Annotated in this window: 56 protein-coding genes (3 of these 56 cut by a window edge); 29 read left to right on the top strand and 27 right to left on the bottom strand. The window is 71.6% G+C overall.

Annotation, left to right across the window (positions count from 1 at the left end; genetic code table 11):
• Window positions 1-1501: the 5' portion of an SDR family oxidoreductase gene (locus tag ACFUO4_RS27010; RefSeq protein WP_383489439.1), read on the bottom strand. Its footprint begins 29 nt before the window's first position; only the first 1501 of its 1530 coding nucleotides appear in the window; it begins with the start codon at window positions 1499-1501; its stop codon lies beyond the left edge, outside the window.
• A gap of 87 nt (window positions 1502-1588) precedes the next feature.
• Between ACFUO4_RS27010 and ACFUO4_RS27015 the strand changes: the two genes are divergently transcribed.
• The 3 genes from ACFUO4_RS27015 to ACFUO4_RS27025 all read left to right on the top strand — a co-directional run bounded on the left by ACFUO4_RS27015 (window position 1589) and on the right by ACFUO4_RS27025 (window position 4583).
• Window positions 1589-2095 carry a MarR family winged helix-turn-helix transcriptional regulator gene (locus ACFUO4_RS27015; RefSeq protein ID WP_383489442.1) on the top strand — a complete coding sequence of 169 codons (507 nt, stop codon included), beginning with the start codon at window positions 1589-1591 and terminating at the stop codon, window positions 2093-2095.
• A 120-nt stretch (window positions 2096-2215) separates the two neighbouring features.
• Window positions 2216-4309 (top strand): MMPL family transporter, encoded by a 2094-nt coding sequence (locus ACFUO4_RS27020; RefSeq protein WP_079310303.1) that lies wholly within the window; start codon window positions 2216-2218, stop codon window positions 4307-4309.
• Between the two features lie 88 nt (window positions 4310-4397).
• Window positions 4398-4583, top strand: coding sequence for a hypothetical protein (locus ACFUO4_RS27025; protein WP_079310302.1), 186 nt, complete (start codon window positions 4398-4400; stop codon window positions 4581-4583).
• Between the two features lie 32 nt (window positions 4584-4615).
• Here ACFUO4_RS27025 and ACFUO4_RS27030 read toward each other — a convergent pair whose 3' ends face one another.
• On the bottom strand, window positions 4616-5542 hold the full coding sequence (locus ACFUO4_RS27030) for a LysR family transcriptional regulator (RefSeq protein ID WP_383489447.1): 927 nt from the start codon (window positions 5540-5542) through the stop codon (window positions 4616-4618).
• Window positions 5543-5686: 144 nt separating this feature from the next.
• On the opposite strand from ACFUO4_RS27030, the gene ACFUO4_RS27035 reads away from it, so the two are divergent.
• From ACFUO4_RS27035 to ACFUO4_RS27065, 7 genes are all read left to right on the top strand, one after another.
• A complete protein-coding gene (locus ACFUO4_RS27035) occupies window positions 5687-5764 on the top strand; it encodes a putative leader peptide (RefSeq protein WP_359016820.1) in 78 nt (25 codons plus the stop codon).
• 119 nt (window positions 5765-5883) lie between these two features.
• Window positions 5884-6993 (top strand): dimethylsulfone monooxygenase SfnG, encoded by a 1110-nt coding sequence (gene sfnG, locus ACFUO4_RS27040; protein WP_079310300.1) that lies wholly within the window; start codon window positions 5884-5886, stop codon window positions 6991-6993.
• Window positions 6994-7006: 13 nt separating this feature from the next.
• Window positions 7007-8224 (top strand): acyl-CoA dehydrogenase family protein, encoded by a 1218-nt coding sequence (locus ACFUO4_RS27045; RefSeq protein ID WP_383489450.1) that lies wholly within the window; start codon window positions 7007-7009, stop codon window positions 8222-8224.
• A gap of 66 nt (window positions 8225-8290) precedes the next feature.
• Window positions 8291-8845 carry an NADPH-dependent FMN reductase gene (gene ssuE / locus ACFUO4_RS27050; protein WP_079310298.1) on the top strand — a complete coding sequence of 185 codons (555 nt, stop codon included), beginning with the start codon at window positions 8291-8293 and terminating at the stop codon, window positions 8843-8845.
• Between the two features lie 7 nt (window positions 8846-8852).
• Complete coding sequence (locus ACFUO4_RS27055; protein ID WP_383489454.1) at window positions 8853-10037, top strand: SfnB family sulfur acquisition oxidoreductase; 1185 nt, start codon at window positions 8853-8855, stop codon at window positions 10035-10037.
• A gap of 21 nt (window positions 10038-10058) precedes the next feature.
• Entirely contained in the window at window positions 10059-11204 is a 1146-nt protein-coding gene (locus ACFUO4_RS27060; protein WP_383489458.1) for an LLM class flavin-dependent oxidoreductase, read from the top strand.
• A 29-nt stretch (window positions 11205-11233) separates the two neighbouring features.
• A complete protein-coding gene (locus tag ACFUO4_RS27065; protein WP_383489461.1) occupies window positions 11234-12058 on the top strand; it encodes an alpha/beta fold hydrolase in 825 nt (274 codons plus the stop codon).
• Here ACFUO4_RS27065 and ACFUO4_RS27070 read toward each other — a convergent pair.
• Entirely contained in the window at window positions 12055-13092 is a 1038-nt protein-coding gene (locus tag ACFUO4_RS27070; protein ID WP_383489464.1) for an acyl-CoA dehydrogenase family protein, read from the bottom strand. The genes ACFUO4_RS27065 and ACFUO4_RS27070 overlap by 4 nt on opposite strands.
• A gap of 98 nt (window positions 13093-13190) precedes the next feature.
• Between ACFUO4_RS27070 and ACFUO4_RS27075 the strand changes: the two genes are divergently transcribed.
• Both ACFUO4_RS27075 and ACFUO4_RS27080 read left to right on the top strand, forming a co-directional pair.
• Window positions 13191-13547, top strand: coding sequence for a YciI family protein (locus ACFUO4_RS27075; protein ID WP_383489816.1), 357 nt, complete (start codon window positions 13191-13193; stop codon window positions 13545-13547).
• Complete coding sequence (locus tag ACFUO4_RS27080; RefSeq protein WP_383489467.1) at window positions 13544-14710, top strand: RNA polymerase sigma factor; 1167 nt, start codon at window positions 13544-13546, stop codon at window positions 14708-14710. Before ACFUO4_RS27075 ends, ACFUO4_RS27080 begins: the two co-directional genes overlap by 4 nt.
• A 50-nt stretch (window positions 14711-14760) precedes the next feature.
• Here ACFUO4_RS27080 and urtE read toward each other — a convergent pair whose 3' ends face one another.
• The 6 genes from urtE to ACFUO4_RS27110 form a co-directional block, all read right to left on the bottom strand.
• The gene (urtE, locus tag ACFUO4_RS27085; protein WP_079310292.1) at window positions 14761-15453 is read right to left on the bottom strand and encodes an urea ABC transporter ATP-binding subunit UrtE; all 693 of its coding nucleotides are present in this window, start codon (window positions 15451-15453) and stop codon (window positions 14761-14763) included.
• The gene (urtD, locus tag ACFUO4_RS27090) at window positions 15453-16205 is read right to left on the bottom strand and encodes an urea ABC transporter ATP-binding protein UrtD (protein ID WP_383489471.1); all 753 of its coding nucleotides are present in this window, start codon (window positions 16203-16205) and stop codon (window positions 15453-15455) included. The genes urtE and urtD overlap by 1 nt, the downstream gene beginning before the upstream one ends.
• The gene (gene urtC / locus ACFUO4_RS27095; protein ID WP_383489474.1) at window positions 16202-17290 is read right to left on the bottom strand and encodes an urea ABC transporter permease subunit UrtC; all 1089 of its coding nucleotides are present in this window, start codon (window positions 17288-17290) and stop codon (window positions 16202-16204) included. Before urtC ends, urtD begins: the two co-directional genes overlap by 4 nt.
• Window positions 17287-18183: an urea ABC transporter permease subunit UrtB gene (gene urtB, locus ACFUO4_RS27100; RefSeq protein ID WP_097260091.1), complete on the bottom strand. Its 897-nt coding sequence runs from the start codon at window positions 18181-18183 to the stop codon at window positions 17287-17289. The genes urtC and urtB overlap by 4 nt, the downstream gene beginning before the upstream one ends.
• A 63-nt stretch (window positions 18184-18246) precedes the next feature.
• Complete coding sequence (urtA, locus tag ACFUO4_RS27105; protein ID WP_383489477.1) at window positions 18247-19515, bottom strand: urea ABC transporter substrate-binding protein; 1269 nt, start codon at window positions 19513-19515, stop codon at window positions 18247-18249.
• A gap of 207 nt (window positions 19516-19722) precedes the next feature.
• Window positions 19723-20835 carry a substrate-binding domain-containing protein gene (locus ACFUO4_RS27110; RefSeq protein ID WP_079310288.1) on the bottom strand — a complete coding sequence of 371 codons (1113 nt, stop codon included), beginning with the start codon at window positions 20833-20835 and terminating at the stop codon, window positions 19723-19725.
• A 78-nt stretch (window positions 20836-20913) separates the two neighbouring features.
• Between ACFUO4_RS27110 and ACFUO4_RS27115 the strand changes: the two genes are divergently transcribed.
• From ACFUO4_RS27115 to ACFUO4_RS27130, 4 genes are all read left to right on the top strand, one after another.
• Window positions 20914-21351, top strand: a complete 438-nt coding sequence (locus ACFUO4_RS27115) for a MarR family winged helix-turn-helix transcriptional regulator (RefSeq protein ID WP_383489480.1) — start codon at window positions 20914-20916, stop codon at window positions 21349-21351.
• A 122-nt stretch (window positions 21352-21473) separates the two neighbouring features.
• Complete coding sequence (locus ACFUO4_RS27120) at window positions 21474-22799, top strand: aldehyde dehydrogenase family protein (RefSeq protein WP_383489483.1); 1326 nt, start codon at window positions 21474-21476, stop codon at window positions 22797-22799.
• 824 nt (window positions 22800-23623) lie between these two features.
• The gene (locus ACFUO4_RS27125) at window positions 23624-26008 is read left to right on the top strand and encodes a phosphoketolase (protein WP_383489486.1); all 2385 of its coding nucleotides are present in this window, start codon (window positions 23624-23626) and stop codon (window positions 26006-26008) included.
• Between the two features lie 68 nt (window positions 26009-26076).
• Complete coding sequence (locus ACFUO4_RS27130; protein ID WP_383489489.1) at window positions 26077-26970, top strand: aldo/keto reductase; 894 nt, start codon at window positions 26077-26079, stop codon at window positions 26968-26970.
• Here the strand turns inward: ACFUO4_RS27130 and sph are convergent, their stop codons facing one another.
• Together sph and ACFUO4_RS27140 are read right to left on the bottom strand one after the other, a co-directional pair.
• The gene (gene sph / locus ACFUO4_RS27135) at window positions 26971-27945 is read right to left on the bottom strand and encodes a sphingomyelin phosphodiesterase (protein ID WP_383489492.1); all 975 of its coding nucleotides are present in this window, start codon (window positions 27943-27945) and stop codon (window positions 26971-26973) included.
• Between the two features lie 109 nt (window positions 27946-28054).
• Window positions 28055-28513, bottom strand: a complete 459-nt coding sequence (locus ACFUO4_RS27140; protein WP_383489495.1) for a pyridoxamine 5'-phosphate oxidase family protein — start codon at window positions 28511-28513, stop codon at window positions 28055-28057.
• Between the two features lie 337 nt (window positions 28514-28850).
• On the opposite strand from ACFUO4_RS27140, the gene ACFUO4_RS27145 reads away from it, so the two are divergent.
• Entirely contained in the window at window positions 28851-29246 is a 396-nt protein-coding gene (locus ACFUO4_RS27145; protein ID WP_383489498.1) for a VOC family protein, read from the top strand.
• An 83-nt stretch (window positions 29247-29329) separates the two neighbouring features.
• A complete protein-coding gene (locus tag ACFUO4_RS27150; protein ID WP_383489501.1) occupies window positions 29330-30394 on the top strand; it encodes an adenosine deaminase in 1065 nt (354 codons plus the stop codon).
• On the opposite strand, the gene ACFUO4_RS27155 is transcribed toward ACFUO4_RS27150, so the two are convergent.
• From ACFUO4_RS27155 to ACFUO4_RS27165, 3 genes are all read right to left on the bottom strand, one after another.
• A complete protein-coding gene (locus ACFUO4_RS27155) occupies window positions 30382-30891 on the bottom strand; it encodes a DinB family protein (protein WP_383489504.1) in 510 nt (169 codons plus the stop codon). The genes ACFUO4_RS27150 and ACFUO4_RS27155 overlap by 13 nt on opposite strands.
• 28 nt (window positions 30892-30919) lie before the next feature.
• Complete coding sequence (locus tag ACFUO4_RS27160) at window positions 30920-32407, bottom strand: carotenoid oxygenase family protein (protein ID WP_383489507.1); 1488 nt, start codon at window positions 32405-32407, stop codon at window positions 30920-30922.
• Window positions 32408-32475: 68 nt separating this feature from the next.
• Window positions 32476-33393 (bottom strand): LysR family transcriptional regulator, encoded by a 918-nt coding sequence (locus tag ACFUO4_RS27165; RefSeq protein ID WP_383489510.1) that lies wholly within the window; start codon window positions 33391-33393, stop codon window positions 32476-32478.
• Between the two features lie 159 nt (window positions 33394-33552).
• Between ACFUO4_RS27165 and mgrA the strand changes: the two genes are divergently transcribed.
• Window positions 33553-34548, top strand: coding sequence for an L-glyceraldehyde 3-phosphate reductase (gene mgrA / locus ACFUO4_RS27170; RefSeq protein ID WP_383489512.1), 996 nt, complete (start codon window positions 33553-33555; stop codon window positions 34546-34548).
• Here the strand turns inward: mgrA and ACFUO4_RS27175 are convergent.
• Window positions 34538-35521, bottom strand: coding sequence for an oxidoreductase (locus tag ACFUO4_RS27175; protein WP_383489515.1), 984 nt, complete (start codon window positions 35519-35521; stop codon window positions 34538-34540). The genes mgrA and ACFUO4_RS27175 overlap by 11 nt on opposite strands.
• Window positions 35522-35622: 101 nt before the next feature.
• Between ACFUO4_RS27175 and ACFUO4_RS27180 the strand changes: the two genes are divergently transcribed.
• A complete protein-coding gene (locus ACFUO4_RS27180; protein WP_383489518.1) occupies window positions 35623-36570 on the top strand; it encodes a cupin domain-containing protein in 948 nt (315 codons plus the stop codon).
• Here ACFUO4_RS27180 and ACFUO4_RS27185 read toward each other — a convergent pair.
• Window positions 36536-36817, bottom strand: a complete 282-nt coding sequence (locus tag ACFUO4_RS27185) for a DUF1905 domain-containing protein (RefSeq protein ID WP_383489521.1) — start codon at window positions 36815-36817, stop codon at window positions 36536-36538. The two genes, ACFUO4_RS27180 and ACFUO4_RS27185, sit on opposite strands and share 35 nt — an antisense overlap.
• A gap of 63 nt (window positions 36818-36880) precedes the next feature.
• On the bottom strand, window positions 36881-37264 hold the full coding sequence (locus ACFUO4_RS27190; RefSeq protein WP_383489524.1) for a nuclear transport factor 2 family protein: 384 nt from the start codon (window positions 37262-37264) through the stop codon (window positions 36881-36883).
• A gap of 344 nt (window positions 37265-37608) precedes the next feature.
• On the opposite strand from ACFUO4_RS27190, the gene ACFUO4_RS27195 reads away from it, so the two are divergent.
• The 4 genes from ACFUO4_RS27195 to ACFUO4_RS27210 are packed head-to-tail and all read left to right on the top strand — an operon-like array spanning window position 37609 to window position 41927.
• On the top strand, window positions 37609-38019 hold the full coding sequence (locus ACFUO4_RS27195) for a hypothetical protein (RefSeq protein WP_383489527.1): 411 nt from the start codon (window positions 37609-37611) through the stop codon (window positions 38017-38019).
• 50 nt (window positions 38020-38069) lie between these two features.
• Window positions 38070-40403 (top strand): FHA domain-containing protein, encoded by a 2334-nt coding sequence (locus ACFUO4_RS27200; protein ID WP_383489530.1) that lies wholly within the window; start codon window positions 38070-38072, stop codon window positions 40401-40403.
• Window positions 40403-40948, top strand: coding sequence for a hypothetical protein (locus ACFUO4_RS27205; protein WP_383489533.1), 546 nt, complete (start codon window positions 40403-40405; stop codon window positions 40946-40948). The genes ACFUO4_RS27200 and ACFUO4_RS27205 overlap by 1 nt, the downstream gene beginning before the upstream one ends.
• The gene (locus ACFUO4_RS27210) at window positions 40938-41927 is read left to right on the top strand and encodes a serine/threonine-protein kinase (protein ID WP_383489536.1); all 990 of its coding nucleotides are present in this window, start codon (window positions 40938-40940) and stop codon (window positions 41925-41927) included. Before ACFUO4_RS27205 ends, ACFUO4_RS27210 begins: the two co-directional genes overlap by 11 nt.
• On the opposite strand, the gene ACFUO4_RS27215 is transcribed toward ACFUO4_RS27210, so the two are convergent.
• Window positions 41914-43191: a streptophobe family protein gene (locus tag ACFUO4_RS27215; protein ID WP_383489539.1), complete on the bottom strand. Its 1278-nt coding sequence runs from the start codon at window positions 43189-43191 to the stop codon at window positions 41914-41916. The two genes, ACFUO4_RS27210 and ACFUO4_RS27215, sit on opposite strands and share 14 nt — an antisense overlap.
• 161 nt (window positions 43192-43352) lie before the next feature.
• Between ACFUO4_RS27215 and ACFUO4_RS27220 the strand changes: the two genes are divergently transcribed.
• Window positions 43353-44591 carry a DUF6777 domain-containing protein gene (locus ACFUO4_RS27220; RefSeq protein WP_383489542.1) on the top strand — a complete coding sequence of 413 codons (1239 nt, stop codon included), beginning with the start codon at window positions 43353-43355 and terminating at the stop codon, window positions 44589-44591.
• Window positions 44592-44687: 96 nt separating this feature from the next.
• Window positions 44688-45143, top strand: coding sequence for an ATP-binding protein (locus tag ACFUO4_RS27225; protein WP_383489545.1), 456 nt, complete (start codon window positions 44688-44690; stop codon window positions 45141-45143).
• Window positions 45144-45194: 51 nt separating this feature from the next.
• Here the strand turns inward: ACFUO4_RS27225 and ACFUO4_RS27230 are convergent, their stop codons facing one another.
• Both ACFUO4_RS27230 and ACFUO4_RS27235 read right to left on the bottom strand, forming a co-directional pair.
• Window positions 45195-46082, bottom strand: a complete 888-nt coding sequence (locus ACFUO4_RS27230) for an RNA polymerase sigma factor SigF (protein WP_383489548.1) — start codon at window positions 46080-46082, stop codon at window positions 45195-45197.
• A gap of 169 nt (window positions 46083-46251) precedes the next feature.
• A complete protein-coding gene (locus tag ACFUO4_RS27235) occupies window positions 46252-47049 on the bottom strand; it encodes a class I SAM-dependent methyltransferase (RefSeq protein ID WP_383489551.1) in 798 nt (265 codons plus the stop codon).
• 333 nt (window positions 47050-47382) lie between these two features.
• Between ACFUO4_RS27235 and ACFUO4_RS27240 the strand changes: the two genes are divergently transcribed.
• Entirely contained in the window at window positions 47383-47793 is a 411-nt protein-coding gene (locus tag ACFUO4_RS27240; RefSeq protein WP_383489819.1) for a helix-turn-helix domain-containing protein, read from the top strand.
• 15 nt (window positions 47794-47808) lie between these two features.
• Here the strand turns inward: ACFUO4_RS27240 and ACFUO4_RS27245 are convergent, their stop codons facing one another.
• From ACFUO4_RS27245 to ACFUO4_RS27255, 3 genes are all read right to left on the bottom strand, one after another.
• Window positions 47809-48411: a ClpP family protease gene (locus ACFUO4_RS27245; protein WP_383489554.1), complete on the bottom strand. Its 603-nt coding sequence runs from the start codon at window positions 48409-48411 to the stop codon at window positions 47809-47811.
• Between the two features lies 1 nt (window position 48412).
• Window positions 48413-49051 carry a ClpP family protease gene (locus tag ACFUO4_RS27250; protein ID WP_383489557.1) on the bottom strand — a complete coding sequence of 213 codons (639 nt, stop codon included), beginning with the start codon at window positions 49049-49051 and terminating at the stop codon, window positions 48413-48415.
• A 149-nt stretch (window positions 49052-49200) separates the two neighbouring features.
• Window positions 49201-50415, bottom strand: coding sequence for an epoxide hydrolase family protein (locus ACFUO4_RS27255; protein WP_383489559.1), 1215 nt, complete (start codon window positions 50413-50415; stop codon window positions 49201-49203).
• 101 nt (window positions 50416-50516) lie between these two features.
• On the opposite strand from ACFUO4_RS27255, the gene ACFUO4_RS27260 reads away from it, so the two are divergent.
• The gene (locus ACFUO4_RS27260; RefSeq protein ID WP_079311845.1) at window positions 50517-50999 is read left to right on the top strand and encodes a VOC family protein; all 483 of its coding nucleotides are present in this window, start codon (window positions 50517-50519) and stop codon (window positions 50997-50999) included.
• 3 nt (window positions 51000-51002) lie between these two features.
• On the opposite strand, the gene ACFUO4_RS27265 is transcribed toward ACFUO4_RS27260, so the two are convergent.
• The 3 genes from ACFUO4_RS27265 to ACFUO4_RS27275 form a co-directional block, all read right to left on the bottom strand.
• Window positions 51003-51896 carry an SGNH/GDSL hydrolase family protein gene (locus ACFUO4_RS27265; RefSeq protein ID WP_383489563.1) on the bottom strand — a complete coding sequence of 298 codons (894 nt, stop codon included), beginning with the start codon at window positions 51894-51896 and terminating at the stop codon, window positions 51003-51005.
• A 79-nt stretch (window positions 51897-51975) separates the two neighbouring features.
• Window positions 51976-53637: an ATP-binding protein gene (locus ACFUO4_RS27270; protein ID WP_383489566.1), complete on the bottom strand. Its 1662-nt coding sequence runs from the start codon at window positions 53635-53637 to the stop codon at window positions 51976-51978.
• 21 nt (window positions 53638-53658) lie between these two features.
• The gene (locus ACFUO4_RS27275) at window positions 53659-54333 is read right to left on the bottom strand and encodes a response regulator transcription factor (protein ID WP_079311847.1); all 675 of its coding nucleotides are present in this window, start codon (window positions 54331-54333) and stop codon (window positions 53659-53661) included.
• Between the two features lie 235 nt (window positions 54334-54568).
• On the opposite strand from ACFUO4_RS27275, the gene ACFUO4_RS27280 reads away from it, so the two are divergent.
• A protein-coding gene (locus ACFUO4_RS27280; protein WP_383489570.1) for an STAS domain-containing protein crosses the window boundary here: on the top strand, window positions 54569-54991 show its 5' portion. The gene runs 18 nt beyond the window's last position; 423 of the gene's 441 nt are visible here — the first part of the coding sequence; the start codon lies at window positions 54569-54571; the stop codon falls past the right edge of the window.
• Window positions 54969-54991, bottom strand: the final stretch of a protein-coding gene (locus ACFUO4_RS27285; RefSeq protein WP_383489573.1) for a LacI family DNA-binding transcriptional regulator. 991 nt of this gene lie beyond the right edge of the window; the window shows 23 of its 1014 coding nt (coding positions 992-1014); its start codon lies beyond the right edge, outside the window; the stop codon is at window positions 54969-54971. The two genes, ACFUO4_RS27280 and ACFUO4_RS27285, sit on opposite strands and share 41 nt — an antisense overlap.

The raw sequence follows: 54991 nt of genomic DNA on the forward strand, positions 1-54991 counted from the left end.
GTTCGGCCTCCGCCCGGGCCGCGGCGCGGGCGATGTTGCGGGCCATGCCGCCGAACACGAGGGCGTGGAACGGGGAGACGCTCCACCAGTAGAGGTGTCCGAGCAGGCCGCGGGGGTGGAACAGGGCCCGCTGGTGGTAGCGGGTGCGGCCGGTGTCGTCGGTCTCGGCGTACATCTCCAGCCAGGCCGGACCCGGCAGCCGCATCTCGGCGCGCAGCCGCAGCAGCCGCCCCGGTTCGATCTCCTCGACCCGCCAGAAGTCCAGCGAGTCGCCGACCCGCAGCCGGGCCGCGTCCCGGCGCCCCCGGCGCAGTCCGACCCCGCCGACGAGCCGGTCCAGCCGGCCGCGCAACGCCCAGGCCAGCGGGAAGGAGTACCAGCCGTTCTCCCCGCCGATCCCCTCGATGACCCGCCACAGGGCAGCGGGCGGGGCGTCGACGTCGATCTCCCGTACGTCGGTGTAGAGGCTGCCGCCCGCCCAGTCGGGGTCGGTGGGCAGCGGGTCGCTGGGGGCGCCCGGCACGGACGCCGAGGACCAGCGGGTCGCCACCTGCGCGTCGCGGACCCGGCGCAGGGCCAGCCGGACCGCCTCATCGAAGCCGATCGGGTGGCCCGGCGGATCCGGCACATACCGGGCGATGTCGTGCTCCTGGCAGACCACCTCGTGCCGCAGGGACTCCGTCAGCGGACGGGCGATGGACGCCGGTACGGGCGTCACCAGCCCGACCCAGTGGCTGGACAGGCCGGGGCTGAGCATGGGCAGGGAGACGATGAGCCGGCGCGGCAGCTCCGCGACCGCCGCGTACCTGATCATCATCTCCCGGTACGTCAGCACGTCCGGGCCGCCGATGTCGAAGGCGCGGCTCACGTCGGACGGCATCCGGGCGCTGCCCACCAGGGCCCGCAGCACATCGCGCACCGCCACCGGCTGGATGCGGGTGCGCACCCAGCTCGGGGTCACCATCGCCGGCAGGCGTTCGGTGAGGTAGCGCAGCATCTCGAAGGAGGCCGAGCCCGAACCGATGACGACCGCGGCCCGCAGCACGGTGGTGGGCACCCCGCAGGCCAGCAGGATGCGGCCCACCTCGGCCCGGGACCGCAGATGCGGCGACAGTTCGCGCTCGGGCACGTCCGCGGGGGTGAGCCCGCCCAGGTAGACGACGCGGCGCACGCCCGCGGCACGGGCCTGCTCGCCGAAGATCCGGGCGGCCCGCCGGTCGGTCTCCTCGAAGGTGTCGCCGGTGCCCAGTGCGTGCACGAGGTAGTAGGCGACGTCGACGCCGCGCAGGGCCTCGGCGACGGCGTCGGCGTCCAGCACGTCCCCGCGTACGGCCTCCACGTCACCCGACCACGGCTGGTCGCGGAGTTTTCCGGGCGACCTGGCCAGGCAGCGCACCCGGAACCCGGCGGTGAGCAGCTCGGGCACGAGCCGGCCGCCGATGTAGCCGGTCGCGCCGGTCACCAGACAGCGCGGCGCCGCTGCGGTGTGTTCGTCGTTCATGTGCCGCAGACCCTTCGTGTGCGTGCCCCTGTGATCACTTCCCTGCGCGGGGCCGTGTCGGATGCGGTCCTTCTATAGGCTTCCGATGTGGTCACCGCAGACGAACCGAAGCCGCAGGCGACAGCGCCGGGAGGGTCCCCTGCCCCGCCGGGGACGGACCTCCAGTCCCTGGCCGTCCAGTTGCGCCGAATGAACGGTGAGATCAACCGGCTGGTCCACGGTTTCGCGGGTGACCAAGGGCTGCACGCCACCGACGTCCAGGCGCTGGCGGCGATCCTGGACGCCGACGAGCCGATGACGCCGGGCCGGCTGCGCGAGCATCTCGGGCTGACCTCGGGGGCCGTCACGGCCTGTGTGGACCGGCTGGCGAGCGCGGGGCACATCCGGCGGGTCCGGGAGAGCAGTGATCGCCGGGTGGTTCACCTGTACTACGCCTCCGACGCCCGGGTCGCCGCCCGCACCTATTTCCGCCCGCTGGCCCGGGCCGCCGAGGAGGCGCGGCAGCGCTTCACGCAGGACGAGCTGGCGGTCGTCGCCCGCTTCCTCGCGGCGATGAACGAGGAGCTGTCCCTGCTCCGGTCCGGCGGCGCCTGACCTGCGCGCGTGCGCAGCGAAAACACCGCAACCGCTGCATCCGGGGACCCGCTGTGAACAGAAACTTCAATGATTGAGATTCTTTCCCATTGAGGTATCTGCCCACCAGCTTGGAGAACCATGTCCCTCACCCCGCGCCGAGGCCGCTTCCTCGTGCCGCTCCTGCTGCTCGCCGTCTGGCTGGGAGTGGGCGGGATCCTCGGCCCCTTCGCCGGCCGGCTCGGCGAGGTCGCCACCAACGACCAGGCGGCCTTCCTGCCCCGTAGCGCCGAGTCCACCGAGGTCGTCACCGCCCAGCGGGCCTTCAAGCAGGACGAGACCCTGCCGGTGATCGTGCTCTGGACCGACGCGGCCGACGGCCGGGTCGACGACCGGAAGGCCGCGGCCGGACGCGCGCTCGCCTCCCTCACCGGTGCCTCGGGCGTGGTCGGGGACGTGTCGCCCGCGCTGCTCTCGAAGGACGGCGAGGCCCTCGAAGGAGTCGTCCAGCTCCGGCCCGACCTCGGGGAGCGGCTCCCCGAGACCCTCGACCGCGTCCGGACGGCCGCCGAACGGGTGCCCGGCACCACGGTCCAGCTGGCCGGTCCCGCCGCGACCCAGGCCGACCTCTCCGACGCCTTCGCCGGCATCGACGGGCTGCTGCTGGCCGTCGCGCTGATCACCGTCCTGGTGATCCTGCTGCTGGTCTACCGCAGCGTGCTCCTGCCCTTCGTCATCATCGTCGGCGCCGTCCTCGCCCTCGGCCTGGCCTGCGCGATCGTCTACGCGCTCGCCGACCGCGGGGTGGTCCGCGTCGACGGCCAGGTCCAGGGCATCCTGTCGATCCTCGTCATCGGCGCCGCCACCGACTACGCCCTGCTGCTGACCGCCCGCTTCCGGGAGGAACTCGCCGTCCACCGGGACCGGTTCACGGCCGCCCGGGCCGCGCTGCGGCAGTCCTGGGGCGCGATCGTGGCCAGTGCCGCGACGGTCGCCCTGGGGCTGCTCGCCCTCCTGATCAGCGACCTGACCAACAACCGGGCGCTCGGACCGGTCGGCGCGATCGGGGTCGGCTGCGCCGTGCTCAGCACGCTCACCTTCCTGCCCGCCGTACTGGTCCTGCTGGGCCGTGCCGCCTACTGGCCCGCGGCCCCCCGTCCCGACGCCGGCCGCGGCGTCTGGCGGCGCGTCGCCTCCCTGGTGGACCGGGCGCCCCGCAAGGTCTGGGCCGGCTCCCTCGTCGCGCTGCTGGCCTGCGCCGCCTTCGCGCCGACCCTCGCGTCCCGGGGCGTCGCGCTCGACGAGACCTTCGTCGACGACGCCCCGTCGGTGACCGCCCAGCAAACCCTCGTACGCCACTTCCCGGGCGGCTCCGGCAACCCCACCGTCGTCATCGCCGACGCCGAACGCCTCGACCGCGTCGTCGACACCGCCCGCGCCACCAAGGGCGTCGCCGCCGCGGCCGGAGTGACCGGGAACGGGCAGCCGGGCGGCACCCCGCTGGTCGTCGACGGACGGGTCCGCATCGACGTCACCCTGGCGTCCGCCGCCGACAGCGACGCCGCCAAGGACACCGTGGCGCGGCTGCGGGCGGCCCTGCACGCCGTGCCCGGCGCGAACGCCCTCGTCGGCGGCTACACGGCCCAGCAGTACGACACCCTGCGCACCGCCGAACGGGACCGCACCCTGATCGTCCCGGTGGTCCTCGCGATCATCTTCGTCATCCTCACCCTGCTGCTGCGCTCCCTGCTGCTGCCGGCGCTGCTGGTGGCGACCGTCGCGCTCAACTTCCTCGCCACGCTGGGGGTTTCGGCCCTGGTCTTCGAACACCTCCTCGGCTTCGGCGGCACCGACCCGTCCGTGCCGCTGTACGGCTTCGTGTTCCTCGTGGCGCTCGGCGTGGACTACAACATCTTCCTGATGTCCCGGGTGCGGGAGGAGGCCCTGCGGCACGGGGTGCGCCAAGGTGTGCTGCGCGGACTGGTGGGCACCGGGGGAGTCATCACCTCGGCGGGCGTGGTGCTCGCCGCGACGTTCGCGGCCCTCGGGGTGATCCCGCTGGCCTTCCTGGTGCAGATCGCCTTCATCGTCGCCTTCGGCGTGCTCCTCGACACGCTGGTGGTGCGCTCACTGCTCGTGCCGGCCCTGACCCGCGATCTCGGGGCCGTCGCCTGGTGGCCCGGGGCGGGGGCGTTCCCGACGGGCCATGGACGGAGCGCCGTTGACGCCGACTGACATGCGGTGGACTGTTCGCGGCGTTCCCGGGCAACCGGACCGTACGACGGTGGACCGTCACGACGCCGTCGTAGGGAACGGAAGATCGATGTCGGAGGTGATCGCCACTATGGGTGCGAAGGTGTTGGAGCGGTTCCCGGCAGGCTCTCCCCGCGGATCGTGGCCGGCGGAGGAGTACGCGGCGCAGCGCCGCGCCCAGGGTGAACCCGCGACGGTCGTCATGGACCTGAAGTCCGACGCGTTCCTCGTGGTGCTCCAGGGCGACGACGACTGACCGGATCTGTCCCGGCTCCCCTCACCCGCAGGTCACCGGTCGGCGTCGGCCTGGCCGGACCCCGCCGATCGCCGGGCCCGGCGCACGAACATCTCGTGCAGGTCCTGAGCCGCTCGCGGCACGGACTCGGCCCGGCGGCGCTGGAGCATCAGCAGCACCCGCGTCGTGTCCCCGGCGATCGGCCGCCAGGTGATCGTGCCCTGCCGCTCCAGCGGGTCGCCCACCACACTGAAGTCCGGCAGCACCGTCGCCCCGAGCCCCTCGGCCACCATCAGCTTGCCCATCTCGGCGCCGTCGGTGGAGTAGGAGAAGGACGGGCCGCGGCCGCGCAGCAGGCGGTGCACATAGCGGTGCATGACATATCCGGTCCGCATCCCGATCAGCGGCTCGGCCAGCAGATCGTCCACGGTCACCACCGAGCGCGCGGCCAGCGGATGGTCGGGCCGCACACACACCACCGGCCGGCCACGCAGCAGCTCCGTGGACTCGATGCCCGCCGGCACGTCGTCGCCGTCCAGGTGGTTCACCAGGCCGAGATCCAGACCGCCCTCGGCCAGCGCCCGGTGGATCTCGGACTGCTGGGCGCCGACCACCTCGACCTGGGTGTGCGGATGGGAGGCCCGGAAGTCGCGCACGGCCGGGATGAGCAGCGGCACGGTCGCCGCGTTCACCGTGCCCACCCGCACCATCCGGCTGATGCGGTGCTGCTCGCCCGCCGCCGCCCGCAACCGGTCCACCGCGTCCAGCACGTCGACGATGTGCGGCAGCAGCTCCCGCCCCTCCGCGCTCATCGTCGCGCCCGAGCGTTTGCGTTCCAGGAGGTCCACGCCCAGCTCGCGTTCCAGATTCCGCACGGTCTCGCTCAACGCGGGCTGGGAAAGGCGCAGTTCCTCCGCGGCCCGGCGCAGGGAACCGAGCCGGGTCACCGCGGCGATGTATTCGAGCTGTTCGGTGCGCATGCCAGGCAGAATGCGGCCCATTTCCCGGCGTGTTCAAGGGTTTCCCTGTCACACCTTCGTGAAATTCAATGGTCCGCGATACGAGACCGGTCGGGTTTACCTTGACGGCCCCGACCGGCGACTGTCACGATCGATGGCATGAAGATGCGACTGGACCTCACGCGGCGACGCCATGTCGACCTCGCACGCGTCTCCAGCGCCTCCTGTTGCTTTGCGGCCTGAGCACTGCTCAAGGTTCCCCGCGTCACCTCTGTTTTCCCGCCTGAATTCACCGCGCCCGCGCATTTCCTGAATTCCGTGTGCCCGAAAACATTCCGCGACATCCGCAACAGGAGTTCCGCATGCCCGCAGAGCCCGTCACATTCGCCTACTGGGTCCCCAATGTCAGCGGAGGACTCGTCACCAGCAAGATCGAGCAGCGCACCGACTGGGGTTACGACTACAACCGCGAACTCGCCGTCCTCGCCGAGAACAACGGCTTCGACTACGCGCTCAGCCAGGTCCGCTACATGGCCAGCTACGGCGCCGAGTTCCAGCACGAGTCGACCAGCTTCAGCCTCGCGCTCCTCCTCGCCACCGAGCGTCTGAAGGTCATCGCCGCCGTCCACCCAGGCCTGTGGCACCCCGGTGTCCTCGCCAAACTCGGCGCCACCGCCGATCACCTGTCGAAGGGCCGGTTCGCGGTCAACGTCGTCTCCGGCTGGTTCAAGGGCGAGTTCACCGCCCTCGGTGAGCCCTGGCTGGAGCACGACGAGCGCTACCGCCGCTCCGAGGAGTTCATCCGCGCCCTGCGCCAGATCTGGACCGAGGACCACACCGAACTCGCCGGTGACTTCTACCGGTTGCGTGACTTCTCCCTCAAGCCCAAGCCCCTCAACACCCCCGAACGACCGCACCCGGAGATCTTCCAGGGCGGCAACTCCACCGCCGCACGCCAGATGGCGGGGCGGGTCTCCGACTGGTACTTCTCCAACGGCAAGGACTTCGACGGGGTCGTCGAGCAGATCACCGACGTCCGCAAGGCGGCCGCCGAAGTGGGGCGTACGGCACCGAAGTTCGGCCTCAACGGCTTCCTCATCGCCCGTGACACCGAGGCCGAGGCCCGCGACACCCTGCGCGAGATCGTCGCCAAGGCCGACACCGAGGCCGTCGAGGGCTTCGGCGCGGCCGTGAAGCAGGCGGGCCAGTCCACCGGCGACAAGAAGGGCATGTGGCAGGACTCCTCCTTCGAGGACCTCGTCCAGTACAACGACGGCTTCCGCACCGGGCTCATCGGGACCCCGGAGCAGATCGCCGAGCGGATCGTCGCCTACAAGAAGCTCGGCGTCGACCTCTTCCTCCTCGGCTTCCTCCACTACCACGAGGAGGTCCAGTACTTCGGCGAGCGCGTCCTGCCGCTCGTGCGCGAACTGGAGGCCCAGCTCCCCGAGTCCGTCCCCGCCCAGGTCTGAGGAGGCAACCGACATGAGCACCGTCACGCACACCGACTGGCAGCACCGTCCCGCCCCCGAGACCGCCCAGGACTGGATCGCCCGCGCCGCCGAGGTCGCCGCCGTCCTCGCCACCGACGCTGCCGCCCGCGACCGGGCCGGCGCCACCCCGTACGCCGAGGTCCAGCTCCTCAAGGACGCCGGCCTCGTCACCCTGCTCGGCCCCACGGAGCACGGCGGCGCGGGCCAGGACTGGACCACGGCGTACCGGGTCGTCCGCGAGGTCGCCAAAGCAGACGGCTCCATCGGCCAGCTCCTCGGCTACCACTACCTCTGGAACTGGGCCGCCCGGCTGGTCGGCACCCGTGAGCAGTGGGAGCACGTCGAGGCCGAGGCCGCTCGCCACCGCTGGTTCTTCGGCGGGGCCGTCAACCCCCGCGACAAGGACGTGATCGTCACCGAGGACGGCGACGACCTCGTCTTCACCGGCCGCAAGTCCTTCTCCACCGGCAGCAAGGTCTCCGACGTCACGGTCCTGGAAGGCGTCCTCGAAGGCACCGACCAGCACGTCTTCGCGATCGTGCCCTCCGACAGCGAGGGCCTGACCTTCCACGACGACTGGGACAACATCGGCCAGCGCCTCACCGAGAGCGGCGGCGTCACCCTCGACGGGGTGCGGACGCCGTGGTCGTCGGCGGCCGGTTACGTCGACAAGCAGTTCCGGCCGCGCACGTACAACACCCTCAACGTCCCCACCATCCAGCTGGTCTTCGTCAACTTCTACCTCGGGATCGCGGGCGGCGCCCTGGAGACGGCCGCAACCTACACCCGCACCAAGTCCCGCTCCTGGCTGCACGGCGGACACGAACGGGCCGTCGACGAGCCGTACGTCATCGACATCTACGGCGACCTCACCGCCAAGCTCTGGGCCGTCGAGGCGCTCGCCGACGCGGTCGCCGTCGAGGGACAACAGCTGCACGACGACCCCGACGCGGTCACCGAAAAGACGCGCGGCGACTTCGAGGTGCGGGTGGCGGCCGTGAAGGCCCGCGCCACCGATGTCGCCCTGGAGATCGCGAACCGCGTCTTCGAGGTGACCGGCGCCCGGTCCACGACCACCGCCGAGGGCCTCGACCGGTTCTGGCGCAACATCCGCACCCACACCCTCCACGACCCCGTCGCCTACAAGCGGCGCGAGGTCGGCCGCTGGGTCCTCGAGGGCGAACTGCCCGAACCCACCTGGTACTCCTGACCGCTTCCCCAGGGGCGCCCCCGGCTCGCGCGCCGGGGGCGGCCCCGCCTCCCCGAAAGAGGACCCATGGCCACCGTCCTGTCCGTCTCCGGCAGCCCGTCCGCCTCCTCCCGCACCAACCGCCTGCTGCGCCACCTCGACCAGCGCTTGGTCGCCCAGGGCCACACGGTCGTCCCGCTCGACGTGCGCACGATCCCCGCCGAGGCCCTCCTCGGCGCCGACTTCCAGCACCCGGCCATCGTCGAGGCCACCGAGCTGTTCGCCCGCGCCGACGGCGTCGTCGTCGGCACCCCGGTCTACAAGGCGTCGTACTCCGGAGTCCTGAAGGCGCTGCTCGACCTGTTGCCGCAGTACGCGCTCACCGGCAAGACGGTGCTGCCGCTCGCCACCGGCGGCTCCACCGCCCACGTCCTGGCCATCGACTACGCCCTGCGCCCGGTTCTGAACTCGATGGGCGCCGCGCACATCGTGCAGGGCTGGTTCACCCTCGACAAGGACATCACCCCGCACGAGGACGGGACCCTCTCCGTCGCCCCCACCACCCGCGACGCCCTCGACCAGATCGTCGACCAGTTCTCGGCCGCCCTCGGCCGCACCCCGGTCCTGGCCGCGGCGAGCTGAGCCGACGATGACCGCCCATGTGATCGCCGACGAGGCGGAGGCCCTCGCCGTCGCGGCGGCCCTGGCCGACGAGTTCCGTGCCGGAGCCTCCGTGCGGGACGCCGAACGCAGGCTGCCCCGCGCGGAGCTGGACCGGCTCTCCGCGTCCGGCCTGCTCGCCGTCACCGTCCCCGCCGACCACGGAGGCGCGGACGTCGGCGCGCCCACCCTCGCCGAGATCTTCCGGCTGCTCGCCACCGCCGACGGAAGCCTCGCGCAGATCCCGCAGAGCCACTTCGCCTACGTCAACGTGATCCGCCGTCAGGGCACCGAGGAACAGCGGAAGTTCTTCTTCGCCGAGCTCCTCGCCGGCCGCCGCTTCGGCAACGCGCAGTCGGAGGCGGGCACCAGGCACGTGCAGGACATCCGCACCCGACTGACACCGCAGCCGGACGGCTCCTACGTCCTCGACGGCCTCAAGCACTACTCCACCGGCGCCCTGTTCGCCGACTGGATCCCGGTGCTGGCCCGCGCCGAGGAGGACAAGCTCCATGTGGCGTACGTGCCCGCCGACGCGCCGGGCGTCACGGTGATCGACGACTGGGACGGCCTCGGCCAGCGTACGACCGCCAGCGGCACCGTCCGCCTGGCGGGCGTGCCGGTCCCGGCCGACCGGATCCTGCCACACCACCTCACCTTCGAGGGCCCGCAACTCCACGGCGCCGTCGCGCAGTTGCTGCATGCGGCCATCGACGCCGGGATCGCCGGGGGAGCGCTGGCGGAGGCGGCGGAGTTCGTGCGCACGAAGAGCAGGCCGTGGTTCGAGAGCGGCGTCGAGACGGCCGCCGAGGACCCGCTGCTGATCCAGCGGTTCGGCGAACTCGCCCTCCAGGTCCGGTCGGCGGAAGCGCTGTTGCGGGAGGCGGGGCGCGTCGTGCAGGCGGCGCAGGCCGACCTCACCGACGACTCGGCGGCGGAGGCGTCCATCGCCGTGGCCGCCGCCAAGGTGCAGGCCGCGCAGGCCGCCGTGGAGGTGGGGAGCGCCCTGTTCGAGGTGGCCGGCACCCGCGCCGCCCTCAACTCCCTCAACCTCCACCGGCACTGGCGCGACGCCCGCACCCACACCCTGCACGACCCGACCCGCTGGAAGATCCAGCACATCGGCCGGTACGTGCTCAACGGCACCCGGCCACCCCGGCACGGACTGCTCTAGCCCCCGAACGGAGACCCCCACGTGTCCCTCACCTTCCACTGGTTCCTGCCCACCAACGGCGACAGCCGGCACGTCGTCGGCGGCGGCCACGGCACCCCGGCCACCGTCTCCGGACGGGACCGGCCGCCGACGGTGGCCTACCTGAGCCAGATCGCCCGGGCCGCCGAGGACCTCGGCTTCGTCGGCGCGCTCACGCCGACCGGCGCCTGGTGCGAGGACGCGTGGCTGACGACCGCGATGGTCAGCCAGAACACCGAGCGCCTGAAGTTCCTCGTCGCCTTCCGCCCCGGCTTCGTCTCGCCCACGCTGGCCGCGCAGATGGCGTCCACCTTCCAGCGGCAGTCCGGCGGACGGCTCCTGCTCAACGTGGTCACCGGCGGCGAAAGCCACGAGCAGCGCGCCTACGGCGACTTCCTCGACAAGGACGACCGCTACCGCCGTACCGACGAATTCCTCGAAGTCGTACGGGGGTTGTGGGACGGCAAGACGGTCGACCTGAAGGGCGAGCACCTCCGGGTCGAGGACGCGAGGCTCGCCCGGTTGCCCGACCCGGTCCCCGAGGTGTACTTCGGCGGCTCCTCGCCCATCGCCGGCGAGGTCGCGGCGAAGCACGTGGACGTGTACCTCACCTGGGGCGAGCCGCCCGCCCAGGTCGCGGAGAAGATCGCGTGGGTGCGCGGACTCGCGGCGAAGCGGGGCAGGACCCTGCGCTTCGGCATCCGGCTGCACGTCATCACCCGCGACACCTCGGAACAGGCGTGGGCCGAGGCGAACCGGCTCCTCGACGGCTTCGACCCGGAGACCGTGAAGTCCGTCCAGGCCGGGCTCGCCCGCAGCGAGTCCGAGGGGCAGCGGCGCATGCTCGCCCTGCACGGCGGCGGCAACCGGGACGGCCTGGAGATCCACCCCAACCTCTGGGCCGGCATCGGCCTGGTGCGCGGCGGCGCGGGCACCGCCCTGGTCGGCAGCCACGACGAGGTCGCCGAGCGGATCAAGGAGTACCACGCCCTCGGCATCGACGAGTTCGTCCTCTCCGGCTATCCGCACCTGGAGGAGGCGTACTGGTTCGGCGAGGGGGTGCTCCCGCGGCTGGCCGCCCAGGGTTTGTGGCAGCACCCTGCCGGGAAGGCGATCACCGCCACGGCACAGGTGCCGTTCGCGAGCTGAAGCCGGCGGGCATCGGAAGGAGCGAGTCGGTGGCGGAGTGGCAGCTGACCAGGACGTACCGCGGCACGTCCGGGGAGGTCCGCTGGGACAGCCTCGGTGACCCCGGTGGCCCGCCGGTCGTCCTCAACCACGGCACGCCCTTCTCCTCGTACGTGTGGCGTGCCGTGGCCCGCGCGCTTGCCCGCCGCCACCAGGTGTTCGTGTGGGACATGCCCGGCTACGGGACTTCGCAGATGGCAGAGGGCCAGGACGTGTCCCTGGCGGCCCAGGGGAGGGTCTTCACCGAACTCCTGGCGCACTGGGGACTGGACCAACCCCGGGTGGTGGCCCACGACTTCGGCGGTGCGGTGGCGCTGCGCGCCCATCTGCTGCACGGCGCCCGCTATCACGCGTTCGCCCTGGTCGACCCGGTCGCCCTCGCCCCCTGGGGCTCGCCGTTCTTCCGTCTCGTCGGCAAGTCCTCGGACGTCTTCGAGCAGCTCCCGCCCGCACTGCACCGAGCCCTGGTCCGCGAGTACGTCACCTCGGCCAGCAGCCCCGGCCTGCACCCCACCGTCCTCGACCGGCTCGTGCAGCCCTGGCTCGGCGACGAGGGACAGGCCGCCTTCTACCGGCAGATCGCCCAGGCGGACCAGGCGTACACCGACGAGATCGAGGACCGGTACGGCGAGATCGCGATCCCGACGCTGATCTGCTGGGGCGAGGACGACACCTGGATCCCGGTCGCCAAGGGTCACGAACTCGCCGCCCGCATCCCCGGAGCACGGCTCGAACTCATCGCCGGCGCCGGTCACCTCGTCCAGGAGGACGCACCGGCGCAGTTGACCGCCGCGCTGCTCGATTTCCTGAACTAGCCCCTCAGCGCGTCCAGTTGAGCCCGTCGCACGACCGACGTCTGGCCCTGGATCAGCAGGAACATCCCCTCGCGGGCCAGCCGTTGGGCGGGGCTGCGCAGGTCCATGGTGCGGCCGCCGCCGGCCACGACCGCCGCTGTCGTGGCCGCCCGCATCAGGTCGTACGCCCGTGTCCGCAGGACCAGCCGCTCCTCCATGTGCTCGTGTGCGACGGGGTGGTCGGCCAATGCGTACGCCTTGCGGCGGACCTCGTCGACGCGGCCGCGCAGTGCCTCGGCCGTCTCCGGTTCGCCGCCCTCCGCCACGAGCCGGAGCGCGGCGTACGCCAGACCGAAGACGGCCGGGGAGGCGTTGGTGCTGCGGGGGATGTCGAGGAGGGCGAACTTCTCCTGCGGGGTGCGCAGCAGCACGGACGACTCCGGCAGCCACAGCCCGTCCAGCTCCAGGGAGACCGTACGGGCGGCCGTCAGCGCGGCCAGCCGCATCGGGGCCGAGGGCCGCAGCCCCGGCTGCTCGCGGGCGTCGGCGAACGCGAACACGATCTCGTCCGCGTCGGTGATCCCCGCGAGCAGCATCACGTCGTTCAGCCCCCACCCCGTGTACCAGGGCACGGTCCCGTCGAACCGCCAGCCGTCGCGCTCCGCCGTGGCCCGTACGACGACACGCGGGAAGGCGCGGACATGCGCGTACGCGATCCCGGCGAGGAGTTCGCCGGTCGCGAGCGACCGCAACAGGCTTTCACGCACCGGGAGTTCGGACTTCGCCAGCATCCGCACCGGCGTGTGGTGCTGGGTCTGGACGAACCAGGTCGAGCAGCAGGCCCCGGCCAGGATCTCCTGGACCTCCCGCGCCACCGCGTCGGGGGCGTCCGCCCCGCCGTACGCCTCCGGCGCGCTCACCCCGAGCAGGCCCGAGCGCCGGATCGCGTCGAGATGACTCGCGGGCACCTCCGCCTGGTCGACCCGCTCCGCGTTCGGGACGAGGAGGGTGTCGGCGAGTTTCCGGGCGCGGGCGATCAGCGGCGAGGTGGTCATGGGAAGGATTCTCCCGATCTCGTCGTGCGCGGTGTCGATCCGGGGGTGCGCCGTTCGTGTAGGAGGTGAGAGAACGACACGACGCCAAGGAGGACGTCATGCAGTACTACCTGCTCAGCGTGATCACCCCGACCGACGGGACGCCGCCCGGACCCGAGGCCATGGCGGAGATCGTCCGCAACCTCGACACCTTCCACGACGAGCTGCGCGCGGCGGACGCCTGGGTCTTCGCGGGCGGGCTGCACGGTCCCGAGACGGCCACCGTGCTGCGCCCCAGCGACGGCGACGTCCTGATCACCGACGGGCCGTACGCCGAGGGCAAGGAGTACCTCGGCGGCATCTGCCTGATCAAGGCCCCGGACCTGGACGCGGCCCTGGAGTGGGGGAAGAAGGCGACCTGGGCCACCACGCTGCCCATCGAGGTGCGCCCGTTCATGCACCAGGCGGAGGAGTGACATCGCGGCCCGTCGACGTCGAGGCCGTCTTCCGCGCGGAGTACGGCCGCGCCGTCGCCGTCCTCGTCCGCTTCCTCGGCGACATCGACCTCGCCGAGGAAGCGGTCCAGGACGCCTTCACCACGGCCGTGCAGCGCTGGCCGGAGAGCGGCGTACCGCCGAGCCCGGCCGGCTGGATCATCACCACCGCCCGCAACCGGGCGATCGACCGGCTGCGCCGCGAATCCTCCCGCGAGGCCCGGCACGCCGAGGCCGCTCTGCTGCACACCCCCGACGCACCGGCCGAGGAGGGCCCCGTGCGCGACGACCGGCTCCGACTGATCTTCACCTGCTGCCACCCCGCGCTCGCCCCGCAGGCCCAGGTCGCCCTGACCCTGCGCCTCCTCGGCGGACTCACCACCCCGCAGATCGCCCGCGCCTTCCTGGTGCCCGAGCCGACCATGGCCCAGCGCCTGGTCCGCGCCAAGGCGAAGATCCGCGACGCCCGCATCCCGTACCGGGTGCCGCGGGACGCCGACCTCCCGGACCGGCTCAAGGGGGTTCTCGCCGTCGTCTACCTGATCTTCAACGAGGGCTCGCCCGACCTGTGCGCGGAGGCGATCCGCCTGGGCCGGCTGCTGACCGAGCTGATGCCGGACGAGCCCGAGGCCACCGGCCTGCTCGCGTTGATGCTGCTGGTCGAGTCCCGCAGGGCGGCCCGGGAGGACGCCGACGGGGTCCTCGTTCCCCTGCCCGAGCAGGACCGCGACCACTGGGACCGCGCCCTCGTGACCGAGGGGCACGCTCTCGTACGGCGGTGTCTGCGCCGCAACCAGCCGGGGCCGTACCAGATCCAGGCCGCCATCCAGGCCGTCCACAGCGACGCACCGCCCACGGACTGGGGGCAGATCCTCCAGCTGTACGACCAGTTGACGGCGCTGGCCCCCGGTCCGGTCGTGGCGTTGAACCGGGCGGTCGCCGTGGCCGAGGTCGAGGGCCCGGAACCGGCCCTCGACCTCGTCGACGCCCTCACCCTCGACCGCTACCACGTCCTGCACGCGGTCCGCGCCGACCTGCTGCGCCGGCTGGGCCGGGACGCGGAGGCCCGACAGGAGTACGAGACCGCCATCGCCCTGAGCCGCAGTCCGGCCGAGCGCGCCTACCTGGAACGCTTCACACGCTGACCGCGCCTACGTGGAGCGCTTCCACGCTGAGCGCACCTTCTTGGAACGCTTCACACGCTGAGCGCCTCGCGCACCGCGCCCTCCGATTCCTTGCCGCCCTCGCCGGAGGAGGTCACCCGGCCCGCCTCCAGCACGTAGTAGCGCCCGGCGGCCCGCATCGCGAAGCCGACGTGCTGCTCGACCAGCAGCACCGACAGCCCGCCCCGAGCCGCGAGGGCGAGGATCGTCTCCTCGATCTCGGCGACCACCGACGGCTGGATACCCTCGGTCGGTTCGTCGAGAAGGAGGATCCGAGGTTCCGTCACCAGGGCGCGGGCGATGGCGAGTTGCTGCCGCTGGCCGCCCGAGAGCAGCCCGGCGCGACGGTTCGACAGCGCCCTGAGGGCGGGGAAGAGGTCCAGCGCCTCCGCCACCGCCGCCCTGCCGCGCTTACGGCCGTCGGCGACGAGCTGGAGGTTCTCGGCGGTGGTGAGATGCGGGAACGACTGCTGGCCCTGGGGGACGTACGCCATCCCGCGTGCGACCCGCTCGTGCGGCTTGCGGCGGGTGATGTCCTCCCCGTCCAGCCGGATCGTCCCGCTGACCGGCGCGAGCAGGCCCACGGCCGCACGCAGCAGCGTGCTCTTTCCCGCGCCGTTGTGGCCCAGCACGGCCGCCACGCCGTCCTTCGGGACGGTCACCGACACCCCGTGCAGGACCGTGCTGCGGTGGTAGCCGACCCGGACGTCGTCGATCTCGAGCATCACGCCTCCTGAACCACGGCGGTGTCCTCCACGCGCCCGAGGTACACCTCCTGCACCTTCGGGTCCGCCTGCACCTGTGCCACCGTCCCCTCGCTGAGCACCTTGCCGGCGTGCAGCACGCTGACACTGCGCGCGAAGGACCGCATGAAGTCCATGTCGTGCTCGATGACGACGACCGTGCGCTCCTCGCTGATGCGCTGCAACAGCTCGCCGGTCGCCTGCCGTTCGTCGTGGCTCATACCGGCCACCGGCTCGTCGAGCAGCAGCAGCTTCACGTCCTGCACCAGCAGCATGCCGATCTCCAGCCACTGCTTCTGCCCGTGGGCGAGGGTGCCGGCGGGGGAGTCGGCGAGGTCGGTGAGACCGACCGTCTCCATGGCCTGTGCGACCGCTTCCGGGACGTCCCTGCGGCGCCGCAGCATGGTCCACATGCTCCGGCCCGCGCCCGCCGCGATGTCCAGGTTCTGAAGGACCGTCAACTCCTCGAAGACGGTGGCGGTCTGGAAGGTCCGCCCGATGCCGGACCGGGCGATCCGGTGCACCGGCCGCCCGAGCAGCTCCGCGCCGCCGAACCTCGCCGAGCCTTCGGCCTTCACCAGCCCCGTGACCGCGTCGACGAGGGTCGTCTTGCCCGCGCCGTTCGGCCCGATCAGGAACCGCAGGTCGCCCGGGGCGACGTCGAGGTCCACCCCGTCGACGGCGGTGAACCCGTCGAAGGTGACCCGCAGCCCGCGTATCTCCAGCTCGCTCATGCCGCTTCTCCCAACGGGACGGGGGCCGTCTTCTGCGCGGGGGATGCCTTGCGCCGCCGTACGAGCACCGCGAGCGAGGCCAGCCCGCCCGGCAGGAAGGCCAGCGCCACGATGAACAGCAGCCCCTGGAAGTACGTCCAGGCCGCCGGGAACTCCTCCGACAGCGCGGTCTTGGCCCAGGCGACCGCGATCGCGCCCAGCACCGCGCCGACCAGGCTGGCCCGGCCGCCCACCGCCGCGCCGATGACGAACTCGATGGACGGGACGATGCCGATCAGCGCGGGCGAGATGATGCCGACCGCCGGCACGAACAGCGCGCCCGCCAGCCCCGCCATGCCGGCGGCGACCACGTACGCGACGAGCTTGACGTTCGCCGGGTCGTAGCCGAGGAAGCGCACCCGCTCCTCCGAGTCCCGTACGGCGACCAGGAGTTCGCCGTAGCGGCTGTTGATGAGCTGCCGGGCGATCGCCATGAGCAGCAGCAGGGCCGCGGCGATGACGAAGTACACGAGCCGCTGGTTGACGGGGTCGTCGAGGGAGTAGCCGAAGAAGCCCTGGATGTCGGTGAGTCCGTTGGTGCCGCCGGTCGTGGCCTGCTGGCCGACCAGCCAGATGGCCAGTGCGGCGGCGAGGGCCTGGCTGAGGATCGCGAAGTAGGCGCCCTTGACCCGGCGCCGGAAGATGAACAGGCCGAGCAGCGCGGCGACGGCCATCGGCAGCAGCACGGTGGCGGCGAGCGAGAACAGCGGGTTCTCGAACGGCTTCCACCACCAGGGGAGTTCGGTGGCCGTGCCGTACAGCTGCATGAAGTCGGGCAGGTTGCCGGGCCCGGCGTCGGCGATCTTCAGGTGCATGGCCATGGCGTAGCCGCCGAGCCCGAAGAACACGCCCTGCCCCAGCGTCAGAAGTCCGCCGCGGCCCCAGGCCAGACAGATGCCGACCGCGACCATGGCCGTGCACAGGTACTTGGCGAGCAGCCCGAGCCGGAAGTCCGACAGCGCGAGCGGGGCGATCGCGAAGAGGACGACCGCGGCACCGGCGAACCCCGCCCACGCCCGTGCCGAGCGGCCTTTGAGGACGTTCATACGAGACTCCTCGTGCGCAGCGTGTACAGCCCCTGGGGCCGCCACTGGAGGAACGCGACGATCGCGACGAGCACCAGCACCTTGGCGACGCTGACGGTCGTGGAGTACTCCAGGACCGACTGGAGCACACCCAGTACGAAGGCCACGATGACCGTGCCCTTGAGCTGTCCGATGCCGCCGACCACGATCACCAGGAAGGCGTCGATGATGACGTTGGTGCCCATCGTCGGCCCGATCGGCCCGACCAGCGTCAGCGCGACCCCGGCGACGCCCGCGAGCCCGGAGCCGAGGAAGAACGCCGTACGGTCCACGGTCGAGGTCGAGATGCCGGACACCTCGGCGAGGTCCCGGTTCTGCACCACGGCCCGGATGCGCCGCCCCAGCGGCGTCAGGCGCAGCGTCAGCGACAGCGCGACGACCGCCGCGACCGCCAACCCCAGGATGAACAGGCGGCTGTTGGCGAAGGTGAGCGGGTCGTCGCCGCCGATGACGGTGATGTTGCCGGTCAGCCAGTCCGGCGCGCGGGTCTGCACATTCGGGGCGCCGAAAATGTCCCGGGCGAGTTGCTGGAGCATCAACGAGACACCCCAGGTGACGAGAAGAGTGTCGAGTGGCCGCAGATACAGGCGGCGAATCAGCAGCCATTCCAGCAACGCGCCGAGCGCGCCCGAGACGAGAAATGCGACGGGAAGCGCGACCAGCAGCGAAATTCCCGCACTCGAAATGGACTTCTGCAGGACGTACGTCGTGTAGGCGCCCGCCATGATGAACTCGCCGTGGGCCATGTTGATGACGTTCATCTGGCCGAAGGTGAGCGAGAGACCGAGCGCGATGAGCAGCAGGACGGCACCGATGCTGATGCCGGTGAAGGTCTGACCGAGGATCACGGTCATGAGGCGGCTCCGGAGGACGGCCGCCGCGGGGCCCCTGAGGACCCCGCGGGGGATGACGGTCGGTCAGGACAGGCCGGAGGCCCAGGAGTAGCCCTTGAGGAACGGGTCCGGCTTGACCGGCTTGCCGGAGTTCCAGACCTCCTTGATCTGGCCGTCGCTGCCGATCTCGCCGATGCGGGCGGTCTTGTAGACGTGCTGCGTGGCGCCGTCGACGGTGACCGTTCCCTCGGGGGCGTCGAAGGTGATGCCGTCGGAGGCGGCCTTCACCTTCTCCGGGTCGAAGGACTTTGCCTTCTCGACCATGGCCTTCCACAGGTAGACGGAGGTGTAGGCGGCCTCCATCGGGTCACTGGTCGGCTTGTCCTGGCCGTACTTGGCCTTGTACGCCTTCACGAACTTCGTGTTCGCGGCGCCCGCGGTGGTCTGGTAGTAGTTCCATGCCGTCAACTGGCCCGCCAGGTACTGCGTCCCGATCGACTTGACCTCCTCCTCGGCGATCGACACCGAGACGACCGGCATCGACTTGGCGGTCAGGCCGGCCGACTTGTACTCCTTGAAGAAGGCCACGTTGGAGTCGCCGTTGAGGGTGTTGAAGACGGCGTCCGCCTTCGACGCCTTCACCTTGTTGGCGATCGTGGAGAACTCCGTGGAGCCCAGCGGCGCGTAGTCCTCACCGAGGATCGTCATGCCGTTGGCCTTGGCGTACGCCTTGATCTCCTTGTTGGCGGTGCGCGGGAAGACGTAGTCGCTGCCGACCAGGTACAGCTTCTTCAGGCCCTTGCCCTTGAGGTAGTCGAGGGCCGGGACGATCTGCTGGTTGGTGGTGGCGCCGGTGTAGAAGATGTACGGCGACTGCTCCAGTCCCTCGTACTGCACCGGGTAGAACAGCAGCGACTTGTTCTTCTCGAAGACCGGCTTGACGGCCTTGCGGCTGGCGGAGGTCCAGCAGCCGAAGGTGGCCGCGACCCCGTCCTCCTTGATGAGCTTCTGCGCCTTCTCGGCGAACGTCGGCCAGTCGGAGGCGCCGTCCTCGCTGATCGGCTTGATCTTCTTGCCGAGGACGCCACCGGAGGCGTTGATCTCGTCGATGGCGAGCTTCAGCGAGTCGCGGACGGTCACCTCGCTGATCGCCATCGTGCCGGACAGCGAGTTGAGCAGACCGACCTTGACGGTGTCTCCGCTGACGTCGATCTTCGCCGCCTTGTCGGACGACGAGCCGGCCGCGTCGGTTTTGGCGCCGCACGCGGAGAGCGTCACGACCGCCGTGAGGGCGGCGCCGACGGCGAGGAAGCCACGGCGGGGAACACGGGAACTGCCGGAACCGCTGGACAAACCAACCCCCTAGGGTGAACGGCCTGCTGAAGTGCGGTCCACAGACTCAAGTCCCCCTGTTTCCGGGGTGTTTCGCTCGACTTTCCCGGAGGCAACAAAAAACGCCCCGGACAGTGTGTGATCTGCATTTGGAAACAGAAATCACAATTCGCCCGAGGCATTCTAATTACTTTCTGTGGGAAGTATCTTGGCGCCGCCGGGTACGTGTCAAGGGCGGGTGCCGTGCGGATCGAGCTCCGTGAGGACGTCGAAGTCCAGCCCGTCCGCGCGCGCCAGATAGATCCGCTGCCGCACATGCCGGTCCCGCAGATGCATCAGGCCGCGCGGGCCTTCGTACGACACCGTCCCGGCCGCCGCCCCGATCGCCGTCACGTCGAGCGTCCCGGCCCGCTTGAGCAGCGCGGCGAGCAACAGCACGCCCTCGTAACAGGATTCGCCGAGACTGCCGAGCGCGGGCGCCTCGATCCCGTACCGGTCGGCGTACTGGCCGTGGAGGTCGAGAGTGTCCTGATTGGCGAGCGAGGCGAAGAAGCCCGCGGTGCTGTAGAGGTCCTCCGTGGCCGAAGGGCCGCTCGCCATCAGCATGTTCTCGTCCATGAGTGTGCTCAGCCGCAGACAGCGCGCGGGCAACCCGTAGGCGGCGAACGCCCGGTTGAAGCGCACGGCGTCACTGCCGACGAGCAGCATCAGCACCCCGTCCGCGTCCGAGCGCTCGATGCGCCGCAGGACAGGTTCGAAGTCATGGGTGCCGAGCGGGAGATAGACCTCGCCGCCGATCACGCCGCCGGACTCGCGGGCGTACCCGTGCGCCGCCCGTGCCGTACGCCGCGGCCACACATAGTCGTTGCCGACGACGAACCAGCGGCGCACCCCGCGCTCGTGCGCCAACAGGCCCATGGCGGGACGCAGTTGGTCGCGCGGTGTCTCGCTCGTCAGGAACACGCCGGCGGTGTGCTCGCCGCCCTCGTACAGGGCGGTGTAGACGTACGGCACCCGATGGGCGATCCTCGGCGCCAGCGCCTGCCGCACCGAGGAGATGTGCCAGCCCGTGACCCCCTGCACCACCCCCAGGTCGACCAGCGCCTCGACATGGTCGGCGATCTCCCGCGGCGAGGCACCCCCGTCGACCGGCAGCAGCCTCAGCTCCCGCCCGAGGACCCCGCCCGCCCGGTTGACCTCCTCGGCCGCCAGCTGCGCGCACAACTCGCAGGTCGGCCCGAAGATCCCGGCCGGACCCTGCAACGGGAAGACCAGGGCTACGCCGAGCACGGAGGCGTCGGCGGTGAACCAGTCGGGGGCGGGCGGACGGGGCCGGAACATGACGTCATGATTTCGGGTCCGCCCGGTGAACTCCAGCCTGTCTCATACGATGTACGCACCCCGTGACCTAGGAGCGCGATGCCCCCCTCATCACCGCGTCAGCCCCGAGACCTGGTGCAGCTTCTGACCCGGGCCGAGCGGCTGGCGGCGCGACGCCTCCAGGCGGTGCTGGACGAGGAGGGTTGCTCGCTCGACGCCTGGCGGGTGCTCGGGCTGCTCTCCGACGGGCAGGGGCACCACATGACGGCGCTGGCCGAGGCCGCCTTCCTGCCGGCGCCGACGCTGACCAAGCTCGTGGACCACCTCGTCGACCAGAACCTCGTCCACCGCCGGGTGGACCCGTTGGACCGGCGGCGCATCCTGGCCCACCTCACCCCGCGCGGCCAGGAGTACTGGCGGCGCGTCGACCGCGCGGTCCGCGCCGACTGGCCCGCGCTGAGCGACGGGGACGAGGAGCTGTTGCGGGGTCTGCTGGAGCGGCTGGCGGGGACGCTCGACGCGACCAGCCGCGTGTGATCGGGTCGTAGCCCAAAGTTATGTACGTGGTACGGGAATGCATTCCGGTGTAAAAAAGGTTGGCATTTGCATCTAACCGTCGAGGCCGTGCCCAGCGGCCCGCGCAGCACCAGTGAGGCACCGTGAACCAGCAGCCGACCCCCGAGCAGCCCGCCGACGTCGTGGCCCGACTGCGCGCGGCCTTCCGCACCGGCCGCACCAAGCCCCTCGCCTGGCGCACCACACAGCTGCGCCGCCTGCGGGAGCTGCTCACGGAACGCGGCGCGGAACTGGCCGCCGCCCTCCACGCCGACCTGGGCAAGAGCTCCACCGAGGCCTACCGCACCGAGATCGACTTCACGATCCGCGAGATCGACCACACCCTCGACCACCTGGAGGAGTGGCTGCGCCCCGAGTCCGCGCCGGTTCCGGCGCACCTCGGCGCCGACGCGACCGCCTGGACGCAGTACGACCCGCTCGGCGTCGTCCTCGTCATCGCGCCCTGGAACTACCCGGCCCAGCTGCTGCTCGCGCCGGTCGTGGGAGCCCTGGCCGCGGGCAACGCAGTGGTCGTCAAGCCGAGCGAGCTGGCTCCCGCCACCTCGGCCGCGCTCGCCCGGCTGCTGCCCGAGTTCCTCGACACCGAGACCTTCGCGGTCGTCGAGGGTGGCGTCCCGGAGACGACGGCCCTGCTCGCCGAGCGGTTCGACCACATCTTCTACACGGGCAACGGCACCGTCGGCCGCATCGTCATGCGCGCCGCCGCCGAACACCTCACCCCGGTCACCCTCGAACTCGGCGGCAAGTCCCCGGCGTTCGTCGACCCCGACGCGGACCTCGCCGTCGTCGCCGACCGCCTCGCCCGCGGCAAGTTCCTCAACGCGGGCCAGACCTGTGTGGCCCCCGACTACGTCCTGACCGACCCGGAGACGGCGGCGGCCCTGGAGCCCCTGCTGACGAAGGCGGTCCAGGCGGTGTACGGCACCGACGCGTCCGCCTCCGGCGAGTACGGCCGGATCATCAACGAACGCCACTTCGACCGGCTCACCGGGCTGCTCGACTCGGGCCGCGTGGTCGTGGGCGGCGACACCGACCGCGCCCAGAAGTACATCGCCCCGACCGTCCTCGCGGACGTCGACCCCGCGTCGCCCGTCATGCAGGAGGAGATCTTCGGCCCGATCCTCCCGATCGTCACCGTGCCGGACCTCGACGGCGCGATCGACTTCATCAACGACCGCGACAAACCGCTCGCCCTGTACGTCTTCGCCGAGTCCGAGGACACCCGCGCCCGCATCGCCGCCGAAACCTCCTCCGGCGGCCTCGGCTACGGCCTCCCCCTCGCCCACCTCACCGTCTCCGACCTCCCCTTCGGCGGCGTCGGCGCGAGCGGCATGGGCAACTACCACGGCCGCTACTCGATCGAGACGTTCAGCCACCGCAAGGCAATCCTGAACAAGCCGCTGGGCTGAGACGGAGGGGGAGTGCGGGCTGTCGGGGTGGGGCGCGGGTGTGGGCCGCTGGGCTGGGGCGGGAGTGCGGGTGCGGGCCGTCGGGGCGGGGCGGGGCGCGGGCGCGGGTGCGGGCCGTCGGGCTGAGACGGTGAGGGGGTGCGGGCCGTCGGGCTGAGACGGTGAGGGGGTGAGGGCCGTCGGGCTGAGACGGTGAGGCGGTGTGGGCCGTCGGGCTGAGACGGTGGGGCGGTGTGGGCCGTCGGGGCGTGGCGGGAGCGCGGGTGTTGGCCGCTGGGCTGCGGCGGGGCGCGGGTGCGGGTGCGGGTTGTCGGGCTGAGACGGTGAGGCGGGTGCGGGCGTCGTGCCGGTCTGGTTTCGCCGCGGTCTGGTCCGAACTCGGTCTGGTTTCGCCCCGGTTTGGTCCGACCTCGGTCTGGTTTCGCCCCGGTCTGTTCCGGCCCCGGTCTGGTTTCGCCCCAGTCTGTTCCGGCCCCAGTCCGGTCCCACCCCGGTCCGATCCCACCCCGGTCCGCTCCGACCCCTTCTGGCCTCACCTGTCCCGTCCCGACTGCCGCTGGAGTCACCCCGTCCCGGCCTGACTGCCGCCTGGCCTCGCCCCGTCCCGGCCTCACCGTGGCCTGTCGTCACCCGGTCAGGCCACGTCATCACCGGCCGCGCGCAGCGCCCACGGCGTCCGCTTGCCTCCCGGGTGGACCCGTCGGCCCGTCTTCATGTAGCCCGGTCGGCCCTGTCGGGTACCCGGCGCGGCGGGACAGGGTGGATCCGGACATCGCCACCCGCACGCGCCCGCCGTACCCCGACACCGACCGGAAGGGGAATCCATGTCCGCCGCCACCCGGCAGCAGCCCGGCGTACTCACGGATGAGGAGCTGACCTCCCTGGACGCCCACTGGCGCGCGGCGAACTACCTCGCCGTCGGCCAGATCTACCTCATGGCCAACCCCCTGCTGACCGAGCCGCTGCGCCCGGAGCACGTCAAGCCGCGACTCCTCGGTCACTGGGGCACGTCACCCGGCCTCAACCTCGTCCACACCCACCTCAACCGGGTGATCAAGGCCCGCGATCTGGACGCCCTGTGCATCTGGGGTCCCGGACACGGCGGCCCCGCCGTCCTCGCCAACGCCTGGCTGGAGGGCTCCTACAGCGAGACGTACCCCGACGTCACCCGGGACGCGCAGGGCATGGCCCGGCTGTTCAAGCAGTTCTCGTTCCCCGGCGGCGTCCCCAGCCACGTCGCCCCCGAGACGCCCGGCTCGATCCACGAGGGCGGCGAACTCGGCTACTCCCTCTCGCACGCCTACGGCGCCGCACTCGACAACCCCGACCTGCTCGTCGCCTGCGTCATCGGCGACGGCGAGGCCGAGACGGGCCCGCTGGCCGCGTCCTGGCACTCCAACAAGTTCCTCGACCCCGTCCACGACGGCGCCGTCCTGCCGATCCTCCACCTCAACGGCTACAAGATCGCCAACCCGACCGTCCTCGCCCGCATCCCCGAGGACGAACTCGACGCCCTGCTCAGGGGATACGGCCACGACCCGCTCCACGTCACCGGCGACGACCCGGCCACCGTCCATCGCGCCATGGCCGAGGCCCTCGACACCGCACTCGACCGCATCGCCGCGATCCAGCACGCCGCCCGCGAGCAGGACGCCGCCGAACGCCCCCGCTGGCCGGTGATCGTGCTGCGCACCCCGAAGGGCTGGACCGGCCCCGCCGAGGTCGACGGCCTGCCCGTCGCCGGCACCTGGCGTTCCCACCAGGTCCCGCTGTCCGCCGTGCGCGACAACCCAGAACACCTCAGGGAGTTGGAGACCTGGCTGCGTTCCTACCGCCCGGAGGAACTCTTCGACGACCAGGGCCGCCCGCACCCCCATCTCCTCACCCACGTCCCCGACGGACCGCACCGGCTCGGCGCCACCCCGCACGCCAACGGAGGCCTCCTCCTGCGGTCGTTGCCCCTGCCGCCCCTGGACCGGTTCGCCGTGTCCGTCGACAAACCCGGCGCCACTCTCCACGAACCCACCCGCGTCCTGGGTGAGTTGCTCGAGCACGTCATGCAAGCCACTTCCGACCGCCGAGACTTCCGACTGGTCGGCCCCGACGAGACCGCCTCCAACCGCCTCCAGGCCGTCTACGCCGCCAGCGGCAAGGCCTGGCAGGCCGGCACCCTCGACGTCGACGAACACCTCGACCGGCACGGCCGGGTGATGGAGATCCTCTCCGAACACACCTGCCAGGGTTGGCTGGAGGGCTACCTTCTCACCGGCCGGCACGGACTGTTCTCCTGCTACGAGGCCTTCGTCCACATCGTCGACTCGATGGTCAACCAGCACATCAAATGGCTGCGCGTGACCCGCCGACTGCCCTGGCGCGCCCCCATCGCCTCCCTCAACTACCTGCTCACCTCGCACGTCTGGCGCCAGGACCACAACGGCTTCTCCCACCAGGACCCCGGCTTCGTCGACCACATCCTCAACAAGAGCCCCGAGGCGGTCCGCGTCTACCTGCCGCCGGACGCCAACACCCTGCTCTCCGTCGCCGACCACGTGCTGCGCAGCCGCGACTACGTCAACGTCGTCGTCGCCGGCAAACAGCCCTGCTACGACTGGCTGTCCATGGACCAGGCCCGTCTCCACTGCGCCCGCGGACTCGGCGCCTGGGACTGGGCGGGCACCGAGGACGGCACCCGCGAACCCGACGTGGTGCTGGCCTGCGCGGGCGACGTCCCCACCCAAGAGGTGCTGGCCGCCGCCCAGTTGCTCCGCCGTCACCTTCCCGACCTCGCCGTGCGTGTCGTGAACGTCGTCGACATCGCCCGGCTGCTGCCGGGCGAGGAACACCCGCACGGGATGAGCGACTTCGAGTACGACGGCCTCTTCACCCGGGACAAGCCGGTGATCTTCGCCTACCACGGCTACCCCTGGCTGATCCACCGCCTCGCCTACCGCCGCACCGGCCACGCCCAGTTGCACGTCCGCGGCTACAAGGAGATCGGCACCACGACGACCCCCTTCGACATGGTCGTCCGCAACGACCTCGACCGCTACCGCCTCGTCATGGACGTCATCGACCGTGTCCCCGGCCTCGCCGTCCGCGCCACCGCCGTACGCCAGGAGATGGAGGACACCCGGCTGCGCCACCACGACTGGATCCGCGAGCACGGCACGGATCTGCCGGAGGTGGCGGACTGGTCCTGGGACGGCTGACCCGAGCGGCTGACCCATGAGTCGGCAAAGGGTTCGTCCACCCGCGAACCCTGTGTGACACTCCGCTGATGACCTCCGAAACGATCACCGCGGACGCCGCGGGCACCTGGAAACTCGGCGACCTGCCCGTCAACCGCCTCGGCTACGGCGCGATGCGGGTGACGGGCAGCGCCGCCTTCCACCACGGCACACCGAGCGACCGGCGCCAGGCGATCACCGTGCTGCGCAGGGCGATCGAGCTCGGCGTCAACCACATCGACACCGCCGCCTTCTACTTCTCCGCCCTGCGCTCCGCCAACGAACTCATCAACACCGCGCTCGCGCCGTACGCCGACGACCTCGCCATCGCCACCAAGGTCGGCCCCTTCCGTGACTGGACGGGGGAGTGGGGCACCTCCGCCCGCCCCGAGGACCTGCGCGGCCATGTCGAGGAGAACCTGCGGCAGTTGGGCCGCGACCACCTCGACCTGGTCTACCTGCGCCGCATGGGCCAGGACTCCGTCGCCGAGCATTTCGGCGCCCTGGCCGCACTGCGCGAGGCCGGCCTGATCCGCCACCTCGGCCTCTCCGCCGTCAAACCCCACCATCTCGCCGAGGCCCAGGCCATCGCTCCCGTGGTCAGCGTGCAGAACCGCTATGCCCTGGACCACCCCGACGAACTGCTGCGCATCTGCGGTGAACAGGGCATCGCCTACGTCCCGTTCTACGCGGTGGCCGGTGACGCCGGCGAGCACGGTGCCACCGCGGACCACGACGCCGAAGTGCTCGCCGTCGCGCGGGCGCACGGTGCGAGCCCCGCCCAGATCCGTATCGCCTGGACCTTGCACCAGGGCCCGCACCTCCTCGCCATCCCCGGCACCGGCAACCCCGACCACCTGACCGAGAACGTGGCGGCGGCCGCCATCCGCCTCACCGAGGACGAGCTGTCCCGCCTCAACTCCTTGCACACACAGGGAGACTGATCAGCCCCCGTACCCGACCACGGGATAGTGGTCGGACAGGTTCGTGTAGGTGTAGTCGGTGCCCCAGCTTGACACCGTCCAAGGCGCCGACGCCTCCTTGACGACCTCGTTCTTCCAGACCGGCGGCCGGACATGACCCGTGCGGTACAGGACGTAGTCCAGATCCTCGCGCGGGTCGTCCGGATAGCGGTCGTGGGCGATGGAGTTGTCCTGGGTGTCGAAGGAGTACGGGTGCCCGGTGCGGGCGTCGGCGCCCACCAGGCCGCCGTCCGCCAGCATCGAGGCGTACTCGGGCGAGCGCGAGTCGACGTTCATGTCACCGGTGACCAGGACCTGTTCGCCCGCGGGGATGTTCTTGGCGTCGAGGAAGGCGTCGATCGCCTTGAACTGCCGGCTCCGCATGGCAGCAGCCTCGCCCGCGTCGCAGCCGGGGTCGGTCGACTGGGCGTGCGTGCCGACGACGTGCACCTTGCTGCCGTTGACGTTCAACACCACGTACGCGAAGCCCTTGTTCGACCACCAGTCCGCACCGCACGCGTCCTTGTAGACGTACTGCTCCTTGCGCAGGACCGGCCACTTGCTGAGCACAGTGACCCCGCCGTCCTCCGGCGTCGTCGCCGAGTAGGCACCGCCGGTGGCGTCCCAGCCGTCCTTCGTCCGCCCGACGACCGGCGTCTGGTACGGGTACTCGCCCGCGGCGGCTCTCTTCAGCGCGTCCGACGAGGAGTTGTCGAACGCCTCCTGGAGCACCACGACGTCGTTCCCGTGGAAGAAGCCCGCCTTGGCGATCTCGGCGGCACGGTGGTCCTGGCCCCAGTTCGGGTAGAGGGCCTTGCTGAAAAGAAACGTGTTGTACGTCAACACCCGTACGGGCGGGGTCGGTTCGGCGGCCGTCGCGGGGGGTGCGGCGGTGGCCGCGAGGGCGGCTGCGAGTGCGGTCGCGCCCAGGGTGCGGCGCGGTGCGAAGGTCGTCACTGGATCTCCCTGAGGGTGAAGGGGGTTGAGTGGCGCCGCACATCCAACCACCGGGGATTACTCTCAGGTAACTCCCGTGCGCACACGAAATGTCGAACGGCGGTATGCCTCACACGACCCAGTCGCCGTCCCGCATGAGATATCGGCCCCGCATCTCGTGCACACCGTTGCGCGCCTGCACCGTGCGCGGACGCACCCGGAACCAGACGTACGGCAGGCTGTCCGTCCGTGGATCCCAGCCGGTCTTCGCCAGGAACCCCTCCGCGGCGGCCGAGGGCACGGTGTCCGACGCGAACATCTCCACCTCACCGTCGACGAGCACGACGTCCTGCGTGTCCCCGAGCGCCAGCCGGGCCCGCCCGGCATTCCGCAGATTGCGGCCGGTCGGTGTCTTCAGCCGCGTCGCCAGCCACAGCGCCTCGCCGTCCCACAGGAACCAGAGGGGGACCAGGCAGGGCACCCCGTCGGCGTCCGCCGTGGCCACCCAGACGTCCATCTCCCGCTCCAGCCGGGCGAGAGCGTCCTGCTTGCGCTGTGCGGGGTCGCGGGGCTGCTTGTCGATCTTCATGTCGGGGACGCTAACGGGTTCCACGGCACCCCGCATCGGTCGGCGGTCGTAGGGCCACGGTCCGACCGGGCCCCGCCCCGCCGGCTATACCGCTCAGCCCCCACCGGCCGACCCGGGCGCCGCCCGCCGCCCACGCCCTTCAGTTCCGCCTCGCCCGTGACACCTTCGGCCCGCTCCGCCGGTGACGCCCTCCAGCCCCGCTCCGCCGACCCCCACCGGCGACGCCCTTCGACCCCCGCCGGGAACCCGGACTCGCACCCGCCTAGGGAACCGGACTGGCGTCCGCGAAGTTTTACGTATAACCTCTCCGGCTAATCCCGCGCCCCGAAAGGCCACGATGAGACGCATCGCCCTGGTCACCCTCGTCGTCGACGATTACGACGAGGCGATCCGCTTCTACACCGAGGCCCTCGGCTTCCGGCTCGTCGAGGACACCCCGCGTCCCGACGGCTCCCGGTGGGTCGTCGTGGAGCCCGGCACGGAAACGGGCGGCGGCACCGGTCTGCTGCTCGCCCGAGCCAAGGACGACGCCCAGCGTGCCCGCCTCGGCGACCAGACCGGCGGGCGCGTCGGCTTCTTCCTGCACACCGACGACTTCGCCCGCGATCACGCCCGGATGCTGGCCGCCGGCGTGACCTTCCTGGAGGAGCCCCGCCACGAGTCCTACGGCTCGGTCGCCGTCTTCCAGGACCTGTACGGCAACCGCTGGGACCTCCTCCAGCCCGCCGCCTGACACCGCCTGACACCCTCCCGCCCCACCCGGCCGCCTGCCCCTCCGCCCGTCGTTCCACCCACGCTCCCCAGGAAAGACCCGCCATGACTGCTACGCGCGTAGACGCCGATGTGATCCGCCGCCTCCCCAAGGCCGTCCTCCACGACCACCTCGACGGCGGCCTGCGCCCCGCCACCGTGATCGAGCTCGCGGCGGAGGCCGGCCACACCCTGCCCACCACCGACCCCGACGAGCTCGCCGCCTGGTACTACGAGGCCGCGAACTCCGGTGACCTGGTCCGCTACATCGCCACCTTCGAGCACACCCTCGCCGTGATGCAGACCCGCGAGGGCCTGCTGCGCACCGCCGAGGAGTACGTCCTCGACCTGGCCGCGGACGGCGTGGTGTACGGCGAGGTCCGCTACGCCCCCGAACTGAACACCCGGGGCGGGCTCGCCATGAGCGAGGTCGTGGAGACCGTCCAGGAGGGCCTCGCCGCCGGTATGACCAAGGCGGCCGCCGCTGGGACACCGGTCCGCGTCGGCACCCTGCTCTGCGGCATGCGGATGTTCGACCGCGTCGCCGAGGCGGCCGACCTCGCCGTCGCCTTCCGCGACGCCGGCGTCGTCGGCTTCGACATCGCCGGCGCCGAGGACGGCTTCCCGCCCGCCGACCACCTCGCCGCCTTCGAGCACCTGCGCCGCGAGAGCGTGCCGTTCACCATCCACGCCGGTGAGGCCCACGGCCTGCCCAGCATCCACCAGGCCGTCCAGGTGTGCGGCGCCCAGCGCATCGGCCACGGCGTCCGCCTCACCGAGGACATCGTCGACGGCAAGCTCGGCCGCCTGGCGAGCTGGGTGCGGGACCGCCGGATCGCCCTGGAGATGTGCCCGACCTCCAACCTCCAGACCGGTGCCGCCACGTCGATCGCCGAGCACCCGATCACGGCCCTGAAGGACCTGGGCTTCCGCGTCACGCTCAACACCGACAACCGGCTGGTGTCGGGCACGACCATGACCCGCGAGATGACCCTGCTGGTCGAGCAGGCGGGCTGGACGGTCGAGGACCTGCGCACGGTCACGGTCAACGCCCTCAAGAGCGCCTTCATCCCGTTCGACGAGCGCAGGGCCCTCATCGAGGACGTCGTCCTGCCGGGCTACGCGCTCTGACGCAGTCCGCGGAGGTAGGCGGCCTGTCCGACGTGCTGGAGATCGTCGGACAGGACGCTGACCAGCCGTACGCCGAGCGTGACCGGCGGATCCCAGCGCGTGTCCACGATCCGCTCCAGGTCCGCCGCGGTCACCCCGCGCAGGGCCTCCAGGCTCTGCGCGTGGACGGCGTCGTAGTAGCCGGTGAGCAGCTCGGCGGAGTCGACCCGCACCTTCGCGACCTGCGCGGAGGTGTGGCCGTACCCGTGGTCGCGGGGCGGCAGGTCGAGGCCGAACCGCTTCTCCCAGTCCTGGGTCAGCCACACCTGGTCGAGCCCGAAGGCGTCGGCCACGTGGTCGTCCTGGACGCGGGTGAGGTGCCAGACGAGCCAGGTGACGGAGTTGGCGTCGGGGGTCGGGCGATGGTTGAGGTCGTCGGGGGTCAGGCCCTCGACGGCGGCGTGGACTTCTTCCTGGATACGGCTGAAACCGTCGATGAGGATGTCCTTTGCATGCATGCCCTCCACCATCGCGCACCCGGGCGCCTCACGCGTCCGGAATCCAGCTCCCGTGGAAACCGAGCGGCACCCGCCCGGGCAGATGGATGCGGGCCACCGGCTCACCGGTGAAGTCCTGGGCGGCGAGGATCACCAGGTCGGACGCCCCGCGATCGGGGTTGTGGACGTAGGCGATCGCGTACCCGTCGTCCTCGGCGCTGCTGTGCTCGCGCGGCACGAACACGGCCTCGCTCGCCGCCGCGCCGCGCGGCAGCCGGTGCACCTGGGTGGTGCCGCGCAGCAGGTCCTGCTTGATGAGCGCGTTGCTGAACGCCCGGTCGGGCGGGTTGCCGTCGACCGTCATATAGGCCTGCGCCATCTCGGCGGACGCCGCCGAGTAGCCGTAACGGTGCCGGCGGGACACCAACGCCTCGTTGACGCGCGGGAATTCCTGCGGCCGGTCGTCGAGGGTGCGGGTCCGTACCCGGCCGTGGCGCAGGTCGATCGTCCAGCGGTCGAGCCGGGGTGTGCTCGCCCCGTAGGGGCCGCCCGAGCCGTTGCCGGCGACGAAGAACGGCGCGTCGAAGTTCGTCATGTCGACGACGATCTCCGACCCCTCCTCGTAGGCATTGAGGGTGTGCGAGTAGTAGACCGGGTCGACCTCGAACCAGCGCACCGTGCCGCCCTTGCGCGGCAGCACTCCCACCCGCGCCGGGTGCTTGTCGTTCCAGACGTACGGGACGATGTCGCCGCGCTCTGCGCCCGCCGGGTCGAAGGTGACCGGCATGTCGAGGATGATCACGTGGTGCTCGGTGAGGGCGAAGTCGTGGATCATCGGCGCGTCCGCGACCGGGATCCTGGTCGTACGCGACACCCGGCCCGTCGGGTCGATGACCAGGTGCCGTACGTGGTCCCAGGTCGGGTAGTAGGCGATGGCGTGCAGTTCACCGGCGTGGACGTCGAACTTGGTGTGCGCGGTGAGCGGCCCCTTCAGGGTGCCCCGGAAGTCGTACGTCCCCACGGTGTTGAGCTCGTCGTCGAGTTCGTACGGCAGCGGGCCGCTCTCCTGGAGCGTGAGGATGCGTCCCCGGTACGGGATCACATGGGTGTTGCAGGGGAAGTCGTCCGGCGGCACCGGGCCCGGGTAGGGCTCGCCCAGCTTCTTCGCCACCTGGGAGGAGCGCACCCAGCGGTTGCGGTACCACTCGGCACGGCCGTCGCGCAGCCGGACGCCGTGCACCATGCCGTCGCCGAGCATCCAGTGGTGGGCGCGCGGGTCCTCGAGTCCCAGGACGTTGGGGCCGTTGCGCAGATAGCGGCCGTTCAGCTCGCGCGGAATGCGTCCGGTCACCGGCAGGTCGAAGGCCGTGAGTTCCTCCGTGACCGGCTTGAACGCGCCTTCCAGGAAGGGAAATCGGTGCGTCTTCGGCGTCTGGGGCGCGGCGACCGCCGCCCTTGCCCCCGCCCCGGCCAGTCCCCCCGCCGCCGCGACGGCCGCCGCCCCGCGCAGTACCGTCCGTCGTGTGTGGTCCGTCATCTCCCGTACTCCTGACCGCAGTTGTCGTGAGTGGATGCTCATGAGTCTGCGGTGGGGAACGGGCCCGGTCAGGAGGGGTGGGCCCCCTCCTGGGGTGTACCTACGCCCCCTGTTTCCAGCAGCGCCATCAGGGCCCGGGCGGCCGGGCTGGTGGCCTGTTCGGGCGGCAGCAGCGCGACGGTCTCGTACACGGCCTCCCCGGTGCCCTTCATGGGCAGTGCGGTCAGCGACGGGCGCTTGTGCCGGAAGTGGCGCGGTACGACGGCCACGCCGAGGTTCTCGTCCACCAGGTCCAGCAGGCTGTGCACGTCGTTCACCTCCAGCGCGACCGCCCGCCGTACGCCCGCGGCGGCGAACGCGGCGTCGGTGGTGCGGCGCGGGCCCCAGTCCGGGTGGAAGTCGACGAAGACCTCGCCGCCGAGGTCCTCCGGGGTCACGGCGGCCGCGGCGCGGGCGAGCCGGTGGTCGGGATGGCACAGGACGGTCATCGGCTCGGCGGCCAGCGGTACGACGCGCAGCTGATCGGTGTCCTCCTGTGCCGTGCGCACCGCGAAGGCCAGGTCCAGCCGGCCGGCCGCGACCTCCTCCGCGAGCGCGCCGGACCCGGCCTGCCGCAGACAGATCTCGACGTCCGGATGCCGGCGCCGGAACGAGGCGAGCAGCCCCGCCACGTACACCCCGGCGATGCACTGCTCGGAGCCGAGCGCGAGCATCCCGCGCAGCACCCCCTGCACCGCGGCCACCGCCTCGTGGGCCGACCGGACCTGCGCCAGGATGCGCTCCGCCTCACCGAGCAGCGCCCGCCCGGCCGGGGTGAGCGTCACCCGCCTGGTCGTGCGCACGAACAGCGGGGTCTGCAGCTCCCGCTCCAGCGCCCGGATCGAGGCCGACAGGCCGGACTGGGACACCAGCAGCCGCTCGGCGGCCCGGGTGAAGTGCTGGTCCTCGGCGACCGCGACGAAGTGCTGGAGATGGCGGAGTTCCATGACGCGGAAGCCTACTCAGAAACCCGCCCGCTGAATTCCATCGGATTCTTCTGTTGGACCAATGCCCCCAGGTCGCGAAAGAGTGGGTGCCGGTAGAGAGCCGCGGATCTCAGGTGACCGGGGCTCTCGGGAAACCGTGCCAACCCCTCTGGAGTCGCGTTGTACACCGCACACCCCGACCGCTACGCGGAGATGCCCTACCGGCGCACCGGACGCAGCGGCCTGAAGCTTCCCGCGATCTCGCTCGGCCTGTGGCACAACTTCGGCCCGGCGGACCGCACCGTCGAGACCCAGCGTGCCATCCTGCGCCGCGCCTTCGACCTCGGCGTCACCCACTTCGACCTGGCCAACAACTACGGCCCGCCCCCCGGTGCCGCCGAGTCCGCCTTCGGCGAGGCCCTGAAGTCCGACCTCGCGGCGTACCGCGACGAGCTGATCATCTCCACCAAGGCCGGCTATCTGATGTGGCCCGGCCCGTACGGCGAGTGGGGCTCCCGCAAGTACCTGCTGTCCTCGCTGGACCAGAGCCTCGCGCGGATGGGCCTGGACTACGTCGACATCTTCTACTCGCACCGCCCCGACCCGGAGACTCCGCTGGAGGAGACGATGGGCGCCCTGCACTCCGCGGTGCAGCAGGGCAAGGCGCTCTACGTCGGCATCTCCAACTACTCCGCCGAGCAGACCCGCGAGGCCGCCCGCATCCTGGGCGAGCTGGGCACCCCGCTCCTCATCCACCAGCCGCGCTACTCGATGCTCGACCGGCGCCCCGAGGACGAGGGCCTGCTGGACGCCCTGGACGAGCTCCAGGTGGGCTCCATCGTCTTCTCCCCGCTGGAGCAGGGCCTGCTCACCGGCCGCTACCTCGACGGCATCCCCGAGGACTCGCGGGCCGCGAGCGACAGCCCCTTCCTCAACTCCGACGCCCTCACCGAGGACCTGGTCGCCCAGCTGCGCGAGCTGAACGACATCGCCAAGTCCCGCGGCCAGACCCTGGCCCAGCTGGCACTGGCCTGGGTGCTGCGCGGCGGCCGCGTCACCTCCGCCCTCGTCGGCGCGAGCAGCCCGCAGCAGATCGAGGACAGCGTCGGCACGATCGCCAACCTGGACTTCGACGCGGAGGAACTGGCCCGCATCGACGCGATCGTCAGGCCGTGAGGCGCTCGCTGACCTCCCAGAGGCGGGCGGCCGCCGCCGGGTCGACGACGTAAGGCAGCACGCCTGGCGTCTCCGCCCCGGCGCGCCAGGCGGGCTCGTCCGCCTCGGCCACGAGCGGGCTGACGTCGCAGTTCTCGCAGTAGACGCCGCCCAGCCCGGCCAGTTGCGGGCTGGTGGCGCACCACACGCTCGTGGCCGCCCCCTGCGGAACCGACTTGAGCTGGCGGGCGGGATCCCGCACGGGCCGGCCGTGCTCGTCGTAGACGCCGGCCGCCTCGATCACCTCCGCGGAGACGTGCTTGGCGAGCCCGGTGTCGATGATCGTGCCCGGGTGCACGGAGAAGGCACGTACGCCCTGGTCCTTTCCGCGCCGGTCGAGTTCCACGGCGAAGAGCGCGTTGGCCGTCTTCGACTGGCCGTAGGCGGCGAAGGGCTCGTAGGGCCGGTGCTCGAAGTGCAGGTCGTCGAAGTCGACGCCGCCGAAGCGGAAGCCCCGTGAGGACACCGCCACCACCCGTGCGCCCTCGGCCGCGGCCAGGGCGGGCCAGAGCCGGGCCACCAGCTGGAAGTGCCCCAGGTGGTTGGTGGCGAACTGCGCCTCGTAGCCGCGCGCGTCCCGGGTCAGCGGGGTCGCCATGATCCCGGCGCTGTTGACCAGGATGTGCAGGGGACGCCCGGACGCCAGGAACGTCTTCGCGAAGGCGTCGACCGAGGCCGGGTCCAGCAGGTCCAGCCGCTCGACCTCGACCCCGGGCAGCTCCTTCAGCGCCGCCCGGGCCCGTTCCAGGTCCCGGGCCGGTACGACGACCTCGGCGCCCGCGCCGTGCAGGACCCGGGCCGTCTCCAGGCCGATGCCGGAGTAGCCGCCGGTGACGATCGCGACCCTGCCGGTCAGGTCTATCCCCTTGATCACCTCCTCCGCGGTGGTCGCGGCGCCGAAGCCGGAGGGCAGGGGGTGCTGTGCGGTGGTCATGGTGCGTATCTCCTCAACGTGAGCCGACCAGACCAACGTAGAAGCGAGGATCCGTACGATGAATGCTTGAGAATCCGCATTACTTGCGCGATAGTCCGGGCATGTCAGTGGATCCGCTTTCCGACGCCCTCGCGGTGGCCGACGCCCGCAGTGTGTTCTCCGGCGGCTTCACGGCCGGCGGCGCCTGGGCGATCCGGCTGCGCGGACGCGACAAGCTCAAGGTGAACGCCGTGGTGCGGGGCGGCTGTCTGCTGGTCCGCGAGGCGGGCGGGGAGCCGGTGAAGCTGTCCGAGGGGGACGTGGTCGTCTCCGACGGGCGGCAGTCGTACGTGCTGTGCAGTGCGCTCGGCGTCGAACCGGTGGACTCCGGTGACGTCCCCATGGAGCCAGGGACGCGCATGGCGCGGCTGGGCCGGAGTGAGGACGAGGACGTCGCCTGCGTCTCCGGGCACATCGACCTGAGCCGGGACAGCGGGGAGCTGCTGCGCCGGGCGCTGCCCGAGCTGATCCACGTACGGGCCGACGCGGCCGAGGCGCCGGTGCTGCGCTGGCTCACCGGTCGGCTGGTGACGGAGATGAAGATGCGCCGGGCCGGTGCCGAGTTCGCCTCGGACCAGCTCGCGCAGCTGATGTTCGTGCAGGTCCTGCGGGTCTGCCTCAGCGAGTCCGACGGGCTGCCGCCCGGCTGGCTGCGCGCGCTGGCCGACGAGCGGCTCGCCCCGGCCCTGCGTCTGATGCACGGCGACCCGGGACACCCCTGGCAGCTCGGGGAACTCGCCCGGGCGGCCGCGATGTCCCGCACCACCTTCGCCGCACGGTTCAAGGAGGCGGCCGGGGTGCCGCCCCTGACGTACCTGCTCGACTGGCGCATGAGCCTGGCCGCCCGAGCCCTGCGCCAGGACACGGTCCCGATCGCGGCGCTCGCCCGTTCGGTGGGCTACACCTCCGAAAGCGCCTTCAGCAACGCCTTCAAGCGGTCCGTGGGGATCTCGCCCCGGCGCTACCGCGAGGCCGCTAGGAGTCGATCCGCACCTCCAGATGCACGGTGACCGTGTCGCCCTCGCCCTTCCCGATGGCCCTGCGCACCTCGGCCTTCACCGGCAGCTTGTGCCGGCCGTCGCCCAGGGCCATGAAGGAACTGCGGAACGGATGTCCGTCGATCGTCCCGCTGACCTTGACCAGGCCGCGGGTGCCGAAGAAGGCGACGGACTCAGGCCAGACCAGATAGGTCCAGCCACCCTCGCTCGGGCTCTTGACCAGCTTCGCGGTGAACTGCCGGTCGATCTTCGCGGTCATGACGTCCGCCTCTCGCTCGCAGTGGCCTCTTCTACAAGAGACCACCGCGAGCGCGGAAACTCATCACGCCCCGGCCGGCACCCGGTCCAGGAACCCCAGCACCGAGCGGATGCGGCCCTGTTCGTCCAGCGTGATGACGTCGGATCCGGCCACCGGCGCGGAGCCGTCGGCCTCGTTCACCAGCTCCCAGGAGAAGCGCGCGGTGTCGTGATGGCCGTCCACGACTCCCGTCTGCCGGAAGACGAACCCCGGGAACTGCTCGTGTGCCGCCGCGATCACCGCGGCGATCTGCTCGTGGCCGCTGACGTCGGCCAGGGGGTCGGTGTAGCTGCCGTCGGCGGCCCAGGCGGCCGCCACCGCCTTCGTCAGGGCCTCCCGGTCGACGGCGTTCCAGGCCTCGAAGTAACGTGCGACGGCACTCTCGTAACGCTCGGTGTTCGCGGACATGCGGGATCAGCCTCCGTCGAGGTCGTATCTGCTGGTCAGGACCCGGGCCCCGCTCTCGGTGACCCGGTACCGCAACCTTGCCCGCCGTGCCGTGGGCCCGTCGATTACTCCGCGGGTAATCGACGCCCGCCGCGTTTCGGCCAACTCCCCTGGTGAATATGCCAGGAGAGTGGCCAAAAAGTCGTGGTGACAGTGTTTCAGCAGTGAACATACTCAACTGAAAGGGCATTCACATCCAGCAAGGATGTGATCACACACCGCACATGAGCCGCGTGACCGTAAGTCCGGAGCCGCATCGAAAGCGAGGCAAGCCGACAGGCGCACTACGCACCGGGGGAGTGAACGTGCACGACGAATTCCTGTGCCATGTCACCGCGTACGGAACCTGCGGAGGGCAGCGCATCGGCGTACCGCTGGGCAGCTACCGGGCCCCCACCCTCGCCCTCGCCCTGTGGTGGTTACGGGACCGGGCGTCATGGATCGCCGAGCGCCTCGACCCGCAGCCCGAGATCAGCCGTATCCCGCCGAGCGCGCTCGTCCCGGTCGGCCCCTCCGTGCCCGACGTGCCCGCCGTGCTCCGCTCCTGGTGCGGAGACGCCACCCAACAGGAGCTGGTCGCCGAGGAGTTGGCGGCCGGGCGGCTGATCCGCATCGCCACCAGCGACGACACCACCGAGTACGAACTCCTCGCCGAGTCGGTGGACGCCCTGCGCATGCAGCGGACGATCCCGGCACTGGTCGTCTCCGTCGGCTGAGGCGCCTCCCAGAAAAGGCGCACACCAGGACCAATCGATAGAATTTCGGCATGGCAGAGCGGCCCAGCGCGCCGACTGCGCCCGAACTCGTCCTGGAGACCGAGGCGGGCTCCACCGTGATGAGCCCGGGCCACGACTACCACGTCGGACGCGACCCCCTGAGCGACATCGTGATCGACGACGCCCGGGTCTCCTGGCACCACGCGGTGCTGCGGCCCGAGGCCGACCACTGGACGCTGGCGGACGAGCACAGCACCAACGGCACCTACGCCGACGGCCTGCGCATCCAGGAACGGGACGTCGGCCCGGGCTGCGTGATCCGCTTCGGCAGCCCCTCCGACGGGCCGCGCGCGGTCCTCGTCGCCCCGGAACGCCCGTCGGCGGTGGCCGTCTCGATGCCGGGCCTCACCGGCACCTTCCGGCAGCCCACCACGGTCCGCCCGCTGCCCACCCGCACGGTCCGCATCGGCCGCGCCGACGACAACGACCTGGTCATCGACGACCTCGTCGTCTCCCGCCGGCACGCCGAACTGCGCGCCCACCCCGACGGCACGTACGAGATCGTCGACGTCGGCAGCCACAACGGCACCTACCTCAACGGCAGTCCCGTCACCCGCGCCCTGCTCGGCCCCGGTGACGTCGTCGGCATCGGCCACTCGGCGTTCTGCCTGGTCGGCGACCAGTTGCAGGAGTACGTCGACACCGGCGAGGTCTCCCTCGACGTGCAGGACCTGAGCGTCGCCGTCGACCGCGGCCGCAAGACGCTCCTCGACCACGTGTCGTTCCCGGTGGGGGAGAAGTGCCTGCTCGCGGTGGTCGGCCCGAGCGGCGCCGGCAAGTCCACCCTCCTCGGCGCCCTCACCGGCCAGCGCCCCGCCGACCACGGCACGGTCCTGTACGACGGCCGCGACCTCTACCGCGACTACGCCGAGCTGCGCCAGCGGATCGGCCTGGTCCCGCAGGACGACATCCTGCACGCCCAGCTCACCGTCCGCGCCGCCCTCACCTACGCCGCCGAACTGCGCTTCCCGCAGGACACCGCCAAGGCCGAGCGGCAGGCGCGGGTCGAGGAGGTCATCGACGAACTGGGCCTGCGCCAGCGCGCCGACCAGCCCGTGCACAGCCTCTCCGGCGGCCAGCGCAAGCGCGTCAGCGTCGCCCTGGAACTGCTCACCAAGCCCTCGCTGCTCTTCCTCGACGAGCCGACCTCGGGCCTCGATCCCGGCATGGACCGCTCGGTGATGCACATGCTGCGCGGTCTCGCCGACGACGGCCGGACCGTCATCGTGGTCACCCACAGCGTCCTCAGCCTCGACGTCTGCGACCGGCTTCTCGTCCTCGCGCCCGGCGGACGGATCGCCTACTACGGACCGCCCGAGGACACCCTCGCCTACTTCGGCTACGAGCAGTGGCCCGAGGCGTTCGAGGCCTTCGAGCGGGACCAGGACCGGGACTGGGCGGGGGAGTTCCGCGCCTCTCTCTTCCAGCGGCAGTACGTCACCGAGGCCTCCGGCCAGCCCCGGGTGCCGCGCTCCGGGCCTGTCGTGATCACCCCACCGCCCAGGCCGCGCAGCCGCGGCGCCCAGCTCGGCACCCTGATCCGCCGCTACGCCACCGCCCTCAGCGCCGACCGCACCTTCCTCGTCATCATGATCGCGCTGCCGTTCGTGATGGGCGCCATGGCCCGTGCCCTGGCCGGCAGCAAGCTGACCCAGGAGACGGCGATGAACGCGCTGCTGATCCTGTGCGTCGGCGGAGTGCTGACCGGGGCGGCCAACGCGGTGCGCGAACTGGTCAAGGAACGCACCATCTACCAGCGCGAGAGAGCCGTCGGCCTGTCCAGATCGGCCTACCTGATGTCGAAGATCGTCGTCCTGGGCACGGTCACCGTCCTGCAGGCCGTGGTCCTCACCCTGGTCGCCCTTCTCGGCGTCGACCTCAACGCGCCCGGCGGCGAAGGCGTGTTGATGCCACCCCTTGCCGAAATCACCGTCGCCGTCGCCCTGTTGGCATTCACGGCGATGATGCTCGGCCTGCTGATCTCCGCGCTGGTCCGCAAGGAGGAGGTGACGATGCCGCTGCTGGTGCTGCTCGCCATCGTCCAAGTCGTGTTCTGCGGAGCCCTGCTGAAACTCGACGGCGTGCCGGGCCTGGAGCAGCTGTCCTGGCTGGTGCCCTCGCGCTGGGCCCTGGGGGCGATGGCCGGCACGGTGGGCCTCGCCCGGATCGTGCCCGGCGAACTGACCACCGATCCGCTGTTCCGGCACTCGGCGAAGGTGTGGCTGCTCAACGTCGGGATGCTCGTCGTCCTGTCCGCGCTCTTCGGGTACGTCGTCTCCCGCCTGCTGCGCCGCCACGAACCGGCCGTCCTGCGGAAGTCGTGATGACCACCCCCGGCTTCCGGCCCACCCACGTCGTCCCCCAGCACGGCATGCCCGCCTGGGAAGGCCCCGACCCCACCCGTCCCACCGTGCCCCTGGACCCGCTGCTGCCGGTGCAGCTCCTGGAGCGGCGCGGCGACTGGGGACACGTCCTGTGCGCCAACGGCTGGTCGGCCTGGGTCGACGGCCGCTTCCTGGTCGCCGTACCCAAGGACCCGCCCGTCGCGGACGCCCCGCTCGCCCGCACCGCCGACCCCCGCCCCCTGCTCGCCCGCGCCGAGGAGACGCTCACGCGCTACCGGTCCGCGGTCGAGGAACTGGCCGGCGGCGCTCTGGACGCCGAGGCCTTCCAGAGCCACACCCGGGGCCTGCGGATCGGCGTGGTCGTCGACGGGGAGTCGGTCTGGCTGTACGACGCCCAGCACGGCCGCTGGGTCTACGCCGACGGCACCCGGCTGAGCACCTACGCCGCCGAGGAAGGGCCGCGGGCCGCGGCGGGGGACCCCGGGCACGCCGCCACCCAGGTCGTGACGCCCGATGGCCCGTGACACCAGCCTCTTCTCCGGCCGGCCCTCCGAGCTGATCGGCCGGCAGATCGCCGGCTACCGCATCGAGCGGGAGATCGGCCGCGGCGGCATGGCCGTCGTCTACCGGGCCCACGACATGCGCCTGGACCGCACGGTCGCCCTCAAGCTCCTCGCCCCCGAACTCGCCCGCAACGACACCTTCCGCCGCCGCTTCACCTTCGAGTCGCGGGCCGCCGCCGCGATCGACCATCCGCACATCGTCCCCGTCTTCGAGGCGGGCGAGACGGACGGTGTCCTGTACATCGCCATGCGTTACGTCGAGGGCAGCGACCTGCGTCATCTCCTGGACCGCCGGGGCCCGCTGGCGCCCGAGCCCGCTCTGCGGATCGCCGCCCAGATCGCCTCCGCGCTGGACGAGGCCCATGACCACGGGCTGGTCCACCGGGACGTGAAACCCGGCAACATCCTGATCGCCCGCGGCACCGACAGCGACCACCCCGAGCACGCCTACCTCACCGACTTCGGGCTGACGAAGAAGTCGCTGTCGCTGACCGGCTTCACCACGGTCGGCCAGTTCGTCGGCACGCTCGACTACGTGGCCCCCGAGCAGATCTCCGGCAAGCCCGTCGACGGCCGCTGCGATGTCTACGGCTTCGCCTGCGTCGTCTACGAGGCCCTCGCGGGCCGCCCGCCGTTCCGCCGCGACGACGACATGGCCCTGCTCTGGGCCCACCAGTACGACGAACCGCCCCCGCTGACCGAGTCCCGCCCCGATCTCCCGCCGCGCGCCGACACCGTCTTCGCCAAGTCCCTCGCGAAGAGCCCCGACGACCGGTACGGCACCTGCCTCACCTTCGTCTCCGCCCTGCGCACGGCCATGACCGGCGGCCGCCCGGCCGGCCATCCACCGACGCAGGTCGCCCTGCGCGTCGCGGACTCCGCGATGGCCGGCCCGAAACAGCCGCCGCCGTGGGCCCGACCGGTCTTCAGGGGCGGCTAGCCGCGTCCGTCTCGCCCCGCCGCCGCACCGGCCGCGCCAGCAACCCGCCCAGGAATCCCGCGACCAGACCCCACAGGGCTCCCAGTCCGACGGCGGACCACACCTCGGGTTCGAGGAACAGCTCCCCGCCCAGGTCGCCGCCGAGGTCGCCGATGCCGAGGACCGACAGACCGTAGTGGGCGGTGATGCGGCCGAGCAGGCAGATCATCAGGACCGTGAGTGCGAGTGCCACCGCCAGGTGCAGGGCGTGCTGCCAGGCGCGCATCCCGGCCGGGGAGCGGGCCGCCATCACGAAAGCGGCGGCAAGCAGCAGGACCGCATCGACGGCCACCAGCCACCACACCCGGCTGTCGTAGTCGGCGAGGGTCGACAGGTTCAGTGTGGCGGTGTCCTTCGAGCGCAGCACCTCGTCCAGGACGTGCGGCATCGGCAGCCCGAACGGGCCCTCCACCCGGCCTTTCCAGGTGGCGCCGAGGCCCAGCGTCAACGCCAGCCAGACCAGGTTCGGCAGGCCGAGAAGGATCACGGCCAGGGTCTCCACCGCGTGACCGCGCGTCACGGCCACGACCAGGGCGACGACGATGCCCAGGGCCACACAGGCGAGCAGGAGCACGACCATCGCGTACGCCGCCGGCCGCACCGACGCCTGGAAGCGCAGCAGCCGGCCCGGCAGCGGTGCCCCGCGCGAGACCAGCAGCGCCAGCACCAGCACCCCGGCCAGCCAGAGCAGGCCGAACAGCAGGGTCAGCGGGACGTCCGTCTTGAAGCCGACCTTCGGCGTCACCCCGAAGAGGTCGCCGAGGTCGGAGAGCGCGCTCTCGCCGAGGGAGAGCGTGAAGGTCTGGCGGGCACCCAGGGCGAGGGCGATCAGGCCGAGGAGCCACAGCACGGCGACCCGCGCCGCCCAGCCCGCCAGTTCCGTGGCGCTCGCGACCGCGCGGTGCCGCAACGGCCGGAGAAAGGCGGCCGCGACGACGAGAGCACCGGCCAGTGTGACCGACAGCGGGATCACCGTCAGACCGGCCCGGGTGTCGGCGAGGCCGCCGGCGTTCCCGGAGAGTTCGATGGTGCCGCCCACCGCCGTGACGACCGTCGCCGCGACGACCCGGGGAAACGCCCCGTCGGGCAGGTCCGCCGCCCCGGCCGCCCACAGCCCCAGGGCCGCGGTCACGCCCATGACGAGCAGTCCGGACAGCACGGTGACGGCGGCCTGTACCCATCCGTGCGGGGCAACGGCCTGGGCGGAGCGGGTTCTCGGGCTCACCCTGCCCACGCTAAGCAGCGCCCGGGGGCCCCGCCCGCCGGGAGGGCCGTCCGCGTCGGCTTGCGAGCGGCACGGGACCGGAGCACACAATGGAATCGTCGTGGATAAAAGCGGCGTAAAGGTAGAAAAGCCGCAGAGTCCCACGTCGGGAAGAAGGGCTCGTGAGCTCCGAACCTCCGTCCTCCGGCCGGCCCACCGGACCGCCCTCAGGTCCGCTGTCGGGTCCCTCCCAGCCGCCCTCGGGACCGCCTTCGCAGCCGCCGGGCAGCAGCGGCGGGACGCCCTCGCCGGAACCGCACCGCCCCTGGTGGCGGTCCGTGCCGAGGGTCGCCGTCCTGGCCACCGCGGTCGTGGCCGCCGTGGTGCTGGCGCTCGTCTTCAGCCGCTCCGACGGCGGCGGGGGCGGAGGCGGCGGCACCGCCAAGGGCGGCGAGGTCTTCCTCCAGGCCGCCTCCAAGACCGGCCCCGAGCCCTTCACCGAATCCACCGCGAAGGACAGCTCCGCCCCGCCCGTCTCCGCCTCCCCGGCGACCGAGTCGGCCCCCACCAACGCGGTACGGGGCGTCGACGGCGGGGCGCCCGGCCTCTACGGCGGCACCCGCAACGTCTCCAGCTGTGACGTGGAGGCCCAGGTCAAGGCCCTCCACGCGGCCCCCGCGAAGAACAGCGCCTTCGCCTCCGTCGCCGGCGTCCGGCCGTCCGGTGTCCCCGCCTACCTGCGCGCGCTCACCCCCGTGCAGCTGCGCATGGACACCCGCGTCACCAACCACGGCTACCGCGACGGCGCCGCCACCAGCTACCAGGCCGTCCTCCAGGCCGGCACCGCCGTCCTCGTCGACGGCCACGGTGTGCCCCGCGTCCGCTGCGCCTGCGGCAACCCGCTCACCCCGCCGGTCGCCCAGCAGACCACACCGAGGCAGACCGGCGACCGATGGGCGTCGTACCGGCCCTCGAACGTGGTCGTGGTCGCGCCGTCGATCACGGTCGTCAACGTCTTCGTGATCTACGACCCCGACGAGAACGAGTGGATCGCCCGCCACCGGGGCGACACGGGACACAAGGACCAGCACACCGTCCCGCCGGTGAAACCCTCGCCGTCCGTGACCGTGACGACGCCGACGGCCCCCACGACACCGACGTCGCCGCCCACCGGCCCGTCCTCCCCGGCCCCGTGTGTCTCCACGGCCACCGGAACGCCCACCGGAACACCCACCGGTTCGGCGAGCCCGTGTCCGCCGACGTCCGCCGGCCCGTCCTCGCCCACGCCGAGCTCCGCGCCGGTGGCCCCCGAACTGGAGACCGTCGAACCGGCGACGACGCAGGGAGACACCCCGGAAGACCAGTCCTCACTCGGCACCCCCGCACCCGATGCCCCGGACGTGACGTCACCGTCGGTGTGACCGACACGACCCGTTTTGGGGACTGCGGCGCTTCACTCGGGGTACGAGCACTGGTGCAGCAGCGTCCGGACAGTCCGGCTTCCGAGAGAGAAACGCATGATCGAGCACCTGGACGGGGCAGTGATACCGACTGGTTTCGATGTGCCCGTCGACCCACTCCGGCGGGCCGCCCACTACACGGGCGAACCGGGATGCATCGCCGAGGCCCGGCACTTCGCCGCGCACTTCCTCGACCAGCTCAGGACCGAGTGGTGTGCCGAGATCGGCGCCCGGGCCGACGACGAGGTGCTCCTGGTGGTGAGCGAGCTGGTCACCAACGCCGACCGGCACAGCAACGGGCCGTACATCCTGGACCTGGAGGGCACGGACGCCGCCGTGACCGTGTCCGTCTACGACAGCAGCGCCGCGCTGCCCCTGCGGTTCCCGAAGGACCCGCAGCGGGTGGGCCGGCACGGCCTGGAGATCGTGCACGCGCTGGCGGCGGAGGTGACCGCCGAGCGGGTACCGGTCGGCAAGCGGGTCACCGCGACTCTCAGACTCGGCGAGAGGTGACCGCCGCGGCCGTCCCGCCGGCCACCCCTCTGCCTGGTCCTCTCCTGGTCCTCAGGCGCAGCCCAGCTCGCCCAACATGCCCTCGCGCAACCGCGCGATGATCCGCTTGATCAGCCGGGACACATGCATCTGCGAACAGCCCAGCTGTTCGCCGATCTCCGCCTGGGTGGCCTCCTCCACGAACCGCAGATGGAGGATCTGCCGGTCCCGGTCGCTGAGCTCGGCCATCAGCGGCGCGAGCGAGTGGAAGTCCTCGACCAGCCGCAGGCCGTGCTCCTCGACACCGATGAAGTCGGCGAGCACCGACTCGCCGTGCTCGGGTCCGTCGCCGGTGAGGGCGGCGTCCAGCGAGGAGGAGTTGTAGCCGTTGGAGGCGATCTGGCCCTCGATGACCTCGTTCTCGGAGAGGTTCATCAAGGTGGCGAGCTCCGCCACGGTCGGCTCCCGGTCCAGTCGGCTGGCCAGCTCCTCGCGCGCCTTGGCCAGCTCCACCCGCAGCTCCTGCAGCCGCCGCGGCACGTGCACCGCCCAGGTGGTGTCCCGGAAGAACCGCTTGATCTCGCCGACTATGTACGGCAGCGCGAAGGAGGTGAACTCGACCTCACGCGAGAGCTCGAACCGGTCGATGGCCTTGATCAGGCCGATCATGCCGGTCTGGACGATGTCCTCCATGTCGTCGCCGCGACCGCGGAACCGGCCGGCGGCGAACCGCACGAGGGACATGTTCATCTCGATCAGCGTGTTGCGCGCGTACTGGTACTCGTGTGTGCCTTCCTCGAGCTCCGTTAGGCGCTGGAAGAACTGGCGGGACAGCTCCCGCGCGTCACGCGGAGCGACGCTCCGCGGGTCCACGACCCCCGGCAGCGGTCCGTCACCCGTGCTGGTCCCGGCGGTCCTCTCGACGAGCTGTGCCTCCGACCCGGTCACGGCGGTGTCCATGTCCTCTCCCACGTCCCACGTCATGGCTTCACCGGCGGGCGACCCGCCGGTCCTCACCCAGCGCGTACCCGGGGTAGCGAATACCATGCCCCCGGCGCGGTGCCGGGATGTGAGAAGCCGGTGGAAGGCGCGTGTGGCGTGCGGCCCCGGCGTGCGACTATGACGGACGTCACAGATCCACTCGTGAAGATTCGGTGCGGGTGGCCGTGATCAGATCGTGCAGGTAGCGCTTTGTGACACGGCCGTCGTAGCCGGAGTCGATCAGCTCCCGGATGCAGCCCAGCAGGCCCTCCCGGCGCCCCGCGTCCAGGGCGCGGTGGTTGGAGTACGTGAGCAGCACGTCCAGGTACGCGTCGGTGGTGTACGTGATCTCCTGGAAGTACCGGGTCACCGCGACGTTCTCGAAGCGCGGGCACTGCTCGAACTCCTCGGTCCGCGTGGGGATCTCGGCCGCCTCCTTCAGCAGCAGACCGGGCGGCGTGGCCGGGTCCCAGCGCTCGTAGCACCGCTGCGACCGGTGGAAGAACTCCGTGGTGCCGCCCGCCACATGATCCGTGACGACGACGCCGAGCAGGCCGCCGGGCGCCAGCGCGTCCGCGGCCTTCTCCACCCGCGTCGCCGGGTCGAGCCAGTGCCAGGCGGTCGCGCACACCACCAGGTCGAAGGGCTCGGCCGGCAGGGGCCACTCGTCGAAGTCCGCCACCTGTACGGAGACTTGGGGGAACTCCCGCAGCCGCCGACGGGCCACGGCGGCCATGTCGGGGCCCAGCTCCACAGCCGTGATCCGACACCCCAACTCGGCGAGCGGCAGCGTGAGCTGACCGGTGCCGGGCGCCACCTCCAGGACATGGCGCCCGGGCCCCAGACCGGCCGTGCGGGCCAACTCGGCGACCAGGCCGGGCGGATATGTGGGCCGCGCCCGGGCGTACAGCTCCGCGTCCTCGTCGAACGTGTCCCTCAGCGCCATGATGTCCACACCCTCCGCCTCCGCGATTCCACCCAGGGCAGAATGCTGATCCCTTCCCATGCCGTCCAACGCTTTTAGGCTGGGAAGGTGAGCGAACAAGCGCCGAACCACGCCCGCGTCATCCCGCTGCGCCCGTTCCCGGGCCGCCCCGAGACCGCCCGCCCGTCCGCCGCCCGCTCAGGGACCACCGGCCAGGGAACCGGCCGCCCCGAGACGTCTCGCCCGGTGGTAACCGGCCAGGGAACCGCGCGCCCCGAGACGGCTCGCCCCGAGGTAATCGGCCGGGGAACCGCCCGCCCAGGGATCGCCACCCCGTCCGCCGTCCGCCCGGAGATCGCCGGCCCGGGAACCCCCCGTCGGCTCTCCGACCGTGGAGCCACCGTCCGCCCCGCGCCCGTCCGGCCTGTCGCCGATCGCCCCGCCGGATCGCCGCCCCCCAAGGAACCCCTGTGGCGGGACCTCGTGGGTGACGTGCTGCGGCGTGAACGGCTGGCCCAGGAGCGGACGTTGAAGGACGTCGCCGATGCCGCACGGATCTCCATGCCCTACCTCTCCGAGGTGGAGCGGGGCCGCAAGGAAGCCTCGTCGGAGGTCCTCGCGGCCGCGGCCCAGGCCCTCGGCCTCGGACTCGGGGACCTGCTCGCGCGGGCCCAGGGCGAGCTGATCCGGCTCACCAGCCGGACGTCCGCCGGAACCCGCCGGGCGACGACCTCCTCGTACGACGGCCTCTGCCTGGCCGCCTGACGCCCACCCGGCGCCTCACACCTTCACGAGGCGCCGGCTCAGTACCTCGTCGGCCAGCCCGTACGCCACGGCCTCCTGCGCGGTGAAGACCTTGTCGCGGTCCATGTCGGCGCGCAGGGTGGCGACGTCGTGGTGGGTGTGCCGGGCGAGCACCTCCTCCACCTGTCCACGGATCCGGATCATCTCCTTGGCCTGCAGCGCGAGATCGGAGATGCTGCCCCGGCTGCCGCCGCTGGCCGGCTGACCGAGCAGCACGCGCGCGTGTTCCAGCACGATCCGCCGCCCCGGGTCCCCGCCCGCGAGCAGCACGGCCGCCGTGGAGGCCGCCTGGCCGACGCAGACCGTCGAGATCGGCGCCTGGACGTACGTCATCGCGTCGTAGATCGCCATGAGCGAAGTGAACGAGCCGCCGGGGGAGTTGATGTAGATCGAGATCTCGTGGTCCGGTGCCGAGGACTCCAGATGGAGGAGTTGCGCGATGACGACGTTGGCCACGCCGTCGTCGATCTCGGTGCCGAGGAAGATGATCCGCTCCGACAGCAGCCTGCTGAACACGTCGGACGTGCGCTCGCCGTGCGCGGTGCGCTCGACGACGTACGGAATCGTGTAGTTCCCCATGTCACAGCCCCATCCGTCGCTTCGAGGCGGCCGGGCGGACGTCCGCGAGGGACTCCAGGACCCGGTCCACCATGCCGTACTCCCTGGCCTCCTCGGCCGTGAACCAGCGGTCCCGGTCGCCGTCGCGGGCGATGGTCTCCGGCGTCTGGCCGGTGTTCTCGGCCAGCAGCCGCTCCATGGTCCGCTTGCTGTGGTCGAGGTTCTCCGCCTGGATCTCGATGTCGGCCGTGGTACCGCCGATGCCCGCCGAGCCCTGGTGCATCATGATCCGCGCGTTGGGCAGGGCGTACCGCTTGCCGGGCGTGCCGGCACAGAGCAGGAACTGCCCCATGCTGGCCGCGAACCCCATGGCGAGCGTGGACACGTCGTTCGGGATGAGCCGCATCGTGTCGTAGATGGCGAGGCCCGCGTAGACCGCGCCGCCCGGGCTGTTGATGTACAGGCTGATGTCGGTGCGAGGGTCCTCCGCGGAGAGGATCAGCAGCTGCGAGCAGACGCGGTTGGCGGAGACCTCGTCGACCTGCGTGCCCAGCAGGACGATCCGCTGCCCGAGCAGCTGGGCGGCCAGGTCGTCGTCGAACCGGGAGGGCGGGGTGTCGCCCTCCTCGGCCCGCGGCAGGAGCGGGGTGAGTGGTGTCATCGGTTCGCCTCCGTGCGGAGTGGTCGGGTTGTCGTCGACTTCACTCTCGACCCCGTCGGCCGCCCGTGGCCGGTTTCTCTGCCCGTGGCAGATTCGCCACGGGCAGAGAACCCAGGAGACCCCCCCTGATCAGGCCTTTTCGCGGGGGATCAAGCCTTCTCGCGCAGCTGCCGGAAGAACGCCCGCACGTCCTCGACGAGCAGATCCGGTTCCTCCATCGCCGCGAAGTGCCCGCCGCGGTCGAGTTCCGTCCAGCGCACGATCGTGTCGGTGCGCTCCGCGTTGCGTCGCAGCGGGAGGGAGATCTCGGCCGGGAAGACGGCCACCGCGGTGGGCGCGGTCGAGGGCTCGGTGGGCCGCGTCGGCCGCTCGCCCCGGGGGTGGGCTTGCTCGTAGTAGAGGCGGGCGGCCGAACCGGCCGTCCCGGTCAGCCAGTACAGCATCACGTTGGTCAGCAGCCGGTCCCGGTCGACGGCTTCCTCCGGGTACTGATCCGAGTCCGTCCACTCGTGGAACTTCTCGACGATCCAGGCGAGTTGGCCGACCGGGGAGTCCGTCAGGCCGTAGGCGAGGGTCTGCGGCCGGGTCGACTGCAGGGCGATGTACCCCGTCCCCTCGCGCGACCGGGCGCTCCACCGGCGCCACGACTCGAGCGTGCGCTCCCGCTCCTCGGGAGGGAGCGCGGCGAGTTCGTCCTCGGTCGGCTCCCGGGTGGCGTGCGCGCCTATCACCAGGTTGAGGTGGACGCCGACGATCCGGTCCGGGCAGAGCCGGCCCAGCGCGCGGGAGATCGCCGAGCCCCAGTCGCCGCCCTGCGCGCCGAACCGCTCGTAGCCCAGCCGCCGCATCAGCTCGGCCCAGGCCCGGGCGATCCGGTCGGCATCCCAGCCGGTGTCGGCGGGCGGCCCGGACAGCCCGTAGCCGGGGATGCTCGGTACGACGACATGGAAGGCGTCGGCCGGGTCGCCGCCGTGGGCCGCCGGATCGGTCAACGGGCCGACCACATCCAGGAATTCGACGATCGAACCCGGCCAGCCGTGGGTGACGATCAGCGGGGTGGCGTTCGGCTCGGGGGAGCGGATGTGGGCGAAGTGGACGGTCGTGCCGTCGATGACGGTCGTGAACTGGGGCCACTCGTTGAGCTCCGCCTCGGCGGCACGCCAGTCGTAGGAGTGCCGCCAGTGGTGGACGAGGTCGCGCAGATAGTCCGCCGGTACGCCGTAGGCCCAGCCGGTCGCCGACAGGTCGTCGGGCCAGCGGGTGCGGTCGAGGCGGGCGTGGAGGTCGTCGAGGTCGCTCTGCGGGATGTCGATGCGGTAGGGGCGGATCATGTCCGCGCTGCTTTCCGTGGGAGCTGACGTCATGGTGCGGATGGTAGGCCGGACGGGTCAGTACGGCCGATGAGTTTCCGGGCATGGATCAGTCCACACCCTCGACAGCGATTCCCACGCCCCAGGAGGACGCCATGGCGACCGACGGTTTCACCACGTGTCTCTGGTTCGACGGCAATGCGGAGGAAGCCGCCCACTACTACGTCTCGATCTTCAAGAACTCCAGCATCGGCTCGGTCGCCCGGGTCAACGAGGGCGGCATGGGCGAGCCCGGCTCGGTGATGGCCGTGGACTTCACGGCCAACGGCCACAAGTTCGTCGCCCTGAACGGCGGACCGCAGTTCCAGTTCACCGAGGCGATCTCCTTCCAGCTCTTCTGCGAGAGCCAGGAGGAGATCGACTACTACTGGGCCAAGCTCACCGAGAACGGCGGCGAGCCCGGCCCCTGCGGCTGGCTCAAGGACAAGTACGGCGTGTCCTGGCAGGTCATCCCGGACAACCTGATCGCCATGGTCAGCGACCCGGACCCGGAGAAGGCGGTCCGGGTGACGAAGGCGTTCATGGCGATGGGCAAGTTCGACAAGGCCGAGCTGGAGCGGGTCTACGCGGGCGAGTGAGCGTCAGCCGGCGGCGGCCCGGCCGATCACGCGGGTGATCTCCCGGGCGATCCGCAGGATGCCGGGCGAGCGGACCGGACAGGGCTTCGGCGTGGACGTCGTGGGCGCCAGGCAGAAGTGCAGGTAGTCCTTGTCGAGGTGCAGGGCGGTCCGGTCCCGGCCCGGCTGGGTGCAGTAGACGCGGTGCTCGTGCTCGTAGGCGTCGCACGGCACGTACTGCGTCCAGGTGTAGCGGGCCCCGGCCGCGCTCACCCGGGCCCCGGCGTCCGCGACGACGTCCCCGGAGGCGGCGGCCTGCTGCTCGTACAGCTCGTTGACGCGCCGGACCCGTTCGGGGGTGATCGGGTCCGGGCCCTGCGCCACCCACACGATCCGGGGCCGCGCGGCACCGCCCGCGGCGGCGATCTGCTCGGTCAGCCGGGCCATGTCGGCCCGGTACCGCTTGAAGTACGTCGTCGGGTCGTCGGCGTGGGTGATGCCGTCCATGCACCACGTGTAGCCCCACGCGTTGCCCCAGAACTGCAGCACCACGAAGTCCGGGTGCAGCGACCGCACGAGCGCGGCCGCCTTGTCGCCGTCCGGTACGAGGGACTTCGCGCCGGTGCCCTCCAGGTAGTCGCAGACCGTCGTGCCCGAGTACGGCCTGCTGGTGTAGTCGGCGCGCAGATCGCGGCGCAGCTCCTGGCCGAGCACTCGCTGCGCCTCCATCGCCAGGGAGTCCCCGAGATAGAGCACCTTCGGTGCCTTGGCCGGTGCACTGGGGCTGGCGGCGGCGCGCTGGTGCGTGGTGCCGACGGCCGGCGGCGGCGGGGCCGCCTCCGGCCCGGACTCCGGGTCCGAGCACGCGCCGAGCAGCACGCCGGCCAGCAGTAGTCCCACGATCCACGGCTTGCGCATGCGGCAACTCCCGCCCCGGACACCGAAATCGGCTCCCCAGGCAAGCACAGCCGGGCAGAAGGGGGAAGAGGCAGGCCGGTCAGCCCCGGTCGGGGCGCTCCAGCAGGTCGACCAGGTCGTTGAGCGGCAGCGGCTTGGCCAGGTGCGCGTCGAAGCCCGCCGTCCGGGACCGGGAGCGGTCGGTGCCCCGGCTGAACCCGGACACCGCGATCAGCCGTACCCGGTCGCCGTGCGGCCGGGAGCGGATCGTGCGGGCGACCGTGTAGCCGTCCACGTCGGGCAGACCCAGGTCGCACAGGACGACGTCGAAGAGGCCGTCCTCGGTGGCCGTGAGCGCGTCGGCGCCCGTGTGGACGGCGGTGACGTGATGGCCCTGCCGCTGGAGCAGGGTCCGGTAGGTCAGGGCGAGGTCGGCGTTGTCCTCCACGATCAGGATGGACAGCTGGCGCCGGGCCGGTCGCACCACCACGGGCCGCGGCGGCTCCGGCGCCGTCAGGTCGGCGACGGGCAGCAGCACCGTGAACGCCGCGCCGCGGCCGGGGCCCTCGCTGTGCGCGCTGATCCGGCCCCCGTGCAGCTCGACGACCGTCCGTGCGACGGCCAGGCCGAGGCCCAGGCCTTCCGGTGTGTCGGGGCCGGCCGGGGCCGCCCGCATGAACACCCCGAACAGGTCCTCGGCCTGGGCGGGGTCGAAACCGATGCCGTCGTCCCGGACGGTCAGCCGGGCCCGTCCCTCGTCGGCGCGCAGCGCGACCTCGGTGCGGCCGCCCGGCGGCGTGTACTTGAGCGCGTTCGACAGCAGGTTCGTCAGCACCTGCGCCAGCCGCAGCCGGTCGCCGTCGACCACCACGGGTGCCGCCGGAAGCCCCACGTCCAGCTCGCGGCTCTCGTGCCCGAACAGGCCCCGGATGTCGGCGCACGCGCTCTCGACGACCGACCGCACGTCGACCCGCTCGCGCACCAGCTCCAGCCGTCCGGTGAGCGCCCGGGTGCCGTCGAGGAGGTCGTTGCTCATGCGCACCAGCGTGCCCAGCTGCCGCTCCAGCACGGACAGCGCCGGATGGCCGTCGGGCATGTCCAGCGCCAGCAGTTCGGTGGCCGCGGTCGCCGCGGCGAGCGGGTTGCGCAGCTCGTGCGAGAGCGTGGCGATGAACCGGTCCTTGGCCTGCTGCTCCTCCCGCAGACGGCGCCCCGCCGCGTCCAGCTCCGCGTTGGCGTGCCGCAGCTGATCGTTGACCTCGCGGATCTCCCGGGCCCGTACGAACAGGTCGATCTCCATGCCCTCGGCACGCATCTGCGCCTCGGCGGCCACCCGCTGCTGCTCCCGCCCCACCCGGCGCACATGCACGAACTCCGTGACGTCCTCCACCCGGTGGATGACGTGCGTGACCCGCCCGTCCGCGTCCAGGACCGGGGCGTTGACCGGGCTCCAGTACTTCTCGTCGAAGCCGCCCGCCTCGCCGGTGGGGATGTCGTACCGCTGGAGCGGCATGGTGTCGGTCCGGCCGGTCGCCACCACCGTCTCCAGCGAGCGCCGTAGATTGGCGACGCCGTCGGCCGTCGGGTCGTCCGGGTTGTCGGGGAACACCTCGAAGATCGGCCGCCCGACGATGGCGCGCTCGGTCCCGGTGGCCGTGAGGTAGGCGCGGTTGACCTCGACGATGGTGAAGTCGGGGGTGAGGACCAGCAGCGGGGACAGGGTGGCGTCGAAGAGGCGCCGGAAGTCCAGGGTCTCGGGCATGGCGGCCCTCTCCGGGGCAGGTCAGGGGTCCAGTCGGTAGCCGTAGCCGCGGACGGTGGTGATCCGCGGGGCGGGCACGGGCAGCAGGGCGAGCTTGCCGCGCAGCCGGTAGACGTGCTCGACGACGGTGGCGGGCTGCTGCCAGGAGGCGCCCCAGATGCGTTCCAGGAGCTGCTCCGCCGAGAACACCCGGCCGGGCGCGGTGGCCAGCAGCTCCAGCAGCGCGTACTCCTTGGGCCGCAGCACCAGCAGGAACCCCTCGCAGGAGGCCTGGCGGGCGGCGGTGTCGATGCGCAGCGGGCCGATCTGGAACACGGCCGGGGTGTCCGGCGGCTGCGCGCGGCGCAGCACGGCGCGGATACGGGCCACCAGCTCCCGCTGCGAGAACGGCTTGACCAGGTAGTCGTCCGCCCCGATCTCCAGTCCGGCCACCCGGTCGGCCTCCGCACCCCGGCCGGTGATCACGATGACGGGGAGGCGGCTGGTGGAGCGCAGCGCCCGCAGCAGCTCCAGGCCGCTGCCGTCGGGCAGGCCCAGATCGAGGACGGCCAGGTCGATGCCGCCCTCGTGCAGCACGGCCTTGCCGACGCGGGCGTCCATCGCCCAGGTGACGGTGAAACCGGCCCGCTCCAGATAGGAACGGCACATCAGTGCGAAATCGGAGTCGTCCTCGATCAAGGCGAGGTGCGGACGCATGTCACATCACCTGGCCCAACTGCTGTCCGCTCGTTGTGGCACCGGTGAGCGGGCGTTGATGCCCCGACCATGTGGCGAAGGTAGAACAGTGCATGCCCACGGTTCAAGGGGGAGCCGCCCAGGGGGAGTTCCGGAGCGGGTGCGCGCGGTGCGGGGATGACGAAGTCACCGCCCGTGCCCGCTCCGGAACACGGGATCCGGGGTGCATGGTGGGCAGGGCTCAGGGACGGACGGCTTGTACGAGAACACGCTGGAGCCGGTCGGCCCTGCCCACTGGGCCCCGGCCGGGGAGCACCAGCTCCTGAAGGACGCGAACGGCCTGCTCGTCGCCGAACTCCGCGGCGACGTCGACCTCGCCACCGCCACCGGACTGCGGCTGTGGCTGGACTCCCTGCTGCGCCTGGACGCACCCGGCCATGTCGTCGACCTGCGCCCGGTCGCCTTCATCGATTCCACCGGTCTGAGCCTGCTGCTGCGCTTCCGCGGCCGGGTCCTCGCCGCGGAGCGCGGGTTCGCCCTGCTGTGTGATGCCGGTCAACGCAGATTGCTGCACGCGCACGGCACACTCGACGTATTCGAACCCACCGCCACGCTCACCGAAGCCTTGGTGAGGGCGGCGGCCGGGGGTGAGCCGGTCAGGCGGGGCCGCCCGTGGACT

The sequence above is a fragment of the Streptomyces sp. NPDC057280 genome (assembly GCF_042668605.1).
GTDB lineage: Bacteria > Actinomycetota > Actinomycetes > Streptomycetales > Streptomycetaceae > Streptomyces.

What these genes read in the sequence shown, in the direction of transcription:
- ACFUO4_RS27115 (WP_383489480.1), top strand. Translation starts at nt 20,914, where the DNA reads ATGCCCCCCTCATCACCGCGTCAGCCCCGAGACCTGGTGCAGCTTCTG.
- ACFUO4_RS27250 (WP_383489557.1), bottom strand. Translation starts at nt 49,051, where the DNA reads ATGACACCACTCACCCCGCTCCTGCCGCGGGCCGAGGAGGGCGACACC.
- urtC (WP_383489474.1), bottom strand. Translation starts at nt 17,290, where the DNA reads ATGAACGTCCTCAAAGGCCGCTCGGCACGGGCGTGGGCGGGGTTCGCC.
- ACFUO4_RS27270 (WP_383489566.1), bottom strand. Translation starts at nt 53,637, where the DNA reads ATGCCCGAGACCCTGGACTTCCGGCGCCTCTTCGACGCCACCCTGTCC.
- ACFUO4_RS27245 (WP_383489554.1), bottom strand. Translation starts at nt 48,411, where the DNA reads ATGGGGAACTACACGATTCCGTACGTCGTCGAGCGCACCGCGCACGGC.
- ACFUO4_RS27030 (WP_383489447.1), bottom strand. Translation starts at nt 5,542, where the DNA reads ATGCGCACCGAACAGCTCGAATACATCGCCGCGGTGACCCGGCTCGGT.
- ACFUO4_RS27075 (WP_383489816.1), top strand. Translation starts at nt 13,191, where the DNA reads ATGCAGTACTACCTGCTCAGCGTGATCACCCCGACCGACGGGACGCCG.
- ACFUO4_RS27140 (WP_383489495.1), bottom strand. Translation starts at nt 28,513, where the DNA reads ATGAAGATCGACAAGCAGCCCCGCGACCCCGCACAGCGCAAGCAGGAC.
- ACFUO4_RS27150 (WP_383489501.1), top strand. Translation starts at nt 29,330, where the DNA reads ATGACTGCTACGCGCGTAGACGCCGATGTGATCCGCCGCCTCCCCAAG.
- urtD (WP_383489471.1), bottom strand. Translation starts at nt 16,205, where the DNA reads ATGAGCGAGCTGGAGATACGCGGGCTGCGGGTCACCTTCGACGGGTTC.
- ACFUO4_RS27200 (WP_383489530.1), top strand. Translation starts at nt 38,070, where the DNA reads ATGGCAGAGCGGCCCAGCGCGCCGACTGCGCCCGAACTCGTCCTGGAG.
- ACFUO4_RS27165 (WP_383489510.1), bottom strand. Translation starts at nt 33,393, where the DNA reads ATGGAACTCCGCCATCTCCAGCACTTCGTCGCGGTCGCCGAGGACCAG.
- ACFUO4_RS27025 (WP_079310302.1), top strand. Translation starts at nt 4,398, where the DNA reads ATGTCGGAGGTGATCGCCACTATGGGTGCGAAGGTGTTGGAGCGGTTC.
- urtE (WP_079310292.1), bottom strand. Translation starts at nt 15,453, where the DNA reads ATGCTCGAGATCGACGACGTCCGGGTCGGCTACCACCGCAGCACGGTC.
- ACFUO4_RS27020 (WP_079310303.1), top strand. Translation starts at nt 2,216, where the DNA reads ATGTCCCTCACCCCGCGCCGAGGCCGCTTCCTCGTGCCGCTCCTGCTG.
- ACFUO4_RS27045 (WP_383489450.1), top strand. Translation starts at nt 7,007, where the DNA reads ATGAGCACCGTCACGCACACCGACTGGCAGCACCGTCCCGCCCCCGAG.
- ACFUO4_RS27125 (WP_383489486.1), top strand. Translation starts at nt 23,624, where the DNA reads ATGTCCGCCGCCACCCGGCAGCAGCCCGGCGTACTCACGGATGAGGAG.
- ACFUO4_RS27145 (WP_383489498.1), top strand. Translation starts at nt 28,851, where the DNA reads ATGAGACGCATCGCCCTGGTCACCCTCGTCGTCGACGATTACGACGAG.
- ACFUO4_RS27160 (WP_383489507.1), bottom strand. Translation starts at nt 32,407, where the DNA reads ATGACGGACCACACACGACGGACGGTACTGCGCGGGGCGGCGGCCGTC.
- ssuE (WP_079310298.1), top strand. Translation starts at nt 8,291, where the DNA reads ATGGCCACCGTCCTGTCCGTCTCCGGCAGCCCGTCCGCCTCCTCCCGC.
- urtB (WP_097260091.1), bottom strand. Translation starts at nt 18,183, where the DNA reads ATGACCGTGATCCTCGGTCAGACCTTCACCGGCATCAGCATCGGTGCC.
- sfnG (WP_079310300.1), top strand. Translation starts at nt 5,884, where the DNA reads ATGCCCGCAGAGCCCGTCACATTCGCCTACTGGGTCCCCAATGTCAGC.
- ACFUO4_RS27260 (WP_079311845.1), top strand. Translation starts at nt 50,517, where the DNA reads ATGGCGACCGACGGTTTCACCACGTGTCTCTGGTTCGACGGCAATGCG.
- ACFUO4_RS27185 (WP_383489521.1), bottom strand. Translation starts at nt 36,817, where the DNA reads ATGACCGCGAAGATCGACCGGCAGTTCACCGCGAAGCTGGTCAAGAGC.
- ACFUO4_RS27155 (WP_383489504.1), bottom strand. Translation starts at nt 30,891, where the DNA reads ATGCATGCAAAGGACATCCTCATCGACGGTTTCAGCCGTATCCAGGAA.
- ACFUO4_RS27035 (WP_359016820.1), top strand. Translation starts at nt 5,687, where the DNA reads ATGCGACTGGACCTCACGCGGCGACGCCATGTCGACCTCGCACGCGTC.
- ACFUO4_RS27055 (WP_383489454.1), top strand. Translation starts at nt 8,853, where the DNA reads ATGACCGCCCATGTGATCGCCGACGAGGCGGAGGCCCTCGCCGTCGCG.
- ACFUO4_RS27210 (WP_383489536.1), top strand. Translation starts at nt 40,938, where the DNA reads ATGGCCCGTGACACCAGCCTCTTCTCCGGCCGGCCCTCCGAGCTGATC.
- ACFUO4_RS27130 (WP_383489489.1), top strand. Translation starts at nt 26,077, where the DNA reads ATGACCTCCGAAACGATCACCGCGGACGCCGCGGGCACCTGGAAACTC.
- ACFUO4_RS27265 (WP_383489563.1), bottom strand. Translation starts at nt 51,896, where the DNA reads ATGCGCAAGCCGTGGATCGTGGGACTACTGCTGGCCGGCGTGCTGCTC.
- ACFUO4_RS27070 (WP_383489464.1), bottom strand. Translation starts at nt 13,092, where the DNA reads ATGACCACCTCGCCGCTGATCGCCCGCGCCCGGAAACTCGCCGACACC.
- ACFUO4_RS27175 (WP_383489515.1), bottom strand. Translation starts at nt 35,521, where the DNA reads ATGACCACCGCACAGCACCCCCTGCCCTCCGGCTTCGGCGCCGCGACC.
- ACFUO4_RS27275 (WP_079311847.1), bottom strand. Translation starts at nt 54,333, where the DNA reads ATGCGTCCGCACCTCGCCTTGATCGAGGACGACTCCGATTTCGCACTG.
- ACFUO4_RS27110 (WP_079310288.1), bottom strand. Translation starts at nt 20,835, where the DNA reads ATGTTCCGGCCCCGTCCGCCCGCCCCCGACTGGTTCACCGCCGACGCC.
- ACFUO4_RS27235 (WP_383489551.1), bottom strand. Translation starts at nt 47,049, where the DNA reads ATGGCGCTGAGGGACACGTTCGACGAGGACGCGGAGCTGTACGCCCGG.
- ACFUO4_RS27205 (WP_383489533.1), top strand. Translation starts at nt 40,403, where the DNA reads ATGACCACCCCCGGCTTCCGGCCCACCCACGTCGTCCCCCAGCACGGC.
- ACFUO4_RS27255 (WP_383489559.1), bottom strand. Translation starts at nt 50,415, where the DNA reads ATGACGTCAGCTCCCACGGAAAGCAGCGCGGACATGATCCGCCCCTAC.
- ACFUO4_RS27225 (WP_383489545.1), top strand. Translation starts at nt 44,688, where the DNA reads ATGATCGAGCACCTGGACGGGGCAGTGATACCGACTGGTTTCGATGTG.
- ACFUO4_RS27180 (WP_383489518.1), top strand. Translation starts at nt 35,623, where the DNA reads ATGTCAGTGGATCCGCTTTCCGACGCCCTCGCGGTGGCCGACGCCCGC.
- ACFUO4_RS27230 (WP_383489548.1), bottom strand. Translation starts at nt 46,082, where the DNA reads ATGGACACCGCCGTGACCGGGTCGGAGGCACAGCTCGTCGAGAGGACC.
- ACFUO4_RS27190 (WP_383489524.1), bottom strand. Translation starts at nt 37,264, where the DNA reads ATGTCCGCGAACACCGAGCGTTACGAGAGTGCCGTCGCACGTTACTTC.